53 protein-coding genes, 4 tRNA genes and 1 pseudogene (2 of these 58 only partly in view) are annotated in these 56,355 nt (G+C 60.8%); 30 read left to right on the top strand and 28 right to left on the bottom strand.

From position 1 onward, the window contains the following. The 6 genes from msrQ to AB4N42_RS07895 all read right to left on the bottom strand — a co-directional run. On the bottom strand, positions 1 to 55 hold the 5' portion of the coding sequence (gene msrQ, locus AB4N42_RS07920; RefSeq protein ID WP_030140220.1) for a protein-methionine-sulfoxide reductase heme-binding subunit MsrQ. 569 nt of this gene lie to the left of the window's left edge; 55 of the gene's 624 nt are visible here — the first part of the coding sequence; it begins with the start codon at positions 53 to 55; its stop codon lies off the left edge, out of view. Next, complete coding sequence (msrP, locus tag AB4N42_RS07915; protein WP_217860348.1) at positions 55 to 1,068, bottom strand: protein-methionine-sulfoxide reductase catalytic subunit MsrP; 1,014 nt, start codon at positions 1,066 to 1,068, stop codon at positions 55 to 57. Before msrP ends, msrQ begins: the two co-directional genes overlap by 1 nt. A gap of 75 nt (positions 1,069 to 1,143) precedes the next feature. Further along, on the bottom strand, positions 1,144 to 1,989 hold the full coding sequence (gene pssA / locus AB4N42_RS07910) for a CDP-diacylglycerol--serine O-phosphatidyltransferase (RefSeq protein ID WP_030140222.1): 846 nt from the start codon (positions 1,987 to 1,989) through the stop codon (positions 1,144 to 1,146). 143 nt (positions 1,990 to 2,132) lie between these two features. Continuing rightward, the gene (gene ilvC / locus AB4N42_RS07905; RefSeq protein ID WP_003185459.1) at positions 2,133 to 3,149 is read right to left on the bottom strand and encodes a ketol-acid reductoisomerase; all 1,017 of its coding nucleotides are present in this window, start codon (positions 3,147 to 3,149) and stop codon (positions 2,133 to 2,135) included. Between the two features lie 44 nt (positions 3,150 to 3,193). Continuing rightward, on the bottom strand, positions 3,194 to 3,685 hold the full coding sequence (ilvN, locus tag AB4N42_RS07900) for an acetolactate synthase small subunit (RefSeq protein ID WP_003205610.1): 492 nt from the start codon (positions 3,683 to 3,685) through the stop codon (positions 3,194 to 3,196). 2 nt (positions 3,686 to 3,687) lie between these two features. Beyond that, a complete protein-coding gene (locus tag AB4N42_RS07895; protein ID WP_030140223.1) occupies positions 3,688 to 5,412 on the bottom strand; it encodes an acetolactate synthase 3 large subunit in 1,725 nt (574 codons plus the stop codon). A gap of 401 nt (positions 5,413 to 5,813) precedes the next feature. Between AB4N42_RS07895 and AB4N42_RS07890 the strand changes: the two genes are divergently transcribed. Then, positions 5,814 to 6,236: a DUF4124 domain-containing protein gene (locus tag AB4N42_RS07890; protein ID WP_030140224.1), complete on the top strand. Its 423-nt coding sequence runs from the start codon at positions 5,814 to 5,816 to the stop codon at positions 6,234 to 6,236. Positions 6,237 to 6,242: 6 nt separating this feature from the next. On the opposite strand, the gene AB4N42_RS07885 is transcribed toward AB4N42_RS07890, so the two are convergent. The 3 genes from AB4N42_RS07885 to mrcB are packed head-to-tail and all read right to left on the bottom strand — an operon-like array spanning position 6,243 to position 9,626. After that, positions 6,243 to 6,572, bottom strand: a complete 330-nt coding sequence (locus AB4N42_RS07885; RefSeq protein WP_030140225.1) for a YqcC family protein — start codon at positions 6,570 to 6,572, stop codon at positions 6,243 to 6,245. After that, positions 6,572 to 7,291, bottom strand: a complete 720-nt coding sequence (locus tag AB4N42_RS07880; RefSeq protein WP_217860351.1) for a tetratricopeptide repeat protein — start codon at positions 7,289 to 7,291, stop codon at positions 6,572 to 6,574. Before AB4N42_RS07880 ends, AB4N42_RS07885 begins: the two co-directional genes overlap by 1 nt. A 16-nt stretch (positions 7,292 to 7,307) precedes the next feature. Next, entirely contained in the window at positions 7,308 to 9,626 is a 2,319-nt protein-coding gene (gene mrcB / locus AB4N42_RS07875) for a penicillin-binding protein 1B (RefSeq protein ID WP_249873331.1), read from the bottom strand. A gap of 116 nt (positions 9,627 to 9,742) precedes the next feature. Between mrcB and AB4N42_RS07870 the strand changes: the two genes are divergently transcribed. From AB4N42_RS07870 to AB4N42_RS07860, 3 genes are all read left to right on the top strand, one after another. Further along, positions 9,743 to 11,299: a bifunctional aminoglycoside phosphotransferase/ATP-binding protein gene (locus tag AB4N42_RS07870; protein ID WP_198798381.1), complete on the top strand. Its 1,557-nt coding sequence runs from the start codon at positions 9,743 to 9,745 to the stop codon at positions 11,297 to 11,299. 91 nt (positions 11,300 to 11,390) lie between these two features. After that, positions 11,391 to 11,732 (top strand): pentapeptide repeat-containing protein, encoded by a 342-nt coding sequence (locus AB4N42_RS07865; RefSeq protein WP_030140229.1) that lies wholly within the window; start codon positions 11,391 to 11,393, stop codon positions 11,730 to 11,732. A gap of 209 nt (positions 11,733 to 11,941) precedes the next feature. Beyond that, complete coding sequence (locus AB4N42_RS07860; RefSeq protein WP_024779602.1) at positions 11,942 to 12,214, top strand: TfoX/Sxy family protein; 273 nt, start codon at positions 11,942 to 11,944, stop codon at positions 12,212 to 12,214. Between the two features lie 217 nt (positions 12,215 to 12,431). Here the strand turns inward: AB4N42_RS07860 and AB4N42_RS07855 are convergent, their stop codons facing one another. The 3 genes from AB4N42_RS07855 to AB4N42_RS07845 are packed head-to-tail and all read right to left on the bottom strand — an operon-like array spanning position 12,432 to position 15,052. Further along, positions 12,432 to 13,280, bottom strand: a complete 849-nt coding sequence (locus tag AB4N42_RS07855) for a ChaN family lipoprotein (protein ID WP_460116055.1) — start codon at positions 13,278 to 13,280, stop codon at positions 12,432 to 12,434. 21 nt (positions 13,281 to 13,301) lie between these two features. After that, positions 13,302 to 14,069 carry a heme ABC transporter ATP-binding protein gene (locus AB4N42_RS07850; protein ID WP_460116054.1) on the bottom strand — a complete coding sequence of 256 codons (768 nt, stop codon included), beginning with the start codon at positions 14,067 to 14,069 and terminating at the stop codon, positions 13,302 to 13,304. Then, positions 14,069 to 15,052 carry a FecCD family ABC transporter permease gene (locus AB4N42_RS07845; protein ID WP_198798384.1) on the bottom strand — a complete coding sequence of 328 codons (984 nt, stop codon included), beginning with the start codon at positions 15,050 to 15,052 and terminating at the stop codon, positions 14,069 to 14,071. Before AB4N42_RS07845 ends, AB4N42_RS07850 begins: the two co-directional genes overlap by 1 nt. A gap of 379 nt (positions 15,053 to 15,431) precedes the next feature. On the opposite strand from AB4N42_RS07845, the gene AB4N42_RS07840 reads away from it, so the two are divergent. Continuing rightward, entirely contained in the window at positions 15,432 to 15,749 is a 318-nt protein-coding gene (locus AB4N42_RS07840; RefSeq protein ID WP_030140233.1) for a Rieske (2Fe-2S) protein, read from the top strand. Here AB4N42_RS07840 and sfsA read toward each other — a convergent pair. Both sfsA and AB4N42_RS07830 read right to left on the bottom strand, forming a co-directional pair. After that, complete coding sequence (sfsA, locus tag AB4N42_RS07835) at positions 15,705 to 16,463, bottom strand: DNA/RNA nuclease SfsA (RefSeq protein WP_460116053.1); 759 nt, start codon at positions 16,461 to 16,463, stop codon at positions 15,705 to 15,707. The two genes, AB4N42_RS07840 and sfsA, sit on opposite strands and share 45 nt — an antisense overlap. Beyond that, on the bottom strand, positions 16,463 to 17,635 hold the full coding sequence (locus AB4N42_RS07830) for a pyridoxal phosphate-dependent aminotransferase (protein WP_460116052.1): 1,173 nt from the start codon (positions 17,633 to 17,635) through the stop codon (positions 16,463 to 16,465). The genes sfsA and AB4N42_RS07830 overlap by 1 nt, the downstream gene beginning before the upstream one ends. 338 nt (positions 17,636 to 17,973) lie before the next feature. Between AB4N42_RS07830 and dksA the strand changes: the two genes are divergently transcribed. The 15 genes from dksA to AB4N42_RS07755 all read left to right on the top strand — a co-directional run bounded on the left by dksA (position 17,974) and on the right by AB4N42_RS07755 (position 37,990). After that, positions 17,974 to 18,417: an RNA polymerase-binding protein DksA gene (gene dksA, locus AB4N42_RS07825; protein ID WP_030140236.1), complete on the top strand. Its 444-nt coding sequence runs from the start codon at positions 17,974 to 17,976 to the stop codon at positions 18,415 to 18,417. Positions 18,418 to 18,648: 231 nt separating this feature from the next. Next, entirely contained in the window at positions 18,649 to 19,530 is an 882-nt protein-coding gene (gene gluQRS / locus AB4N42_RS07820) for a tRNA glutamyl-Q(34) synthetase GluQRS (RefSeq protein WP_431144490.1), read from the top strand. Between the two features lie 77 nt (positions 19,531 to 19,607). Next, positions 19,608 to 19,784 carry a hypothetical protein gene (locus AB4N42_RS07815; RefSeq protein WP_003176118.1) on the top strand — a complete coding sequence of 59 codons (177 nt, stop codon included), beginning with the start codon at positions 19,608 to 19,610 and terminating at the stop codon, positions 19,782 to 19,784. After that, positions 19,768 to 22,722: a sensor histidine kinase gene (locus AB4N42_RS07810; protein ID WP_030140238.1), complete on the top strand. Its 2,955-nt coding sequence runs from the start codon at positions 19,768 to 19,770 to the stop codon at positions 22,720 to 22,722. Before AB4N42_RS07815 ends, AB4N42_RS07810 begins: the two co-directional genes overlap by 17 nt. A 22-nt stretch (positions 22,723 to 22,744) precedes the next feature. Next, positions 22,745 to 24,178 carry a sigma-54-dependent transcriptional regulator gene (locus AB4N42_RS07805; RefSeq protein ID WP_030140239.1) on the top strand — a complete coding sequence of 478 codons (1,434 nt, stop codon included), beginning with the start codon at positions 22,745 to 22,747 and terminating at the stop codon, positions 24,176 to 24,178. A gap of 714 nt (positions 24,179 to 24,892) precedes the next feature. Further along, complete coding sequence (locus AB4N42_RS07800; RefSeq protein ID WP_030140240.1) at positions 24,893 to 26,290, top strand: polynucleotide adenylyltransferase PcnB; 1,398 nt, start codon at positions 24,893 to 24,895, stop codon at positions 26,288 to 26,290. A 3-nt stretch (positions 26,291 to 26,293) separates the two neighbouring features. Next, a complete protein-coding gene (gene folK, locus AB4N42_RS07795) occupies positions 26,294 to 26,779 on the top strand; it encodes a 2-amino-4-hydroxy-6-hydroxymethyldihydropteridine diphosphokinase (protein WP_030140241.1) in 486 nt (161 codons plus the stop codon). A 328-nt stretch (positions 26,780 to 27,107) separates the two neighbouring features. Then, complete coding sequence (panB, locus tag AB4N42_RS07790) at positions 27,108 to 27,908, top strand: 3-methyl-2-oxobutanoate hydroxymethyltransferase (protein ID WP_030140242.1); 801 nt, start codon at positions 27,108 to 27,110, stop codon at positions 27,906 to 27,908. Then, entirely contained in the window at positions 27,905 to 28,765 is an 861-nt protein-coding gene (gene panC, locus AB4N42_RS07785; RefSeq protein ID WP_030140243.1) for a pantoate--beta-alanine ligase, read from the top strand. Before panB ends, panC begins: the two co-directional genes overlap by 4 nt. A gap of 182 nt (positions 28,766 to 28,947) precedes the next feature. Then, complete coding sequence (gene panD / locus AB4N42_RS07780; protein ID WP_003228271.1) at positions 28,948 to 29,328, top strand: aspartate 1-decarboxylase; 381 nt, start codon at positions 28,948 to 28,950, stop codon at positions 29,326 to 29,328. Between the two features lie 339 nt (positions 29,329 to 29,667). Further along, positions 29,668 to 31,332: a glucose-6-phosphate isomerase gene (pgi, locus tag AB4N42_RS07775; RefSeq protein ID WP_030140245.1), complete on the top strand. Its 1,665-nt coding sequence runs from the start codon at positions 29,668 to 29,670 to the stop codon at positions 31,330 to 31,332. A gap of 192 nt (positions 31,333 to 31,524) precedes the next feature. Next, the gene (gene acs, locus AB4N42_RS07770; RefSeq protein WP_030140246.1) at positions 31,525 to 33,462 is read left to right on the top strand and encodes an acetate--CoA ligase; all 1,938 of its coding nucleotides are present in this window, start codon (positions 31,525 to 31,527) and stop codon (positions 33,460 to 33,462) included. A gap of 158 nt (positions 33,463 to 33,620) precedes the next feature. Beyond that, positions 33,621 to 34,637, top strand: coding sequence for a class I SAM-dependent rRNA methyltransferase (locus AB4N42_RS07765; RefSeq protein WP_030140247.1), 1,017 nt, complete (start codon positions 33,621 to 33,623; stop codon positions 34,635 to 34,637). 118 nt (positions 34,638 to 34,755) lie between these two features. Next, a complete protein-coding gene (locus AB4N42_RS07760) occupies positions 34,756 to 37,689 on the top strand; it encodes a DUF748 domain-containing protein (protein ID WP_217860357.1) in 2,934 nt (977 codons plus the stop codon). 1 nt (position 37,690) lies between these two features. Next, the gene (locus tag AB4N42_RS07755) at positions 37,691 to 37,990 is read left to right on the top strand and encodes a DUF2845 domain-containing protein (RefSeq protein ID WP_030140249.1); all 300 of its coding nucleotides are present in this window, start codon (positions 37,691 to 37,693) and stop codon (positions 37,988 to 37,990) included. A gap of 315 nt (positions 37,991 to 38,305) precedes the next feature. On the opposite strand, the gene AB4N42_RS07750 is transcribed toward AB4N42_RS07755, so the two are convergent. Then, positions 38,306 to 38,659, bottom strand: a complete 354-nt coding sequence (locus AB4N42_RS07750) for a BON domain-containing protein (RefSeq protein ID WP_030140250.1) — start codon at positions 38,657 to 38,659, stop codon at positions 38,306 to 38,308. 344 nt (positions 38,660 to 39,003) lie between these two features. Further along, complete coding sequence (locus AB4N42_RS07745) at positions 39,004 to 39,426, bottom strand: pilin (RefSeq protein ID WP_030140251.1); 423 nt, start codon at positions 39,424 to 39,426, stop codon at positions 39,004 to 39,006. A gap of 226 nt (positions 39,427 to 39,652) precedes the next feature. Here AB4N42_RS07745 and pilB point away from each other — a divergent pair, with 226 nt between their 5' ends. From pilB to yacG, 5 genes are read left to right on the top strand one after another with little or no spacing between them, the layout of a single operon-like run. Then, positions 39,653 to 41,353, top strand: a complete 1,701-nt coding sequence (pilB, locus tag AB4N42_RS07740; RefSeq protein ID WP_460116048.1) for a type IV-A pilus assembly ATPase PilB — start codon at positions 39,653 to 39,655, stop codon at positions 41,351 to 41,353. A 2-nt stretch (positions 41,354 to 41,355) separates the two neighbouring features. After that, complete coding sequence (locus AB4N42_RS07735) at positions 41,356 to 42,573, top strand: type II secretion system F family protein (protein WP_460116047.1); 1,218 nt, start codon at positions 41,356 to 41,358, stop codon at positions 42,571 to 42,573. 1 nt (position 42,574) lies between these two features. Further along, positions 42,575 to 43,444: a prepilin peptidase gene (locus tag AB4N42_RS07730; protein WP_030140254.1), complete on the top strand. Its 870-nt coding sequence runs from the start codon at positions 42,575 to 42,577 to the stop codon at positions 43,442 to 43,444. Then, positions 43,444 to 44,067: a dephospho-CoA kinase gene (gene coaE, locus AB4N42_RS07725; RefSeq protein ID WP_217860360.1), complete on the top strand. Its 624-nt coding sequence runs from the start codon at positions 43,444 to 43,446 to the stop codon at positions 44,065 to 44,067. Before AB4N42_RS07730 ends, coaE begins: the two co-directional genes overlap by 1 nt. Beyond that, entirely contained in the window at positions 44,064 to 44,270 is a 207-nt protein-coding gene (yacG, locus tag AB4N42_RS07720) for a DNA gyrase inhibitor YacG (protein ID WP_030140256.1), read from the top strand. The genes coaE and yacG overlap by 4 nt, the downstream gene beginning before the upstream one ends. Positions 44,271 to 44,341: 71 nt before the next feature. Here yacG and AB4N42_RS07715 read toward each other — a convergent pair whose 3' ends face one another. The 3 genes from AB4N42_RS07715 to AB4N42_RS07705 form a co-directional block, all read right to left on the bottom strand. Next, the gene (locus AB4N42_RS07715; protein WP_460116046.1) at positions 44,342 to 44,557 is read right to left on the bottom strand and encodes a hypothetical protein; all 216 of its coding nucleotides are present in this window, start codon (positions 44,555 to 44,557) and stop codon (positions 44,342 to 44,344) included. A 63-nt stretch (positions 44,558 to 44,620) separates the two neighbouring features. Then, positions 44,621 to 45,307 (bottom strand): energy-coupling factor ABC transporter permease, encoded by a 687-nt coding sequence (locus AB4N42_RS07710; RefSeq protein WP_030140258.1) that lies wholly within the window; start codon positions 45,305 to 45,307, stop codon positions 44,621 to 44,623. Between the two features lie 71 nt (positions 45,308 to 45,378). Beyond that, complete coding sequence (locus tag AB4N42_RS07705) at positions 45,379 to 45,792, bottom strand: tautomerase family protein (RefSeq protein ID WP_030140259.1); 414 nt, start codon at positions 45,790 to 45,792, stop codon at positions 45,379 to 45,381. 141 nt (positions 45,793 to 45,933) lie between these two features. Here AB4N42_RS07705 and AB4N42_RS07700 point away from each other — a divergent pair, with 141 nt between their 5' ends. The 5 genes from AB4N42_RS07700 to AB4N42_RS07680 all read left to right on the top strand — a co-directional run bounded on the left by AB4N42_RS07700 (position 45,934) and on the right by AB4N42_RS07680 (position 49,639). Next, complete coding sequence (locus tag AB4N42_RS07700) at positions 45,934 to 46,827, top strand: LysR substrate-binding domain-containing protein (protein ID WP_030140260.1); 894 nt, start codon at positions 45,934 to 45,936, stop codon at positions 46,825 to 46,827. Between the two features lie 67 nt (positions 46,828 to 46,894). Further along, positions 46,895 to 47,521, top strand: a complete 627-nt coding sequence (locus AB4N42_RS07695; RefSeq protein ID WP_030140261.1) for a DUF1780 domain-containing protein — start codon at positions 46,895 to 46,897, stop codon at positions 47,519 to 47,521. Continuing rightward, positions 47,518 to 48,045: an MOSC domain-containing protein gene (locus AB4N42_RS07690; RefSeq protein ID WP_198798128.1), complete on the top strand. Its 528-nt coding sequence runs from the start codon at positions 47,518 to 47,520 to the stop codon at positions 48,043 to 48,045. The genes AB4N42_RS07695 and AB4N42_RS07690 overlap by 4 nt, the downstream gene beginning before the upstream one ends. Before the next feature lie 52 nt (positions 48,046 to 48,097). Beyond that, a complete protein-coding gene (locus tag AB4N42_RS07685) occupies positions 48,098 to 48,271 on the top strand; it encodes a DUF3094 domain-containing protein (RefSeq protein ID WP_003185543.1) in 174 nt (57 codons plus the stop codon). A gap of 69 nt (positions 48,272 to 48,340) precedes the next feature. After that, positions 48,341 to 49,639 (top strand): NAD(P)/FAD-dependent oxidoreductase, encoded by a 1,299-nt coding sequence (locus AB4N42_RS07680; RefSeq protein ID WP_460116043.1) that lies wholly within the window; start codon positions 48,341 to 48,343, stop codon positions 49,637 to 49,639. Between the two features lie 210 nt (positions 49,640 to 49,849). On the opposite strand, the gene AB4N42_RS07675 is transcribed toward AB4N42_RS07680, so the two are convergent. The 9 genes and pseudogenes from AB4N42_RS07675 to rluD all read right to left on the bottom strand — a co-directional run. Further along, positions 49,850 to 50,713 (bottom strand): methyl-accepting chemotaxis protein, encoded by an 864-nt coding sequence (locus AB4N42_RS07675; protein ID WP_410002289.1) that lies wholly within the window; start codon positions 50,711 to 50,713, stop codon positions 49,850 to 49,852. Next, positions 50,705 to 51,475, bottom strand: a pseudogene (locus AB4N42_RS07670) (MCP four helix bundle domain-containing protein); the annotation flags it as partial. The gene AB4N42_RS07675 and the pseudogene AB4N42_RS07670, both read right to left, overlap by 9 nt. A 153-nt stretch (positions 51,476 to 51,628) precedes the next feature. Continuing rightward, a tRNA-Pro gene (locus AB4N42_RS07665) sits at positions 51,629 to 51,705 on the bottom strand. Positions 51,706 to 51,799: 94 nt separating this feature from the next. Continuing rightward, positions 51,800 to 51,875, bottom strand: a tRNA-Lys gene (locus AB4N42_RS07660). A 5-nt stretch (positions 51,876 to 51,880) separates the two neighbouring features. Then, positions 51,881 to 51,957: transfer RNA gene (locus AB4N42_RS07655), tRNA-Pro, on the bottom strand. 7 nt (positions 51,958 to 51,964) lie between these two features. Continuing rightward, a tRNA-Asn gene (locus tag AB4N42_RS07650) sits at positions 51,965 to 52,040 on the bottom strand. A gap of 299 nt (positions 52,041 to 52,339) precedes the next feature. Beyond that, on the bottom strand, positions 52,340 to 54,904 hold the full coding sequence (gene clpB, locus AB4N42_RS07645) for an ATP-dependent chaperone ClpB (protein WP_181290028.1): 2,565 nt from the start codon (positions 54,902 to 54,904) through the stop codon (positions 52,340 to 52,342). Between the two features lie 131 nt (positions 54,905 to 55,035). Then, entirely contained in the window at positions 55,036 to 55,761 is a 726-nt protein-coding gene (gene pgeF / locus AB4N42_RS07640; protein ID WP_460116042.1) for a peptidoglycan editing factor PgeF, read from the bottom strand. Beyond that, positions 55,758 to 56,355, bottom strand: partial view of a 23S rRNA pseudouridine(1911/1915/1917) synthase RluD gene (gene rluD, locus AB4N42_RS07635; RefSeq protein WP_030140267.1) — the 3' portion only. The gene runs 365 nt beyond the window's last position; only the last 598 of its 963 coding nucleotides appear in the window; its start codon lies off the right edge, out of view — the gene reads right to left on this strand; it ends in the stop codon at positions 55,758 to 55,760. The genes pgeF and rluD overlap by 4 nt, the downstream gene beginning before the upstream one ends.

Here is a 56,355-nt window from a genome sequence, read left to right as displayed (position 1 = left end):
AAGGCCAAATTGCTGCCGCGAGGAAAACCCCGATCCGCCAAGCAGGAAAACGCATCAGTAGTCTTTCCTCAAATCCATTCCTGCATATAAAGAGGCAACCTCATCCCCGTAACCGTTGAACATCAACGTGTCGCGTACATTGGGGCTGAATAGTCCACTCGGAAGACGACGCTCCCTCGCCTGCGTCCAGCGTGGGTGGTCAACGGTCGGATTGACGTTGGCATAAAAACCGTACTCATCGGACGCAATGCTCTGCCAGGTGGTCTTGGGCTGCTCACTGACCAAGCTGATGCGCACGATCGACTTTACGCTCTTGAAACCATACTTCCATGGCACCACCAATCGCAGCGGCGCCCCGTTCTGGTTAGGCAGCTCACGCCCGTACATGCCAACCGCCAGTATGGCCAACGGATTCATTGCCTCGTCCAATCGCAAACCTTCCACGTAAGGCCAATCAATCAGGGCAAAGCCAGAACGCTGGCCCGGCATGGCCTTGGGATCTTGCAATGTTTCGAAGCGAATGTGTTTGGCCTTGGAAGTCGGCTCGACCTGCTTGAGCAGCGCGGAGATGGGGAAACCGATCCACGGGATCACCATTGACCACGCCTCAACGCAACGCAACCGATAGATCCGCTCCTCCAATTGATAAGGCTTCATGAAGTCTTCCAGGGCATAGCGCCCCGGCTTACCCACCTCACCGTCCACCACCACGCTCCAGGGCTCGGTCTTCAACGAACCGGAGTTGGCCGCCGGGTCGCCTTTATCGGTGCCGAACTCATAGAAGTTGTTGTAGTGCGTGGCGTCCTTGAACGGCGTGATCGACTCATCCTTTGCCGTCACGGCGCCCCACTGGGTAGAAGGAAGCTTCTCGGCAAACCAGGAAGGCGCCTTTCCGGGCTCGGCATCAGGATAACGCGCCATATCGGCGGCACCGGCCCAGTTCGGCAGACCACCAATCGCCAAGCCGGCCACAGTGGCGCTGAGCATCTGGCGACGAGAGAGATAAAATGATTCAGGCGTGACCTCAGACTCACGACAGTCCGACGTCTTGGGGATCTTGATCAGCATGGCGACTCCGCAGTATTGGAGGGCAGATACACCCGTACACTGCGGAGTATGGAGGAGATTACATTAAGGCAACGTTTAGCGGCGACGAAGACGCAGCAAATATTGCACCGGCCCGGAAGCCGCATAGGCGAGGAATACCAGCAGCAGGATGCGCGGCGGATCACTGAACACCACGGCAAATACCAGCACCACGGCGAGGATGGCCACGAACGGCACGCGCCCCTTCAGATCCAGCTCCTTGAAGCTGTTGTACTTGATGTTACTGACCATCAGCATCCCGGCCGCGGCAACCAGCAGCGCCACCAGGAAGGACATCTTCGAACCCTGGATGCCATAGTCGCTGAATGCCCAGACTACGCCCGCCACCACACCTGCCGCCGCCGGACTGGCAAGCCCGATGAAGTAGCGCTTGTCGGCGGTACCGACCTGCGTGTTGAAACGCGCCAAGCGCAACGCGGCACCAGCGACGTAAATGAAGGCAACCATCCAGCCGACCTTGCCCATGTCTCCCAGCGCCCAACCGAACGCCAACAACGCAGGGGCAACACCGAACGCAACCATATCGGACAGCGAGTCGTACTCGGCTCCGAATGCGCTTTGGGTGTTGGTCATGCGGGCCACCCGTCCATCCAGGCCGTCCAGAACCATGGCGACAAAAATCGCAATCGCGGCGAAAGCAAAGTAGCGACTCGCCCCCACGCTATCGCCAGCACTCAATGCGGCCTGGGCACTCATGGAACTGATGATGGAATAGAAGCCGGCGAACAGGTTCGCGGTGGTGAACAGGTTCGGCAGCAGATAGATACCACGATGCCGGACCTTGCGGCCTTCAGCGTCATGGCCTTCTTCGACGTGTTCATCGATGGGCAACAGGCTTTCGGCGTCAGGAGCCTGGTTCGGCTCGTCGGGACGTTCGCTCATGGACAATACCTTGCAACGGTGTGAAAAATTCGACAGGCGCCTGGGACGACGGTTCTGCCGCAAACGATGCAGCTTTATACCAGAAGCCATCACCCAAACGAAAAAACGCGGCCAGGGCCGCGTTTTTCGATCAAGCTCGCGACTTAGTTCTTGGCTTTGTCGACGATCTTGTTGGCACCGATCCACGGCATCATCGAGCGCAGTTGCTCGCCGATGATTTCGATACCGTGGGCGGCGTTGTTACGACGCTTGGCGGTCATCGAAGGATAGCCGGTAGCGCCTTCGCTGATGAACATCTTGGCGTATTCGCCGTCCTGAATACGTTTCAGGGCGTTGCGCATGGCCTGGCGGGACTCGGCGTTGATGACTTCCGGACCGGTCACGTACTCGCCGTATTCGGCGTTGTTGGAGATCGAGTAGTTCATGTTGGCGATACCGCCTTCGTACATGAGGTCAACGATCAGTTTCAGTTCGTGCAGGCATTCGAAGTAGGCCATTTCTGGTGCGTAGCCGGCTTCAACCAGGGTTTCGAAACCAGCTTTCACCAGCTCGACGGTACCGCCGCACAGAACGGCTTGTTCGCCGAACAGGTCGGTTTCAGTCTCGTCCTTGAAGGTGGTTTCGATGATGCCGGTACGACCGCCACCGACACCAGCAGCGTAGGACAGGGCGACGTTCTTGGCGTTGCCGGAGGCGTCCTGGTAGATGGCGATCAGGTCAGGAATACCGCCGCCCTTCACGAACTCGGAACGCACGGTGTGGCCCGGTGCCTTTGGCGCGATCATGATCACGTCGAGGTCGGCGCGCGGCACGACCTGGTTGTAATGGATCGCGAAGCCGTGGGAGAAGGCCAGGGTGGCGCCCTTCTTGATGTTCGGCTCGATTTCGTTCTTGTACAGCGCCGATTGGAACTCGTCCGGGGTCAGGATCATGACCAGGTCGGCAGCGGCAACGGCGGAAGCCACGTCGGTGACTTTCAGGCCATGGGCCTCGGCCTTGGCAACGGTGGCCGAGCCTTTGCGCAGGCCGACGGTCACGTCAACGCCGGAATCTTTCAGGTTGCACGCCTGGGCGTGACCTTGGGAGCCGTAGCCGATGATGGCGACTTTCTTGCCTTGGATGATCGACAGGTCGCAATCTTTATCGTAGAAAACTTTCATGAATTTCCCCTATATCCGGCCGTTCCGGCCATTCGCAAATTTGGTTAGATGCTCAGTACTTTGTCGCCACGGGCAATCCCGGTGACACCACTGCGTACGGTTTCCAGAATCGAGGCAGTGCCGATCGATTGAATGAAGCTGTCGAGCTTGTCGCTGGTACCGGTCAACTGAACGGTATAGACGCTGGCGCTGACATCGACGATCTGCCCACGATAAATATCGGTAGTGCGTTTGATCTCGGCACGCTGGGCGCCGGTGGCCTTGACCTTGACCAGCATCAGCTCGCGCTCGATATGAGCGCTTTCCGACAGGTCCACCAGCTTGACCACCTCGATCAGCTTGTTCAGGTTCTTGGTGATCTGCTCGATGATCTCATCGTGGCCCACGGTGGTCAGCGTCAGACGCGACAGGGTCGGGTCCTCGGTTGGTGCCACGGTCAGGCTTTCGATGTTGTAGTTGCGCTGCGAGAACAGGCCTACTACGCGAGACAGAGCACCCGGTTCGTTTTCCAGAAGCAAGGAAATAATGTGTCGCATGATTAGGTACGCTCCGTCTTGCTCAGCCACATATCGCGCATGGAGCCGTCTTTGATCTGCATCGGGTAGACGTGCTCGCTGGTATCGACCTGGATATCGAGGAACACCAGGCGATCCTTCATCGCGAAGGCTTCTTCAAGCCCGGATTTCAAATCCTTCAGGTCAGTGATGCGGATGCCGACGTGGCCATAGGCCTCGACCAGCTTGACGAAGTCCGGCAACGATTCCATGTAGGAATGCGAATGGCGGCTGCCGTAGCTCATGTCCTGCCACTGGCGAACCATGCCCAGTACACCGTTGTTCAGGTTGACGATTTTCACCGGCAGACCGTACTGCAGGCAGGTCGACAGTTCCTGGATGTTCATCTGGATACTGCCTTCGCCGGTCACGCAGGCGACATCATTGTCCGGGAAGCTCAGTTTCACGCCCATGGCCGCCGGGAACCCGAAGCCCATGGTGCCCAGGCCACCGGAGTTGATCCAGCGGTTGGGTTTGTTGAACTTGTAGTACTGCGCCGCGAACATCTGGTGCTGACCTACGTCGGACGTCACGAATGCATCGCCCTTGGTCACTTCGCACAGGGTCTCGATGACGGTCTGCGGCTTGATCACGCTGCCGTCGCCCTTGTCGTAGGGAAACAGGCCGCGATCACCGCGCCATTCATCAACCTGCTTCCACCAGCTGGCCACGGACTCCTTGTTCGGAGCCTCGCCGATTTCCTTGAGAATGGCGACCATTTCAGTCAGCACGCTCTCTACAGGACCGACAATCGGCACGTCTGCCTTGATGGTCTTGGAGATGGACGCCGGGTCGATATCGATGTGGATGATCTTGGCGTTCGGGCAGAATTTCGCCGGACCGTTGATGACACGGTCGTCGAAACGCGCGCCCACCGCCAGGATGACATCGGCATGGTGCATCGCCAGGTTGGCGGTGTAGCTGCCATGCATGCCGAGCATGCCGATGAACTGGCGATCGGTGCCTGGGTAGGCGCCGAGGCCCATCAGCGTATTGGTAACCGGCAGGTTGAGCATCTTCGCCAATTCGGTCAGCGGCGCGGAGCCACCGCCGAGGATCACGCCACCACCGGAGTACAGCACGGGACGCTTGGCCGCCAGCAGCATTTCGGCGGCCTTGCGGATTTGTCCCGAGTGACCGCGCACGGCCGGGCTGTAGGAGCGCAGCTTGGCTTTTTTCGGGTAGATGTATTCGAATTTCTCGGCCGGGTTGGTCATGTCTTTCGGCACGTCCACTACGACCGGGCCCGGACGGCCGGATTCGGCCAGGTAGAAGGCCTTCTTCATGACTTCCGGGATTTCCGAAGCGTGCTTGATCATGAAGCTGTGCTTCACGATCGGCCGGGAGATACCGATCATGTCGGTCTCCTGGAACGCATCGGTACCGACCATGGTGCTGGGCACCTGGCCGGAGATGATCACCATCGGAATCGAGTCCATGTAGGCCGTGGCGATACCGGTGATGGCGTTCGTGGCGCCGGGGCCGGATGTCACCAGGACCACGCCGGCCTTGCCGGTGGCGCGGGCATAGCCGTCAGCCATGTGGGTGGCCGCTTGTTCATGACGAACCAGGATGTGGGTCACTTCCGGTTCTTTGAACAGGGCATCATAGACATGAAGAAGAGCACCGCCGGGGTACCCGTAGATATATTTGACGCCTTCGTCACGCAAGAAGCGGACGAGCATCTCACCGCCAGATAAAAGCTCCACGTTGTTCACCTCTAAAACGCCAGAATACCGACCCATGGAAAAAGGGACGGGTCTTAATAGGTTTACTTCTCGGCAGAGCATGAGCGACGGTGGTCGCCGACTACGTCAGCACTGACTGAGCAAGTATTGGGATCGTCCCAAGTGTTGCGGGCCTTTCCCACCCAGCGCGAGGTAACGCGTTGCGGGTGTAACAGGTCGGCGCGGATGTGCGCCTCATGATCTGCCGAGTGGGTCTGCTTCTGGCAGTCCCTCTACAGCGGACTTTGGATTCTTCTGTTTCGCCCTCTGCAAGTCAAGTCGTCAATGTGCTTTATTGAAGTAAGCACATGAGAACGCAAGAAAAAACCTTTAAACGGCTACTCTGTTAGCTTCGATTGCGCAACCCAGGACAAGGAAACAGCATGCGAACGATGTTATTGACGGCCATCCTGCTGGCAAGCCTGAGCCCAATGAGCATGGCCGGCCAGATCTACAAATGGGTGGACGCCCAAGGTGTGACCCATTTCGGCGCCCAACCGCCCGAGGGCGTGGATGCGACTACCGTGGGCAAGACCCCGACGCCTGCCGCCAAACCGCAAGCGCCCGCTTCAGGTGGTGTCGTTGGTGATCAGAAAATGATCGACAAGCAAGTGAAGCAGCAAGTGGCCGAACAGGAGGCCCAGCTCAAGGCGTTCTGCGAACAGGCCCGGACCAACCTGGCGCAACTGCAGAACAACCCCAGGGTGCGAGAAGAGGTGGAAGGTGAAATGCGCCGCCTTACCGAGGAAGAGCGGCGCCAGCGCATCGATGAAACCCGCAAGCAGGTTGAAGAAAACTGTCAGTGAGCAGCGTCAGCTGACGTCGGTGATCAACTGGTCGAACTGCGCGAGCAACTGCTGCAATTTGACGCCCTGCCCCGGCCGCTGGGCATAGACCATTTCGGCCATGGCCAGGATGCCCGAGGCGTTGGGCAGCGGCAGGTCGTTTTCCAGGATGGCTTTCATCCGCGGAAGAAAGATCCATTGCAACCACTGCTCGAAATCCAGGGTGTCGACCGCGAACGGCTCGACACTGGCCAGCGCCTCGGCCGAAGGCGACACGTCACTCCACCAGCCCTGGACCCGCAGTTCTCGCTCGATCAGCAGCAACTGATCGGCGATCAAGGGAAAACGACCATCCATCAGAGGGATACCTTGGCCTTCTGGCGGGCCAGTGCGGCGCCCGCCGAATCGCCCTGTTTCTCACGAGCCTGGGCGATCAATTCCCACAGGCTTGCCTGGAGTGCCGGGCGGCCACTGGAGAACGTCAGGCCGCGACGGGCCAGTTGTTCAGCCTGTGGCGCATCGCCCTGGGCCATGCGCACCTGAGCCAGTCGATAAAGCACTTGCGGTTCGCGCGGCGCGACGCGCTGGGCTCGCTCGAGGCTCGAGGAAGCACCATTGAGGTCACCACCGGCTTGCTGCTGTTGCGCCGTGGTCAACAGCGCCAACACCGGGCCGTCCAGTTGCTCATCGGCGGACAAGCCACCCGAACCCGCCGAGGGAATGCTGCTCGGCGTCGATGGCATGCTGTAGCTGCCCTGGTTGATCGGTGAAGTTTCGATAGGCCCTGGCGTGATCGGACCCGGCGTGATCGGCGTGCTGCTGATCGGCGCCGAAGTCGTTGCACCGCCACCTGGCACCATCACGACGACACCGGTGTCGCCCTGCGGGATTGCCTGGACCTGGCCCGGCATCGGCCGTTTTACCGTCGTTTGACGGAAACCACCATTGGCCGAGACCCGCTCGCTATTGGAGACGGCGGTACCGGAATCGACAACCGGAATCGAACCGCGCTGTACGGTAGAGCAGCCACTGAGCAAAGCCACGGCGGTTACCGCTGGAATCAACCACTTGTTCACTTGAAACCCTCTTTGCTTAATTCATCCAGTCCTTGACCCAATCCATCACCGATTCGGCGGGATTCTGACCGCCGCATGCCGCACCGGGTGGCGGTTCGCTGCCGCGAATATACGGCATCTGCACGGCGCCCGGGCAATTCGCGTCGGAGCCCTGTCCGGTGCGCGAATCGACCCACGCCTGGACGATGTTGTCCGGTTGCGGCATGTCCAGCGGCAGCGGATCGGCCTTGCGCATGAAACTGGTCCAGACCTGCAACGCACCGGTGGCGCCGGTGAACGGCGTCTTGCCATTGTCGTCACGCCCCAGCCAGACCACCGCCAGCAGATCCTGGCTGAAACCGGCGAACCAACTGTCGCGCGAATCGTTACTGGTGCCGGTCTTGCCCGCCAGGGTCAACGTTCGGGGGAGCACGTTATAGACCGAGCTGCCGGTCCCTTCACGCATGACTCGCTGCATGGCGCTCTGGATCAGATAAATGGAAGCCGGATCGAAACGTTGCTGGATCTGGAATGGATAACGCTTGAGCGGCTCGCCGTCGGCAGTGAGCACGCTGCGGATGCCGCGCATCGGCGTATTGAAGCCGCCATTGGCCAATGTCTGGTACATCGCCGCGACTTCGATCGGCGTAAGGCCACCAGCCCCCAGCAACATCGATGGGAACGCCGGGAATTCGCGAGTCACTCCCAGGCGTGCCAAGGTCTTGAGCACGTTAGGCACACCGACTTCCAGGCCGAGGCGAGCCGTCGACAGGTTGTAGGAATGGGCCAGCCCCTGATAAAGGAACACCGTACCGTGGGCGCGGCGATCATAGTTCTGCGGCGTCCACACCTGTCCGTCCGCACCCTTGACCGAGAATGACTCGTCGGACAGCCAACTGGTCAGGGTGTACTGGCTTGGTTTTTCCAAGGCCGTGAGATACACCGCCGGCTTGATCAGCGAGCCGATGGGGCGCACCGCATCCAATGCCCGGTTGAAGCCTGCAAAGCTGGCCTGGCGGCTGCCGATCATTGCCTGGACTTCACCGGTTTCCGGGTTGGTCACGACCATGGCCGCTTCGACTTCGTCAGAACCCTTGCGCCCCGCCAGTCGCTTGAAGGTGTCATTGACTGACGCCTCAGCCTTCATCTGCAGGATCGGGTCGAAACTGGTAAAGATCCGCAAGCCTTCTTCGGTCAAGTCTTCGTCGCGATAGTCTTCCCGCAGCTGCCGCTTGACCAGGTCCATGAAACCTGGGAACGAACTGTCCGCCAGGCTGCCACGCTTGGTCACGCCCAGCGGCATCTTCTTCGCCGCTTCGACCTGCTCGGCCGTGGCTACGCCCTGTTGTTGCAGCAAGTCGAGCACCAGGTTGCGCCGCTCAAGGGCACGTTCCGGGTTGCGACGCGGGTTATAGGAAGAAGGCCCCTTGACCATGCCCACCAGCAACGCCACTTGATGCAGCTTGAGCTCGGACAGCGGCTGGCTGAAGAAGAACTGGCTGGCCAGGCCGAAGCCGTGGACCGCCCGCTGCCCATCCTGGCCGACGAACACTTCATTGAGGTAGGCCTCAAGAATTTCCTGCTTGCTGTAGTGCATCTCCAGCAGCAACGCCATCATGGCTTCGGTCAGTTTTCGGGTCAGGCTACGCTCGTTGGTCAGGTAGAAGTTCTTCACCAACTGCTGGGTCAGGGTACTGCCGCCCTGGCGCATATGCCCCGACGACGTATTGATCCAGACGGCCCGGGCAATCGACTTGGGCGATACGCCGAAGTGATGGTAGAAATCACGGTCCTCGACGGCAATCAGCGTATCGAGCAGGAACGGTGGCACCTGGTCGATCTTGATCAGGATGCGGTCTTCCAGATTCTTGGGATACAGGCCACCGATCAGCAGCGGTTCCAGGCGCACCACCGACAGGCTCGCATTATTGGCGCCGGTCAGCGCAGCGACGTAGTCACCGGAAAAACGCACCCGCACCGGTTGTGCCTGCTCCATGCCTTCATAGAACTGGAACCCACGGGTATTGAGGTCGATGGTATTGCCGTTGACCGAGGCCGCACCCGGACCATTGGCGACGCTTTCGCGGCGATAACCCAAGGCATCGAGCTCGGTCAGGAAATCGTCCTTGCTCAGCTTTTGTCCGACGAACAGTTCCAACGGCCGGGCATAGACCTTGGCCGGGATGGTCCAGCGCTTGCCGGAGAACTTTTCCTGGACGATGGCATCGAGGTAGACGGCAAAACCGGCAAGCACGACAAGGCCTACCAGGCTCAGTTTAAGGGCCCAGCCCAGCCAGGGCCGAAGGCGGCTGGCGGGTGGTTTCTTGGGGGTGCGGGGGGATCGGGTACGAGTCATGGCGGCGGATTATACGCACTTTGTCGTGGTTCAACATGAGTCCGCCAAGGTTTGCGTTAGCGCGGCTTGCGGCCATAATGACCGCCTCGAATTTTCCAGACTCTGAAGGATCGCCCGTGAGCCAATCACTGATCGCTGCCCTGCAAAACCCGGCCCTTTACCCGCACCCCGTCGAAGGGTTCCAGGTCATCGAAACCCACATCTCCTGGGTATTGCTCACCGGCCCCTATGCCTACAAATTCAAGAAGCCGGTCAATTTCGGTTTCCTCGACTTCACCAGTCTCGACGCGCGCAAGCACTTCTGTGGTGAAGAGCTGCGCTTGAACCAACGCCTGACCCAGGATCTTTACCTGGAAGTCTTGCCGATCACCGGCAGCGCCGAAGCGCCACAACTGGGCGGCGACGGCCCGGCCATCGAATACGCCTTGAAAATGCGCCAATTTCCCCAGAGCGAACTGCTCAGCACCCTGCAGGCCAACGGCGAACTCACCACCGCACACATTGATGAAATGGCCGCGCAGATCGCCCAGTTCCACCTCTCCACGCCCAAGGTGCCGGCCGACAATTCGGCGGGTACACCGGACAGCGTCATGGCACCGGTGCGGCAAAACTTCGAGCAGATCCGTCCGTTCCTCAGCGACAAGGCCGACCTGCAGCAACTCGAAGCCCTTCAAGCCTGGGCCGAAACCAGCTTCGAACGCCTCAAGCCACTGTTCGCCCAGCGCAAGGCCGACGGTTTCATTCGCGAATGCCACGGTGACATTCACCTGGGCAACGCCACCGTAATCGACGGTAAAGTAGTGATCTTCGACTGCATCGAGTTCAACGAGCCATTCCGTTTCACCGACGTCTACGCCGACACCGGCTTCCTGGCGATGGACCTCGAAGACCGCGGCCTCAAGTCGCTCGCGCGGCGGTTCGTCAGTCAATACCTGGAACTCACCGGTGACTACAGCGGCCTGGAACTGCTGAACTTCTATAAAGCCTACCGCGCCCTGGTCCGGGCCAAGGTCGCGCTGTTCAGCATGCCCGCCGAAGCCGACCCGGTACAGCGCGCCACCACCCTGCGCCAATACCGCAACTACGCCAACCTGGCCGAAAGCTACAGCACCATTCCTTCGCGCTTCCTGGCCATTACCCATGGCGTCTCGGCCGTTGGCAAAAGCCACGTTGCGATGCGCCTGGTGGAGGCCCTCGGCGCGATTCGCCTGCGTTCGGATGTGGAGCGCAAGCGCCTGTTCGGTGAACAGCAAGTGCCGAACGACCCGAAAGCCGGCATCTATAGCAGCGATGCCAGCAGCGCCACATACGCGCGCCTGCATGAAATCGCCGACGTGATCCTGCATGCGGGATTCCCGGTGGTGATCGATGCCACTTACCTCAAGCATGACCAGCGCGACGCCGCTGCCAAAGTCGCCGAAGGCACGGGCGCGCCGTTCCTGATCCTGGATTGCGACGCGCCGCAAGCCGTCATCGAAAGCCGACTCGCCCAGCGCCAGGCCGACCAGAAAGACCCGTCCGACGCCAACCTGGCAGTGATCGCCGCCCAACAGGTGAGCCGCGAAGCGCTGAGCCCGGCTGAGATCCTCTGCAGCAAGCGAGTTCAAACCAACGAAAGCGGCACGCTGGATGTCGTGGTTGCGCAGATTCGCCAACGCCTGCCAGGCCTGTAGGAGACTATTTCGGCCGTGAACCGACGCCCGGCTTCACGGCCGCCAAATAGTGGCACTATACTGGCCCCATAAAACCAACAGGTGATATGCCATGAGCCACCCCAAGCTTCTCGATACCCCGCTGTATGCCTTGTTGCGCAAAGACGACATTGCCGGATTCAACAGCCAACGCCCCCAAGGTCCGATCGATATGCGCGGCGGCGATTTCCGCGGCCTTGACTTGCGCGAACTGAACGCCGACGACGTGGACTTCACGGACGCGTACTTCCGTTCCGCCGATCTGCGTGGCATCGATTTCCGCAAGTCATCGCTGGAAGGCGCAAGCCTTGCCCATGCGCAGATCTCCGGCACCTATTTCCCGCCCGAGCTGTCTGCCGATGAAATCCTGATGTCCATGAACTTCGGTACTCGCCTGCGCTACCGCACCCGCTGAACCTGAAGGAAACGGCCACGGCACCGAACGATCTCCAGCGCCCCCGCTTGCGCTGGACGATGTGCCTTTCTGCTTGTTCATACCCATCGTGCGTAATGCCTTAGAAGCTTTTGCATCGATTCCGACCAAAGAATCACGCTTTTCCTACTGAGCGCTACACTCCTGAGAAGCTTGCCCACTGCACCAGTCGGCCGTCGCAAGGAGGCTCGATGAATGATGAACTGCAACACCTGAAGAATCTGGGCAAGACATCAGCCCAGTGGCTGCACGCCGTGGGTATCCACAGTGCCTCGGACCTGCGCCGTCTCGGCGCGGTGGACGCCTACCGCGCCGTGCGCACTCGTGGTTTTCGCGCTTCCAAGGTTTTGCTCTACGCCATAGAGGGTGCGCTGATGGACATGCATTGGAACGATATTCCGGCCGAACGCAAAGAAGCGCTGAACAAACAGCTGGACGCCATTTCCACGCGCCACAAAGCCTGACGTTACCTTTTGCGATTTCCATGACAGGCAACAGATATTTTTTGTCGGTGGGAAAACAATGTTTGACTTGGAAATGAGAATCGCTATGATTACCACATCCGGTCGCGAGACTGGTCGATATTTGAAAAGCCCTTGGTTCGGACTCTCAGATATCTCCTCATCAGGCTAATCACGGTTATTTGACCCGGCTCTTGCCGGGTCTTTTTTTGCCCGGAAATTATTGCCTGCCGTCTCCACGCATCTGTGCGCAATAGTCTTGGGACGGTGTCGCCGGGGTGTACCACACGAAATCAGCCATGGCCGGCGTAACGTCGCCGCCCTCCTCGGCCAGCATCAGGACGACTGGTGCGTCACGAGCGCCCAGATCCAGTGCATGCAGCGGCACGCCAACGTCTTTGCGAACATGCCAGGCGCCCGCGAACAACAATGCCGGCGCGGGAGCCTCGAGCAATCGCTCGGCCATGCGCCGGTCACGCTGTTGCTGCACCGCCAACATCGCCGGCATCTGCGACTCTGGCAGTAGTCCGCAATGAGACTCGCGGATTTGTCCCAACAGTTTCTCCTTCACCGTAGCTGCATTGGAGCGAGTGCCGCTTATGGCGGGAGCTTGGCGATAGATGCGCTGGATGTCCGCGTTGTCCAGATTCGCTGACGACACCGGATAAGATTGCCTCAAGGCGAACTCGACCATGGGCCCGTACAGACGCCAATCCCAACCTGGCGACCAATCCAACGCGCCAGGTAAATCCTGCGGCAGGGCAGGCAATTGGCGAACCGCGTCGACCCTTGGCTGTTGGTGTGGCGTCAGCATCTCCAGCAGCAAGCTGCCTCGGGGACGCTGGTCGGCCAGGGCCTGGAGCAGCCAGCGCTGCAGCGTGTGGTGGTCACGGTTGTCGTGCTGTTCGCCGACCACGACTCGCGGGGCCTGCGCCAAACGGCCGACCAATGCCCGAGGCGTGATCGATTCGCCCGTATGCAAATCACGGATCCGCCCGCCCACCGGGGGCGGGGCGACACTCTGGCAAGCCGACAAGACACCCAACATCAGAATCAGGATCAAGCGCACATCGGAATCCTCCAGCCAGCCTCAGCGGACAATGATCAACGGATGTCCGCGCTCCGGATGGGTTTGCACCAGCACGTCGAGGCCAAACACCGCCTTGAGCGGCTCCGGGCGCAGCACTTGCCGAGGCGTATCCAGGGCCACCGGCCGGCCGGACGCCAACAGCAGCAGGCGATCACAGTAGCGCGCCGCCAGGTTCAGGTCATGCAGGATCACCAGCACCGCCGCGCCGCGACCAGCAAATTCACGCACCGCATGCAGGATAGTGTGCTGATGCAGCGGATCGAGCATCGAGGTCGGTTCGTCCAGCAGCAGGATTTGCCCCGCCTCACCCGGCCACAGTTGCGCCAGCACCCGCGCCAAGTGCACCCGTTGGCGCTCGCCGCCGGACAGATCCAGATAATTGCGGCCTTGCAAATGCACCGCGTCCGCCGCTTGCAGCGTCCATTCGACGATTTGCCCGTCACGCACCCGACCGCTCTGGTGAGGCAGTCGTCCCATGCCGACCACTTCTTCTACACGGAACGCGAAATCCAGTGTCGAGGACTGCGGCAACACCGCCAGGCGACGAGCGCGCTCGGCACCCGCCCACTGAATCAGAGGCCGGTCATCGAGCCAGACCTGCCCTTGCGCCGGCCGTAACTCGCCACACAAACCCGCCAGCAAAGTACTTTTACCCGCGCCATTGGGACCGAGCACACCCAGCACTTCGCCGGGATTGAGCTGCAGATCGAGATCCGCCAGTACGGTTCTACGTCCACGGTGGATGTGCAAGTCTTGCGCTCGCAACATCAGGCGCGCCCCCGCAGCAATAAATAAAGGAAGAAAGGTGCACCGATGAACGCCGTGACGATGCCGATCGGCAGCTCCGCCGGGGCCAGCGCCAGGCGCGCCACCAGATCGGCGAATAAAAGGAGACTGGCGCCTGCCAACATTGATGCAGGCAGCAGGACGCGATGGTCAGGCCCCGCCAATAGTCGCAACAGGTGGGGCACCACCAGCCCGACAAAACCGATCATGCCCGCTGCCGCGACTGCGGCGCCTACGCCCAGCGCCGTACAGAGCACCAATTCACGCTTGAGCCATTCGACATCAATGCCCAGGTGAGCGGCTTCGGACTCTCCCAGCAACAGTGCATTGAGCGCCCGCGCCCGACGCGGCAACCAGATCGCCACGCCCGCACTGACCAGCAACAACGGCCACAACCGCGCGTAGCTGGCCCCATTCAGGCTGCCCAGGTTCCAGAACGTCAGGGTCCGCAAAGTCGCATCGTCCGCCAGGTAAGTGAACAGGCCAACCGCCGCCCCGGACAACGCCGTCAAGGCAATGCCGGCGAGGAGCATCGTGGCGACGTGAGTCCGGCCGTTGCGCCGTCCAAGGCGATAGACCAGCGCCGTGACCCCGAGCCCGCCGAGAAATGCACACACTGACAATACGTAGGGCGCGAATGCTTCAGGCAACCCGCCCAGCGCCGAGCCCCCGACGATGGCAAACGCCGCCCCCAGTGCCGCCCCGCTGGACACGCCGACCAACCCCGGGTCGGCGAGCGGATTGCGAAACAGCCCCTGCATCGCCACGCCAGACAACGCCAAGATCCCGCCCACCGCCAAGCCCAGCAAGGTACGAGGCAGGCGAATCTGGCCAAGGATCAGCTCGGCCTGCTCCAGGCCATCGTCAGCCATCGGCCAACCCAGCAGGCGCAGTGCAGCGCGCAAGGTATCGAACAACGGCAAGCTCACCGGCCCCAAGGACAGGGACAGCCAGATTGCCAACAGACACAGCAGGCCCAGGCCGATGAACAACGTGCGCGGTTTGACCCGTGCCGTCATGGCGTCTTGGCCAGGTAGAACTTATCGGCCAGCTTGATCAGGCCCTGTGGCGCAGCGTGGACATTCAGGCGCATCAGGCAGCTTCCTCAAGAAGTTTTTCACGGGCAAGGCTTGGTCAAGTATCCTCGAACGCCTGCGAAGAATGCGCCATTTGATGATTGCCTTCATTTGCCCGTCAAGCATGGAACTCGGCGACATAGCCTGTGGGAGCGAGCCTGCTCGCGAATGCGGTGGGCCAGCCCACACCAAGAACACTGACACGCAGCATTCGCGAGCAGGCTCGCTCCCACAAAGAGCCCATCCTTTATGACATTTAGAGACGTACATGAAACTTCTTTGTACCGCCGCCGAATTACCCGACAACAGCAGTCGCGGCTTCGACATCGAAGGGCGCAAGCTGCTGGCCGTGCGGCGTGCAGGCCAAGCCTACGTCTATCTCAATCGTTGCCCGCATCGTGGCGTGCCGCTGGAATGGCAACCCGATCAGTTTCTCGACGCCAGCGCCAGTCTCATCCAATGCGCGACCCATGGCGCGCTGTTCCTGATCGAAAGCGGTGAGTGCGTCGCCGGCCCTTGCGCCGGACAATTCCTGACCGCCCTAGACAGCCGGGAGGACGATCAAGGTATCTGGGTCAATCTGTAACGGCTCAATCAATACCGGCAACGGGCGATCCACCCACATCTGCTCCGGCGTCAGCGAGGCGCCGTAGGCCAGCACTTCCACCCCGGCGGCCACCGCCTCGCGCAATGCCGCGGCGTAAACCGGGTCGATTTCCTGCGCCGGGCGCACCGCCTCGATGCCACTCAGGTTCACGCAATACAACTGCACCGCGCGCACGCCTTCCCGAGCCAGGCAGGCCAGCTCTCGCAAATGCTTGGCACCGCGCAGGGTCACCGCGTCGGGAAACGCCGCCACATTCGTCCCGGCGAAACCCAGCGTAACGCTCTTCACCTCGACCCAGGCCGAGCTGCAATCGGCGTAATCGAGCCGAAAGTCGATACGGCTGTTCTCCACGCCATAGGCCACTTCCCGCTTCAGCCCTATGAAACCGTTCAGCTCCTGGATGACACCGGCCCGCAGCGCCTCCTCGATCAGCGAATTGGCCCGCGCGGTATTGATGCAGGCCAAGCGCCCCTGAGGGGTTTCGCCTATTTCCCAAGTGCCCGGCAACTTGCGCTTGGGGTCGTTGGAACGACTGAACCAGACGCGCGCGCCCTCGGCCATGCAATTGAGCATCGAGCCGGTGTTGGGACAGTGAATGGTCAGCAATTCGCCATGAACGGTCTCGATATCGGCGAGAAAACGCTTGTAACGTCGAATCAGCCGTCCCTCTTCCAAAGCCGGGGAAAATAGCATCAGCCTTGCCAACTCCGCAGTCCACGTTCAATTCGCTCCACCGCTTCCTGTAGCCGCGGCAGGCTTTGGGTGTAGGCAAACCTCACGTGATGGCCGGCTTGATGACGACCGAAGTCCAGCCCCGGCGTGAACGCCACGTGCTCGGTTTCCAGAAAGTGCTGGCAGAACGCAAAGGCATCGCCGCCAAATGCGCTGATGTCGGCATAGAGGTAGAACGCGCCTTGCGGCTCCACGGCGATACCGAATCCCAACTCGCGCAAAGCCGGCAGGAGGAAGTCGCGACGCAACGCGAACTCGGCACGACGTTGCTCGAAAATCTCGATGGTCGCCGGCTCGAAACACGCCAGGGCCGCGTATTGGGCCATGCTGGGTGCACTGATGTAGAGGTTTTGCGCAAGCTTTTCCAACTCACCAACAGCCGCCGAAGGCGCCACCAGCCAGCCGAGCCGCCAGCCGGTCATGCCGAAATACTTGGAAAAGCTGTTCAGGACAAACGCATCGTCATCGACCTCCAGCACGCTGGCGGCGTCGGTGCCGTAGGTCAGGCCGTGATAGATCTCGTCGACCACCAGATGGCCGTTGTGGCTCTTGATCGCCTTGGACAGGCCCGCCAATTCATCCCGGGAAAGAATCGTCCCGGTCGGGTTGGCCGGGGAAGCCACCAGCGCACCCACGCTGTCATGGTCCCAATGGCGATTCACCAGATCTGGCGTCAATTGATAACGCACGTCCGGCCCTACGGGCACCAGTTGCGCCGCACCTTCGATCAGGCGCAGGAAATGACGGTTGCACGGATAGCCAGGGTCGGCCAGCAGCCAGTGCTTGCCTGGGTCCACCAGCAAGGCGCTGGCCAGCAGCAACGCGCCGGACCCACCCGGCGTCACCAGGACACGCCGGGGATCGATATCCACCCCGTAGCGTTGCGTGTAGAAACCGGCAATGGCCTCGCGCAGTTCAGGAATGCCACGGGCCGCTGTGTAACGGGTCTTGCCCGCCGCCAAGGCCGCCTGGCCGGCCTGGATGATCGGCTCGGCGGTGGTGAAGTCCGGCTCGCCGATCTCCAGGTGAATGACGTCGTGCCCGGCGGCCTGCAATTCGTTGGCACGGGCCAGCAACGCCATGACATGGAAAGGTTCGATGGCACGACTGCGTGCGCTGTAGGGCTGGGCCATGGGGCCGTCCTTCGCGAAAAAAGAACCGATTCTACCCAACTCGCGAACAGCTGCGGGAACGAGCGCAAATCTAAAACGGTCCTAGCGCGTAGATCGCTGGAAATGACTCCAGCGTTTAACCCAGGCTTGACTAAAATCAAGCATTGAGCAGGTTTGCGACCCCACCGGACCGGACCCGGCCATGTTTTACAGGCCCCAGCCGCGCCAGGCTCGACAACCGGGAGTAGCGCGGCCCGATTTGATCTGGTAAGTTCGCCCGCTTGCAGCCGCAGGGCCGGCAGGTGTCGGTGATGGAGCAATCCTGCGTAGTGGATTACAAGAGTAGAGGCGGTCCATTCATGCCCACCCAAGCAAAGCAGAAAGAAAACCAGTCGCTCAGCGGGTTTGAGCCATATGTCGCGAAAGAGGGCGAGGAGTACATGGGCGCCCCCATGCGCGCGCACTTCACCAGGATCCTGAACAAGTGGAAACAGGACCTGATGCAGGAAGTCGATCGCACGGTTGACCATATGAAGGACGACGCGGCCAACTTCCCTGATCCGGCCGACCGTGCCAGCCAGGAAGAAGAATTCAGCCTTGAATTGCGTGCCCGCGACCGTGAACGCAAGCTGATCAAGAAAATCGACAAGACGCTGCAACTGATTGAAGACGAAGAGTACGGCTGGTGCGAGTCCTGCGGCGTCGAGATTGGCGTCAAGCGACTGGAAGCACGTCCGACCGCCGATATGTGCGTCGACTGCAAGACCCTCGCGGAAATCAAGGAAAAACAGGTCGGCAAGTAATCGCCGGGGCTGTCATCGAAACGGAGCGTTCATACGCTCCGTTTTTTGTTTGCGCTCCAGCTGCACACCCAATCCCCTTGTGGGAGCGAGCTTGCTCGCGATGACGGCGACTTATTCAATACTTATGCAAGCTGGCCCACCGCTATCGCGAGCAAGCTCGCTCCCACAGGGAATTATGCTCCGCCATCAAGATCTGCACGCCTTGTGCCCGGACCCAGTAACATTCGCCCTATGACTGCCTACATCGGACGCTTCGCCCCCACCCCCAGCGGACACTTGCATTTCGGCTCGCTGGTCGCCGCGCTGGCGTCGTATCTCGATGCCCGGGCCGTCGGTGGACGCTGGTTGTTGCGCATGGAAGACCTCGACCCTCCACGGGAAGAGCCCGGCGCGCAAGCGGCGATTCTCAAGGCCCTGGAAAGCTACGGATTTGAATGGGACGGCGAAATGGTGCGCCAGAGTGACCGCCACGAAGCCTACCAGCAGGTCATCGACCGCTTGTTCAGCCAAGGCCTGGCCTACGCCTGCACCTGTTCGCGCAAGCAACTGGAGCCGTACCAAGGCATTTATCCGGGATTGTGCCGCAACGCCGGCCACGACGCCGAGGGCGCCGCCATCCGTCTGCGCGTTCCCGAACTCGAATATCATTTCGTCGACCGGGTCCAGGGCGAGTTCCGCCAACACCTGGGCCGCGAGGCGGGCGACTTCGTGATTCGCCGTCGCGACGGACTCTATGCCTATCAATTGGCCGTGGTCCTCGACGATGCCTGGCAAGGCGTCACCGACATTGTCCGCGGCGCCGACCTGCTGGATTCCACGCCGCGCCAACTCTACCTGCAAGAACTGCTCGGGTTACCACAACCGCGTTATCTGCACGTCCCGCTGATCACCCAGCCGGACGGACACAAGCTCGGCAAATCCTATCGCTCGCCACCGTTGACGGCCGACCAAGCAACGCATCTGCTGTTAAGGGCGTTGCGCGCGTTGGGCCAGCAACCGGCGCCGGAGCTGGTGGATGCCAGCCCACGGGAGTTGCTGGCCTGGGGCATTCGCCACTGGGATGCGGGGCAGATCCCGCGCACACTGACGCAGCCCGAAGCGCAAATACCGTGACGGCCCTTGCAGCCTGCCGCCTATCCGTTACCATCGCCGCACGTTTTCGGGCACGTGCATAAAAAAGAGAGACCGGGATGTACATCTATCGCTTGGTCCTGCTCCTGGTAGTGGGGATTTACCTGTTCTCCCCGGCCATCATGGATTGGTGGATCGATGCCACGGGTGCCTGGTATCGGCCGTATCTGCTCTGGCTGATCCTGATCGTCGTGACCTTTATCCTTCAGAGCCAAAAAGATGCCGATGAGCTTTAGCCTGACCCAGATGATCCTGATCAGCGCCGCCTACCTGGCGGTGCTGTTCGGCGTAGCCTGGATCAGCGAACGAGGCATGATCCCGCGCGCGATCATTCGCCACCCACTGACTTACACCCTGTCGCTGGGCGTGTACGCCAGCGCATGGGCGTTCTATGGCACGGTGGGCCTGGCCTATCAGTACGGCTACGGCTTCCTGTCCAGTTACCTTGGGGTTTCCGGGGCCTTCCTGCTGGCACCGGTGCTGCTCTACCCGATCCTGAAAATCACCCGCACCTACCAACTGTCGTCGTTGGCCGACCTGTTCGCCTTCCGCTTCCGCAGCACCTGGGCGGGCGCGCTGACCACGATTTTCATGCTGGTCGGCGTGCTGCCGTTGCTCGCGCTCCAAATGCAGGCGGTCGCCGATTCCATCAGCATCCTGACCCAAGAACCGGTGCAGCACCGGGTGGCGCTGAGCTTCTGCGTCCTGATCATCCTCTTCACGATTTTCTTCGGCTCACGGCACATCGCCACGCGGGAAAAACATGAAGGCCTGGTGTTCGCGATCGCCTTCGAATCGGTGATCAAGCTGATCGCCATCGGTGGTGTCGGCCTCTATGCCTTGTATGGCGTATTCGACGGCCCGCAGCAGCTCGAGATCTGGCTGCTGCAGAACCAGACCGCCCTCGCGGCGCTGCACACGCCGCTCCAGGAAGGACCGTGGCGCACGCTGCTACTGGTGTTCTTCGCCTCGGCGATCGTGATGCCGCACATGTATCACATGACGTTCACCGAAAACCTCAACCCGCGCTCGCTGGTCAGCGCAAGCTGGGGCCTGCCGCTGTTCCTGTTGTTGATGAGCCTGGCCGTGCCGCTGATCCTCTGGGCCGGGTTGAAACTGGGGGCCAGCACCAATCCGGAATACTTCACCCTCGGCATTGGCATCGCCGCCAACAACAAGGCGCTGGCGCTGCTGGCCTATGTCGGCGGCCTGTCGGCGGCCAGCGGCCTGATCATCGTGACCACCCTGGCGCTGTCGGGCATGGCCCTCAACCATTTGGTGCTGCCGCTCTACCAGCCTCCCGCAGAGGGGAACATCTATCGCTGGCTGAAATGGACCCGCCGCGCACTGATCGTCGCGATCATCATGGCCGGCTACGGTTTCTACCTGATGCTGGGAGACGGACAGGACCTGGCCAACCTGGGCATCGTCGCGTTCGTTGCGACCCTGCAATTCCTGCCCGGCGTACTGTCGGTGCTGTATTGGCCGACCGCCAACCGCCGCGGCTTCATCGCCGGCCTGCTGGCGGGCATCGTGGTCTGGCTGGTCGCCATGCTGCTGCCACTGCTGGGCAACCTGCAGGGTTTCTATATTCCACTGTTGAACATGATCTACGTGCTCGACGACACCAGCTGGCACATGGCAGCCATCGCCTCGCTGGCGGCGAACGTGCTGATGTTCACCCTGATCTCGCTGTTCACCAACGCCAGCAGCGAAGAAGCCAGCGCTGCCGAAGCCTGCGCCGTGGATAACGTCCGCCGTCCGCAGCGCCGTGAACTGCACGCTGCCTCGCCCCAGGAATTCGCCACCCAACTGGCCAAGCCCCTTGGCGCCAAGGCCGCGCAAAAGGAAGTCGAACAGGCCCTGCGCGACCTTTACCTGCCGTTTGATGAGCGCCGTCCATACGCCTTGCGCCGGTTGCGGGATCGGATCGAAGCCAACCTGTCCGGCCTGATGGGCCCCAGCGTGGCACAGGACATGGTCGAGACCTTCCTGCCCTACAAGGCCGGCGGTGAGAACTATGTCACCGAAGACATCCACTTCATCGAAAGCCGCCTCGAGGACTACCACTCGCGCCTCACCGGCCTGGCCGCCGAGCTGGACGCCCTGCGTCGTTATCACCGCCAGACCCTGCAGGAACTGCCGATGGGGGTCTGTTCCCTGGCCAAGGACCAGGAAATCCTGATGTGGAACAAGGCCATGGAGGAACTGACCGGCATCGCCGCCCAGCGCGTGGTCGGTTCACGCCTGAGCACCCTGGGCGAGCCGTGGAAAGGCTTGCTGCAAGGCTTCATCGACCTGCCGGATGAGCATCTGCACAAACAACACCTGGCGCTCGACGGCCAGACCCGCTGGCTGAACCTGCACAAGGCGGCCATCGACGAGCCGTTGGCGCCGGGTAACAGTGGCCTGGTGCTGTTGGTGGAAGACCTGACCGACACCCAGATGCTCGAAGACAAGCTGGTCCACTCCGAGCGACTGGCCAGCATCGGCCGATTGGCGGCCGGCGTGGCCCACGAAATCGGCAACCCGATCACCGGCATCGCGTGCCTGGCGCAAAACCTTCGTGAAGAGCGCGAGGAAGACGGCGAACTGACGGAAATCAGCGGCCAGATCCTCGAGCAGACCAAACGCGTCTCGCGCATCGTCCAGTCCCTGATGAGCTTCGCCCATGCCGGCGGCCATCAGCACAATGACGAACCTGTCTGCCTGGCAGAAGTGGCACAGGATGCCATCGGTCTCCTGGCGCTCAACCGGCGCAACTTCGAAGTCCAATTCTACAATTTGTGCGACCCGGATCACTGGGTCGACGGCGATCCCCAACGGCTCGCCCAAGTACTGATCAACCTGTTGTCCAACGCGCGCGACGCCTCACCGGCCGGCAGCGCGGTGCGTGTCAGGAGTGAAGCCTTCGAACACACGGTCGACCTGATCGTCGAAGACGAAGGCAGCGGTATCCCACAGAACATCATGGACCGATTGTTCGAACCCTTCTTCACCACCAAGGATCCTGGCGAAGGCACCGGTCTGGGCCTCGCACTGGTCTATTCCATCGTTGAAGAGCATTATGGACAAATCACCATCGACAGCCCGGCCGATGTTCAGAGCCAGCGCGGCACCCGTATCCGGGTCACCTTGCCGCGTCATGTCGAAGCGACGTCCGCTGTGAACTGAGACCGTCGAGAGAATCGAATCAATGCCGCACATTTTGATCGTCGAAGACGAAACAATTATCCGCTCCGCCTTGCGCCGTCTGCTGGAACGCAACCAGTACCAGGTCAGCGAAGCCGGTTCCGTGCAGGAAGCACAAGAGCGCTTCAGCATTCCCACATTTGACCTGATCGTCAGCGACCTGCGTCTGCCCGGCGCCCCCGGGACCGAGTTGATCAAGCTCGGACAGGGCACGCCGGTGCTGATCATGACCAGTTACGCGAGCCTGCGCTCGGCGGTCGACTCCATGAAAATGGGCGCGGTGGACTACATCGCCAAACCGTTCGACCACGATGAGATGCTCCAGGCTGTAGCCCGCATCCTGCGTGACCGCCAGACAGCGACCAGCCAACCGTCGGAACCGACGAATGGCAAGGTAGCCGCTGGAAAAGCAGGAGCCAGCAACAGCAATGGCGAAATCGGCATCATCGGCTCGTGCCCGCCCATGCAGGATCTGTACGTCAAGATCCGCAAAGTGGCGCCGACTGACTCCAATGTCCTGATCCAGGGCGAGTCCGGCACCGGCAAGGAGTTGGTGGCCCGGGCACTGCACAACCTGTCCCGCCGGGCCAAGGCGCCGATGATCTCGGTGAACTGCGCGGCCATTCCGGAAAGCCTGATCGAATCCGAGCTGTTCGGCCACGAAAAGGGTGCGTTCACAGGCGCCAGCGCCGGGCGTGCCGGCCTGGTGGAAGCGGCAGACGGCGGCACGCTGTTCCTCGATGAGATCGGCGAACTGCCACTGGAAGCCCAGGCGCGATTGCTGCGGGTGCTCCAGGAAGGCGAGATCCGTCGAGTTGGCTCGGTCCAGTCACAGAAGGTCGACGTACGCCTGATCGCCGCGACCCACCGGGACCTGAAGAGCCTGGCGAAGATCGGCCAGTTCCGTGAAGACCTTTATTACCGCCTGCACGTGATTGCCCTGAAACTGCCACCCCTGCGCGAGCGCGGTGCCGACGTCAACGAAATCGCCAATGCGTTCCTCGCCCGCCAGAGCGCGCGGATCAACCGTACCGACTTGAAATTCGCCCCGGATGCCGAGCAGGCCATTCGTCATTACGCTTGGCCCGGTAACGTCCGGGAGCTGGAAAACGCTGTGGAGCGAGCGGTGATCCTGAGCGAAAGCCCGGAAATCTCCGCCGACCTGCTGGGCATCGACATCGAACTGAGTGACCTCGACGACGAAGAATTCATCGGCCTGGCCCCACAACAGGGAGGCGCTGCCAACAACACCAGCCATGAACCCACCGAGGACCTGTCCCTGGAAGACTATTTCCAGCATTTCGTCCTTGAACATCAGGACCACATGACCGAGACCGAGCTGGCACGCAAGCTGGGCGTCAGCCGCAAATGCCTGTGGGAACGTCGCCAGCGCCTGGGGATTCCACGGCGCAAGACCGGGGCAACCAGCGAAAGCTGAGGTGTACAGGTAACATCGCACATTGTGAAAAAACTGTTACCTCAGCTTTTTCACGTAACAGAAGCCGGGGTTTACGGTAACGAAACCCCGGCTTTTTTTCGCCTCGAAAAAACCGGCATATCGATAGAACCCCGGTTTTGCTGGGCCTGGCAAAAGTTGGCACGCACCCTGCTATAGCTTTGGTACAAGAACAATAACAAGCAATGCACAAGACAATAAAAATAAGACGAATCGACTCACGCACAATAAAAACAAGACGGCGAGAGGCGCAGCTAACTGATTCTTTTGGAGAGGCGTTGTATTTGGGGCTTGCCCCACAACCAGGCCGAGAACAATAAAAACTGTCTCAAGACAGGTGCCTGAACTGGTTGGATCGATGGATCACTGCAACACAGCGACCAAAGCAATCCGTTTGCTCTTGGCTCCCGATTGGGAGGGTCACGAAGGGAAAACCTCGTGGCGCGGGCACTCAACAAAAACAAGAAGCCCGAAACCAATAATAAAAACAGAGCACGCAACTAATTCTGGGGGAGCTTCGGCTCCCCTTGTGGTTTCTGTCGTTCCGCTTTCCCGCTGCCTACAAAGCCTGTCGCTTAAGCTTGCAGCTCAAAACGCCTGCGTCCTACACCATCCGTTGACTAAATGCTAGAATCCCCGCCCATCATGCGGCCATTCTTCGTTTTTGGCTGAATATTCCTTCAAACAGTGCATCCCATGCTGAAGAAGCTGTTCCAGTCATTCCGTTCTCCCTTGCGTCGTACGCAACACATACGCAGCACGCCTGAAGTGCTCAATAGCGGCCAGCATTCGTTGCAAAAGGCCCAATTCAGCCGTTACGCGGTGAACATCGTCGAACGCCTGCAGAACGCCGGCTACCAGGCTTATCTGGTCGGCGGCTGCGTGCGCGACATGCTGCTGAATATCACCCCCAAGGATTTCGACGTCGCCACCAGCGCCACGCCCGAGCAGATACGCGCCGAGTTCCGCAATGCGCGGATCATCGGGCGACGTTTCAAGCTGGTGCATATCCACTTCGGTCGCGAGATCATCGAGGTGGCGACCTTCCGCGCCAACCATCCGCAAAACGACGAAGACGAAGACAGCAACCAATCGTCTCGCAACGAGAGCGGACGCATTCTGCGCGATAACGTCTACGGCACACTGGAAGAAGACGCGCAGCGCCGCGACTTCACCATCAACGCCCTGTATTACGACCCGGTGAGCGAGCGCATCCTCGATTACGCCAACGGCGTGCACGACATTCGCAATCGCTTGATCCGCCTGATCGGCGATCCCAAGCAGCGTTACCAGGAAGACCCGGTGCGGATGCTGCGGGCCGTGCGTTTCGCCGCCAAGCTGGATTTCGGCATCGAAAAACACAGCGCCCTGCCGATTCGCGAGCTCGCGCCAATGCTGCGGGAAATCCCCTCGGCCCGCCTGTTCGAGGAAGTGCTCAAGCTGTTCCTGTCAGGTAACGCGGCAGATACTTTCGAAATGCTCGTGGACCTGCAGCTCTTCGATCCGCTGTTCCCCGCCAGCGCCGAAGCCCTGGAGCACAACCCGACCTACACCCACACCCTGATCAGCGAAGCGCTCATCAACACCGACCTGCGGATCAAGCAGAACAAGCCGGTAACGCCAGCGTTCCTGTTCGCCGCCTTGCTCTGGCCAGCCCTGCCCGCTCGCGTGCTGCGCTTGCAAGACCGTGGCATGCCGCCGATTCCGGCGATGCAGGAAGCCGCCCACGAGCTGATCGCCGAACAGTGCCAGCGTATTGCCATTCCAAAACGCTTCACGATGCCGATCCGCGAGATCTGGGACATGCAGGAGCGCCTGCCACGGCGCAGCGGCAAACGTGCCGACCTGCTGCTGGAAAACCCGCGTTTTCGCGCCGGCTACGACTTCCTGCTGTTGCGTGAAAGCGCAGGCGAGCAGACCGATGGTCTGGGCGAATGGTGGACCGATTACCAGGACGCCAACGACAGCGAGCGCCGCGAGATGATCCGCGAGCTCAGCGGCAAGGACGACGGCACCAGCGGCCCGCGCAAGCGTCGGCGCAGCAGCGGTGCCAAGCGTAAGCGTGCCGGCGTACCGAGCGCATCAGACGAGTAATCGATGGAACGCATCTATATCGGCATGGGCAGCAACCTGGCCGAACCCGCCGAGCAACTGCGCTGCGCCATCGAGGCGCTGGCGCGCCTGCCCGAGACCCGACTGGCAGGCGTCTCGGCGTTTTATCAAAGCGATTCCCTGCTGCCCGGCCAGCCGCGCTACACCAATGCGGTGGCGGCCCTGGACAGCGACCTGGCACCGCTTGAGCTGCTCGACGCGCTGCAAGCCATCGAAACCGGCCAGGGTCGCGAGCGCCTTGAGCGCTGGGGCCCGCGCACCCTGGACCTGGACATCCTGCTGTTCGGTGACCGTCTGATCGACGAGCCCCGCCTCAAGGTCCCCCACTACCATATGCAAGCCAGGGCTTTTGTGCTCTACCCCCTGGCCGAACTGGCCCCCGCCGACCTGCGCCTGGCCGATGGACGCCTGCTCAAGGATCTCCTTGCGGCGTGCCCCTTCGCCGGTTTGGAACGCTTGCCACCTCTCTGACGAACACCCTCCATCCCTGTGCGAGCTTGCTCGCGATAGCTGTGTATCAGTCAACCATGCTGTGACTGACAGGACGCCATCGCGAGCAAGCTCGCTCCCACAGAATCCAGGACCGGGCAGTCAGATCTTAAACACACCCCCTCGCTGAAACGCATCAGTAACCGCGGTAACACCCGGCGGTAACACATCCAATTGACTTCCCCGATACTCCTCACGACTATAGGCGTCCCGTCGCCGCCAACGCGGCGCTAATGGGCGCAATCCAGGCCTTACAAGCACCACGCAAAGAAGGTGCGCCTGTATTCGAGCGCCTCATGAGGACTTTTTCATGCCAGCTATTACCCTGACCACGCTGCAAGGTCTCAAGCAAAAAGGTGAAAAAATCACCATGCTGACCTGCTATGACGCCACCTTCGCCCATGCCTGCAATGAGGCTGGAGTCGAGGTGCTGCTGGTGGGCGACTCCCTCGGCATGGTGTTGCAAGGTCACGACAGCACCTTGCCGGTGACCACTGCCGAGATGGCCTACCACGTAGCGGCGGTCAAGCGTGGTAACACCGACGCGCTGATCCTCGCCGACCTGCCGTTCATGGCCTACGCCACCCTTGAACAAACCATGGCCAACAGCGCCCTGCTGATGCAGGCCGGCGCCCACATGGTCAAGGTCGAAGGTGCGTTGTGGCTGGCCGATTCGATACGGCTGCTGGCCGAACGTGGCATTCCGGTGTGCGCGCACTTGGGCCTCACCCCTCAAGCCGTGAATATCCTCGGTGGCTACAAGGTCCAGGGCCGCAATGAAAACCAGGCGCGGCAGATGCGCGCCGATGCGATCGCGCTGGAGCAGGCCGGAGCCGCCATGTTGCTGCTCGAATGCGTGCCCAGCGAACTGGCCCAGGAAATCACCCAGGCGGTGAAGATTCCAGTGATCGGCATCGGCGCTGGCAACGCCACCGACGGTCAGGTGCTGGTGCTCCACGACATGCTCGGGCTGTCGATCACCGGTCGCGTGCCGAAGTTCGTGAAAAACTTCATGGCTGGGCAACCCTCTATCCAGGCAGCCCTGCAAGCCTACGTCGCCGAAGTGAAGGCGGCGTCCTTCCCGGGCGCCGAACACGGATTCTCCGCATGAACACCGTCAAGACCGTACGCGAACTCCGGGCCGCCGTGGCTCGCGCCCGTGGCGAGGGCAAGCGCATCGCCTTCGTCCCGACCATGGGCAACTTGCACAGCGGCCACATGGCCCTGGTGACCAAAGCCTCGCAACGAGCCGATTTCGTCGTGGCGAGCATCTTCGTCAACCCATTGCAGTTCGGCGCTGGCGAAGATTTGGACAAGTACCCGCGCACCCTGGCGGCGGACCAGGAGAAATTGCTCCAGGCCGGTTGCCACTTGTTGTTCGCCCCCAGCGTCGAGGAGATGTACCCCGACGGCATGGCCGGGCAGACCCGGGTCAGTGTCCCGCAGTTATCCGAAGGGCTCTGCGGCGCCAGCCGTCCGGGGCATTTCGAAGGCGTGGCGACGGTGGTCAGCAAGCTGTTCAACATGGTCCAGCCGGACCTGGCGGTGTTCGGCCAGAAGGATTTCCAGCAACTGGCGGTGATCCGCGCCTTGGTCCATGACCTGAACATGCCGATCCAGATCATCGGCGAGCCGACCGTTCGCGCCGAGGACGGCCTGGCGCTGTCTTCACGCAACGGCTTTCTCAGCCCTGATCAACGCGCCGTCGCGCCCGTGGTCTATCGCGTCCTGAGCCAGATCGCCGAGGCCATCAAGCAAGGGCAGCGGGATTACCCGGCGCTCATCGCTGAGCAGCTCCAGCAATTGGAAGCCGCCGGCCTGCGCCCCGACTACCTGGAAATCCGCCACGCCAAGACCTTGCGTCCGGCCGTGAACGAGGATCGCGACCTGGTGATCCTGGTGGCGGCATTCCTCGGTACCACGCGCCTGATCGACAACCTGCACCTGGATCTCGACGCGCACGCCTAATATCCCAAACCTTGTGGGAGCGAGCTTGCTCGCGATAGCGATCCGCCAGGCGACATCCATGTCATCTGACCCGCCGCCATCGCGAGCAAGCTCGCTCCCACAGGAGTTATGCGGTGTTATTGCCGCCTCGGCTGCCTTCGGGCAAACTGCCCGCCGTTCGGACCCGACCAGAGGAAACACCCATGCACGCCATCATGCTCAAGGCCAAGTTGCACCGCGCCGAAGTCACTCACGCCGTGCTCGACTACGAAGGCTCCTGCGCCATTGATGGAGAGTGGCTGGACCTGTCGGGCATCCGCGAGTATGAACAGATCCAGATCTATAACGTCGACAATGGCGAACGCTTCACCACCTACGCCATCCGTGGCGAGGAAGGTTCGCGAATGATCTCGGTGAACGGTGCCGCAGCGCACAAGGCCAAGGTCGGTGACCGCGTGATCATCTGCGCCTATGCCCACTACAGCGAGGCCGAGTTGCTCAACTTCAAGCCACGCATGCTCTACATGGCGCCGGGCAACGAACTGAGCCACACCAGCAACGCCATTCCGGTTCAGGTCGCCTGATTCAATTCACCTGTTTCACCTCCCCCAGTGGGAGCGAGCCTGCTCGCGAAAGCGGTGTGTCAGTCACCGTCCAATGTATCTGCCAGGCCGCTTTCGCGAGCAGGCTCGCTCCCACCTTGGAATCTGCAACTCCCGCCTGTCGGACCTTCCCGCTCACGTTGTATAAAAAAGTACCGGGAAACGGTCAGACAAAGTCAAGACAGATCGCAACGCGAGGTTTACTGTAGTCGCCCTGTGCCCGGCGATCGTGTCGACGCAGTTATCCGGACGCCCGCCTCCAGCCGCGCCGGAATTTTTAGTGTACAAAAGGTCGTTCAAGTAAAAAGGAAACCCGCAGCGATGGCGTATTACCGAACTCCTCAAGACGTGACCGCTCTGCCCGCCTGGCAAGCGCTGAATGACCACCGCAAAGCCATGCAGGATTTCAGCATGCGCGAAGCGTTCAATGCCGATCCGCAGCGTTTCAACCAATTCACCCTTTCGAGCTGCGGCCTGTTTCTCGATTATTCGAAGAACCTGATCAACGCCCAGACCCGCGACCTGCTGGTGGGCCTGGCGAACGAAGTCGACCTCAAGGGCGCGATCAAGGCGCTGTTCGAAGGCGAAATCGTCAACGCATCGGAAAACCGCCCGGCCCTGCACACCGCCCTGCGCCGTCCAGTCGGCGACAAGTTGCTGGTCAACGGCGTCAACGTGATGCCGGACGTGCACAAGGTGCTGAACCAGATCACCGACCTGGTCGGCCGCATTCACGACGGCCTGTGGCGCGGTTACACCGAGAAGCCGATCACCGACGTGGTGAACATCGGTATTGGTGGTTCGTTCCTCGGTCCGCAACTGGTGTCCGAAGCACTGTTGTCCTACACGCACAAAGGCGTTCGCTGCCACTACCTGGCGAACATCGATGGCAGCGAGTTCCACGAACTGACCATGAAGCTGCGCGCCGAGACCACGCTGTTCATCGTCTCGTCGAAATCCTTCAACACCCTCGAAACCCTGAAGAACGCCCAGGCCGCCCGTGCCTGGTACCTGGCCCAGGGCGGTTCGGAAGCGGAGTTGTATCGCCACTTCATCGCCGTATCGAGCAACAACGCGGCCGCCGTGGCCTTCGGCATCCGCGAAGAGAACATCTTCCCGATGTGGGACTGGGTCGGCGGTCGCTACTCGCTGTGGTCGGCCATCGGCCTGCCGATTGCCCTGGCCATCGGCATGTCGAACTTCAAGGAACTGCTGTCCGGCGCCTATTCCATGGACCAGCATTTCCAGAGCGCCCCGTTCGAACAGAACATGCCGGTGCTCCTGGCATTGCTGGGCGTGTGGTACGGCAACTTCTGGGGTGCGCAGAGCCACGCGATCCTGCCGTACGACCATTACCTGCGCAACATCACCAAGCACTTGCAACAGCTGGACATGGAATCCAACGGCAAGAGCGTGCGCCAGGACGGTACGCCAGTCTCTACCGACACCGGTCCGGTGATCTGGGGCGGCGTCGGCGCCAACGGCCAGCACGCTTACCATCAGTTGCTGCACCAAGGCACCCAGTTCATCCCGGCCGACTTCATCGTGCCGATCGTCAGCTTCAACCCGGTTTCCGACCATCACCAGTGGCTGTACGCCAACTGCCTGTCCCAAAGCCAGGCGCTGATGCTCGGCAAGACCCGCGCCGAGGCCGAGGCCGAGTTGCGTGACAAGGGCATGAGCGAGGACGAAGTGCAGAAGCTGGCGGCACACAAGGTGATTCCGGGCAACCGTCCGAGCAACACCCTGGTGGTCGAACGCATCAGCCCGCGCCGCCTCGGTGCGCTGGTTGCCCTGTATGAACACAAAGTGTTCGTGCAAAGCGTGGTCTGGGGCATCAACGCCTTCGACCAGTGGGGCGTGGAACTGGGCAAGGAACTGGGCAAGGGCGTCTACAACCGCCTGGTGGGAAGCGAAGAGAACCCAGCCGAAGATGCCTCGACTCAAGGCCTGATCAACTACTTCCGCGGGCGTCATCGCGGCTGATCCCTGAGTCTGTTTTATCCCTGTGGGAGCGGGCTTGCTCGCGAAAGCGGTGGATCAGTCAACTAAGATGTTGACTGACACACCGTCTTCGCGAGCAAGCCCGCTCCCACAGTTGCTTTGTGCATGACTTGAACCCACGGGCCACCGAGCGCATCTTTATACCTTGTCGCAAAACAAGAATAAGGAACCGTCATGTTCGATATCAGCCAGTACCCCCACGCCGATGCCGTCCGCCGGGCTGCGCAACTGAGTCAGGACGAGTACAAGCGGCTCTACAAAGAATCCATCGAACACCCCAGCACCTTCTGGGCCGAGCAGGCCACGCGCTTTCTCGACTGGATGTCCCCGTGGCAGACCGTCCAGCGCTACAACCTCAAGAACGGCGACGCGAGCTGGTTCGCCGGCGGCACGCTGAACGTCAGCGCCAATTGCATCGACCGACACCTGGCGACGCGCGGCGACCAGACCGCGATCATCTGGGAAGGCGACAACCCCGCCGAATCGGCAGAAATCAGCTACAGAAAACTTCATCATCACGTGTGTCGCCTGGCCAACGTGCTGAAAAGCCGTGGCGTGAAGAAAGGCGACCGGGTCTGCATCTACATGCCAATGATTCCGGAAGCGGCCTACGCGATGCTCGCCTGCACACGTATCGGTGCGGTGCATTCGGTGGTGTTCGGCGGCTTTTCGCCGGATTCACTGCGCGACCGGATTCTCGATGCCGATTGCCGCACCGTCATCACCGCCGATGAAGGCGTGCGCGGCGGGCGTTTCATACCGCTCAAGCGCAATGTCGACAAGGCGCTGGAAAGCTGCCCGAACGTCAGCACCGTGCTGGTGGTCGAGCGCACCCAGGGCGAGGTGAACTGGGTCGAAGGACGGGACCTCTGGTATCACCAGGCCACACATGAGGTGAGCGACGATTGCCCGCCTGAACCAATGGACGCCGAAGACCCGTTGTTCATCCTCTATACCTCCGGCAGCACCGGCAAGCCCAAGGGTGTGCTGCACACCACTGGCGGTTATCTGCTGCAAGCGGCGATGACCTTCAAGTACGTACTCGATTACCGTGATAACGAAGTCTTCTGGTGCACCGCCGACGTCGGCTGGGTCACTGGCCATAGCTACATCGTCTACGGTCCGCTGGCCAACGGTGCCACCACGCTGATATTCGAGGGCGTGCCGAGTTATCCGAGCAGTTCGCGGTTCTGGCAGGTGATCGACAAGCATCAAGTCAACATTTTCTATACCGCGCCAACCGCCCTGCGTGCACTGATGCGCGAAGGCGCAGCGCCCCTGCAGGAAACTTCTCGCAAGAGCCTGCGATTGCTCGGCAGTGTCGGTGAGCCGATCAACCCCGAGGCGTGGGAATGGTATTTCAACGTTGTAGGCGAACAGCGTTGCCCGATTGTCGATACCTGGTGGCAGACCGAGACCGGCGGCATCATGCTCAGCCCCCTGGTGAGCGCGCCACGGCTCAAGCCAGGCTGCGCCACGCGACCGATGTTCGGCGTGCAACCGGTGCTGCTGGATGAGGTTGGCAAGGAAATCATCGGCGCGGGCAGCGGCGTGCTGGCGATCAAGTCGAGCTGGCCGGCACAGATTCGCAGCGTCTATGGCGATCACCAGCGCATGGTCGATACGTACTTCAAGCCCTACCCTGGCTATTACTTCACAGGTGATGGCGCCCGGCGCGACGAAGACGGCGACTTTTGGATCACCGGACGCATCGACGACGTCATCAACGTCTCGGGCCACCGTATCGGCACCGCCGAGGTGGAAAGCGCCCTGGTGCTGCACGACAGCATTGCCGAAGCGGCGGTCGTCGGTTATCCCCACGACCTCAAGGGCCAGGGCATCTATGCCTTCGTCACCCCGATGGACGGTGTCGAGGCCAACGATGAGCTGAAGAAGGAGTTGCTGGCCCATGTCAGCAAGGAAATCGGAAGTTTTGCCAAACCGGAGCTGATCCAGTGGGCGCCGGCCCTGCCCAAGACTCGTTCGGGCAAGATCATGCGACGGATCCTGCGCAAGATCGCCTGCAACGAACTCGACAGCCTCGGCGACACCTCGACCCTGGCCGACCCGAGCGTGGTGGAGGGCCTGATCGACAAGCGCCTGAACCGCTGATGATTCCTTGTGGGAGCGAGCTTGCTCGCGATGGCGGTGTATCAGTTGATACCGATGTCTCTGACCCACTGTTATCGCGAGCAAGCTCGCTCCCACAACGACCACGCCAGCCATAACTGTTAAACTCCCGCGCCTCATTTCTCTAAGGCGCGCCCGGCATGTCTTCCTTGAATCTGGCGCTGCGCGCCGCCCTCGAACAGCGCCAGGCCCTGCTCGACCAACTGCACCGGCAAGGCACCGACTGCTATCGCCTGTTCCACGGCAGCCAGGAAGGCGCGCCCGGCCTGACCGTCGACCGCTACGGCCCGCAACTGCTGGTGCAGAGTTTTCATCAGTCGCTGGAGCGAGATGAGCTGCTGCAACTGCACGGCATCGTCAACGAACGCCTGGGCCTGGACAGCCTGCTGGTCTACAACGATCGCTCCCGGGGCAACTCTCGCATCGACCGCCAGGACAGCGTCTACCAGGCTGACGAGGCCGCCCTGCAAGACCTCATCGGGCATGAATGGGGCTTGAACTACCGCGTTCGCGGGCGTCATGCCGGCCAGGATCCGTTGCTGTTCCTCGACCTGCGCAACGCACGCGGCTGGGTCAAGGACCACAGCCGGGGCAAAAGCGTCCTGAACCTCTTTGCCTACACCTGCGGCGTAGGCCTCAGCGCAGCGGCTGGCGGAGCGCGGGAGGTCTGCAACCTGGATTTCGCCGAAGGCAACCTGGCGGTGGGACGCGAGAACGGCTTGCTCAACCCGGAGCTGCCGACGATGGAGTTCATACAGTCGGATTATTTCCCGGCGATTCGTCAACTGGCCGGCCTGCCCATCAGCCAGCGGCGCGGGCAGAAACTGCCCAGCTATGTTCGCCTGGAACCGCGCCAATATGACCTGGTGCTACTTGATCCGCCCGCCTGGGCCAAAAGCGCCTTTGGCACCGTCGATCTGTTGCGCGATTACCAGAGTTTGCTCAAGCCAGCGCTGCTCACCACCGCCGACGATGGCGTGCTGATCTGCTGCAACAACCTGGCGAAGGTATCCATGGACGACTGGCGCGAACAGGTGTTGCGGTGTGCGCAGAAGATCGGTCGGCCGGTACGCGAATGGAGCGTGCTGGCGCCCGGCGACGATTTTCCGTCACAGGATCGGCAGCCACCGCTCAAAACATTGATTCTCCAGTTCTGAGCAGGCCCCAGCAATCCCACAAAAAAAACGGACAAATCTCATAAAACACAGTGGCTTCGGAACCGTAAACGCATGCCATACTCCAAGGCACTCCGATTCACACCAGACGAAGCCACACATGCCCAAAGGATTGATTCGCGCTCTCGGCGCCCTGTTGACCGCATTGGCCCTCTACAGCCTGTTGGGCTTCCTGATATTGCCGGGCATTGCCCTGCGTATCGCCAACCAGCAACTGGCCGCCCACGCGACGGTGCCGGCCCAGATCCAGCGCATCGAACTCAATCCTTTCAGCCTTGAAGTGACTGTGTGGGGCTTGATGGTCGGCGAGCCGGGCAAGGAGCAGGTTGGCTTTGAACGCCTCTACGCGAACCTGCAGCTCGACAGCATTTGGTCCGGCGCCCTGCACCTGGCCGACATCGAGCTCGACAAGCCAAAGACCGAAGTGATATTCGCCAAGGACGGTCAGTTGAACCTGCTGGGCCTGTTCAAACTGCCGCCCAGCGAGCCAACGCCAGCCGATCCCGAGGCCAAGCCATTTCCCTTGCGAGTGGACCGGATCAAACTCGCCAGCGGCTACGTTCACTTCCAGGACCTGCGGCCCAGCGAACCCATCGAGTTTCTCTACGACACCCTCGATTTCGAACTGAAGAACCTCAGCACCCTGCCCGACGACAGCGCAGACATGACCCTCGTTGCCGCGGGTCCCGCGGGCGGGCAGATCGACTGGAAGGGCAACTTCAGCCTGGCGCCGATTGCCTCCGAAGGGACGCTGAAAGTCACCGATGGCCAGATGAAAGCCTGGTGGCCCTATGTGCGTGACGCGGTGCCCCTGGTGTTGGAAAACGGCGTGCTGAACCTCAGCACCGACTACAAACTCAACCTCGCCAAGGGCACGGAACTGCTGCTCAACAACACGGCTATCAGTGTCGCCCCTTTCGCCATCAAGGCACCGGATGGCCGTCCCCTGGCCAGGCTTGAGCGTCTCGACGTCAGCGAAACCTCCCTGGACCTGGCGAAGCAGCAGGTCATCGTCGGCAAGGTTCGTAGCCAGAAACTCGAAACCTGGGCCGCGCGGGAAGCGGACGGACAATTGGACTGGCAGAAGCTCTTCGCCAGCCAGCCAGCCAAGCCAAAGGCCAAGGTCGAACCGGCGTCCGCACCGGCAGCCGCCGACTCGCCCAAGCCTGAGCCGACAGCACCGAGCAAGCCGTGGCAGGTGCTGTTGAAAGATGTGCAACTGCGTAATTACCAAGTGCACCTGGCCGACCGCCAGGCACAGCCGGCCGTCGCGTTGGAGGTCGGCCCACTTAACCTGGACCTGCAGAACTACGACACCCTCAATGGCTCGCCTTTCAATCTCAAGCTGGATACCGGGCTGGGCAAGCAGGGCAAGATCCTCGCCGATGGCGTGGTCAACCTGAACCCCGTCACTGCGAAGCTCAACGTCAAGACGCAAGACATTGACCTGCGAGTCGCCCAAGCCTACATCAATCCGTTCATTCGCCTGGAGCTGCGCTCCGGGATGCTCGGCAGTGATCTGGTGGTGGACCTCAAGAACACCGCCCCCCTGGCATTCGCGGTCACCGGCCGTGCCCAGGTCGATCAGTTGCACACCCTCGACACCCTCAAGACCCGTGATTTTCTCAAATGGCAGCGCCTGGAAGTCCAGGGCCTCAATTACCAGCATGGCGACAGCCTGTCGATCGACAAGGTCAACCTGTTCCAGCCCTATGCGCGCTTCATGATCAACGAAGATCGCACCACCAGCGTCGACGATCTGTTGATTCCACAACCGGCCGATGGACCCGCGAAGAATACGGCGGCCAAACCGGCCTCGAAGGACAAGCCGCTGGGTATTCATATTGGTGGCATCGCCATCAACGATGGCTCGGCCAACTTCGCCGACTTCAGCCTGACGCCAAACTTCGCCACGGCCATCCAGCAACTCAACGGTGAAATCGGCACCATCGACAGCCGCCAGGCCAAGCCGGCCAGCGTGGATGTGAAGGGCAAGGTCGATCGCTATGCACCCGTCACTATCAAGGGCGCGGTCAATCCCTTCGACCCGATGGCGAGCCTCGACATCGCCACCAGTTTCAAACGGGTCGAGCTGACCACCCTGACGCCCTACTCCGGCAAGTTCGCCGGCTACCGCATCCGCAAGGGCCGGCTCAATCTCGACCTGCATTACCGGATCACCAAGGGCCAGCTCCAGGCCGACAACAAAGTCGTGGTCGAGCAGTTGCAACTGGGTGAAAAGGTCGACAGTCCAGACGCCGTCAGCCTGCCGCTCAAGCTGGCCGTCGCCTTGCTCAAGGACTCCGAGGGCAGGATTACCATCGAACTGCCGGTCTCCGGCAACCTCAACGACCCGCAGTTCAGCGTGATGCCGATTGTCTGGCAGACCCTGCGCAACCTGGTGGTCCGCGCAGCCCAGGCGCCATTCAAGCTCATCGGCGGGCTGGTGGCCGGCGGTGGCTCGGAAGACCTGGGGAGCGTGGCATTCGCACCGGGGTCCAGCGAATTGAGCAAGGAAAACGAAAGCGTGCTGCTCAAGCTGTCCGAAGCCTTGGGCAAGCGTCCCGAACTGCGCCTGGAAATCGAAGGCACCGCCGCCGAAAGCAGCGACGGTCCGCTGCTCGCCGGCCAGCGCCTGGAACGCGAATACCAATACACCTATTACAAGATGCTGCAGCGCCGGGGAGACAAAGTCCCGGCCAAGGCTTCGTTGCTGCAAGTACCGGAAGATGAAAAACCTCCCCTGCTGGAAGGAATCTACCGCACTCGCCTGAAAACCCAGCCACCGGCTGAATGGACGCAGTTGGACAAGAAGGCCCGCATCGAGAAACTCCGGGAAGGGGTCATCACGTTCTGGAGCGGCAGCGACCTGCTGTTGCGTGAACTGGGCCAGGAGCGCGCCAGCAGCATCAAGGATTTCCTGGTGGACAAAGGCAAGCTAGCCGATGACCGGGTGTACTTCATCGACGCGAGCCTGGGCCAGGCCGAAAAAGACGGTACCGTCATCACCCCAATGCATTTGGATGCGGAATGAAATGAAGTCTCTGTACGGACTCAGCCTGAGCCTGCTGCTACTCGCAGCCGGCCAGGCCTCGGCCGCCGATACATTGCGTTGCGGCAGCCAGTTGATCAGCGTCGGGGATCGTTCGAGCGAGGTGCTGCAAAAATGTGGTCAGCCTGCGGCGCGTGATGACCTGGGCTACAAACGCAGCGTCAACCGCCGGGAAGAATATCCGGTGGAGGAATGGACCTACGGGCCCAACAGCGGGATGTACCAGTATTTGCGCTTCGAGGGGAACCGGCTGGTGCAGATCACCAGCAAGCGTGGGCGGTGATGGGCTGGGCTATTCCAGGATATCTGCAGCGACAGTGCCGACGCCTTCGCGAGCAGGCTCGCTCCCACAGGGGCCGGGTTGTTTCTGGAAGAAAGCGATCAAATGTGGGAGCGAGCCTGCTCGCGAAAGGGACTACCCGGTTTCCCTGACTGGCTCACATGCTCTCTCCCAGAATAGAACAGGCCCCCGGCACGAATGCCGGGGGCCTGTAATGGCCACGTCCGTGTGGCCTTTCGCATGAACTCCAAAGCGACGGCAGACGTATAACCCAGCCCGTTTGCCGCGCCTTCTCCCGTCCAGGCGAGAAGTCTTTCCTTATTCGGATTTCAGGCCATCAGCCGATACGGCTTTGACGCCTTTGATTTTCTTGGTGATCGCGACGGCGGTGTCTTTCTGCGCATCGCTCAAGACAGTGGTCGAAGACAGCGACACAACACCCTTGTTGGTTTCAACCTTGATGTCGGAGCCTGGAATGCCTTTCTCGGTGACCAGGTCGGCTTTGACCTTGGTGGTGATCCAGGTATCGGAAACGTCTTCCTTAGCCTCTGTCACTTCGCCCGCAGCCAGCATCATCGGGGCCTGAGTTGCTTGAGTGGTCTCGGCGAAAGCGCTAGCCATGGTCAGGGTCAGTGCAGTGGCAGCAGCGGCAGTGATAGCGAACTTCTTCATACGAGTAACTCCTGTTTTTCTCAGAAACTGCCGAAAGTGCATCGCGGCAGGTTGTCAGGAGTAGTGCGAAGGCTGTGCCAGTTTTGAAACAAAAGAAATTTCCTGATAAATCAAATAGTTAAGCGAAGCGGTTGTTTTCACAATCATGCAAATTGCATGACCGGGGATTTTGGTACATGCAACTTGCGGGTTTAAGCCGTTCGCTAACGTTATGAATTAACAAGATTTTCCGTGGCGAGGGAGCTTGCTCCCGCTGGGCTGCGTAGCAGCCCTTAATGTAAGCCAGACGGCGCAAGCAATCTTGCGCCATGGTGACGGACTTGAGCCTCAGGTGGATGAGGTATTTACGGTGCAGCCGCTACGGTGCAGCCGCCCGCTGGCAAGAACTCTTCAGCAACATTAGAAGCACAGGTCCAGGCGCCCGTTCCGGCACGACTGAGAGTGATCGTTTTACCAACAATGGAAGAAGGCGCTTCCTTGATGGTGCAAGTGACGGTGGCGGTCCCGGCAGCAGCATCACCTGAGACAGCCATTGTGCAATTATTGCTTGATGCCGGTACGCCCGTGTTGGCAGCGGTTGGCGTCGTACCTTTATTCAGAAGGTCTTCAACCGGCACCTTCAACGAAGAAGCCTCCGCCAACCCGACCGTCACCTTCGCCCGCGCCTGATACTTCGAATACTGCGGCAACGCAAACGTCGCCAGGATCCCAATGATCGCCACCACGATCAGCAGCTCGATCAGCGTAAAACCCTTTTGCTTGTTCATAGACATCTCCCATGCATGAGTCGAAATCTCATGACCTGAAGCGGCCGTTGCAGGGCACGTGCCAACCCTGGAAAGCCCATCCAGCCAAGGCCTTCCCCGCCGCAAAGGCCCGCCGTCCTACCCCAACAACCGCACTATCTGACGCTTTTTGTCACCTCTGCTCGCTGGTCAGCCGCCTATGCTTGACTAGGCTATAAATCATGAACAGCCCGCGTCCGGTATCCCCATGAATGACATCGCCCTCAGCGGCCTGGCCAAGCAATTGGTGCTGGCCGAACTGATCACCGAACAAAGCGCGCAGCAGGCTTTTCAACAGGCCCAGCGCAATCGAGTGCCCCTGGTCAGTTACCTGGTGCAGAACAAACTGATCCAGAGCCGGCAGGTGACGGAAATCGCCTCGGAGCATTTCGGTATAGCCCTGCTGGACCTCAACAGCCTCGACAAGGACAACCAGCCCGCAGGCCTGGTCAGCGAAAAACTGGTGCGCCAGCATCACGCCCTGCCGCTGTGGCGGCGCGGCAACAAGCTGTACGTGGGCATTTCCGACCCCACTAACCATCAAGCCATCAACGACATCCAGTTCAGCACCGGCCTGACCACCGAAGCCATCCTGGTGGAAGACGACAAGCTCAGCGATGCCATCGAGAAATTCTTCGAGTCCAGCAGCACCGGCCTGGAGGGCATGGCCGACGTCGACCTCGACGGCCTGGACATCGAGTCGACCGATGATCGCAAGCAGGACAGCATCGTCGGACAGGACGGCGACGATGCGCCGGTGGTGCGCTTCGTCAACAAGATGCTGCTGGATGCCATCAAGGGTGGCTCTTCCGACCTGCACTTCGAACCCTATGAAAAAACCTACCGGGTCCGGGTGCGCACCGACGGCATGCTGCGAGAAGTCGCCAAGCCCCCCATCCAACTGGCCAACCGTATTGCCGCGCGACTCAAGGTCATGGCCAGCCTGGACATCTCCGAGCGGCGCAAACCCCAGGACGGTCGCCTGAAGATGCGCCTGTCAAAAACCAAGTCCATCGACTTCCGGGTCAACACCCTGCCCACGCTCTGGGGCGAAAAAGTGGTGATCCGGATCCTCGACCCCTCCAGTGCGCAAATGGGCATCGATGCCCTGGGCTACGAGCCGGAACAGAAAGACTTGTACATGGCCGCCCTCAAGCAGCCGCAGGGACTGATCCTGGTGACCGGGCCGACCGGTTCGGGCAAGACCGTGTCGCTCTACACCGGCTTGAACATCCTCAACACCGTGGACATCAATATTTCCACCGCCGAAGACCCGGTGGAAATCAACATGGAAGGCATCAACCAGGTCAACGTGAACCCACGCCAAGGCCTGGATTTCGCCCATGCCCTGCGCTCGTTCCTGCGCCAGGACCCGGATGTGATCATGGTCGGCGAGATCCGCGACCTGGAAACCGCCGAAATCGCCATCAAGGCCGCCCAGACCGGGCACCTGGTGCTGTCCACCCTGCACACCAACAGCGCCGCCGAAACCCTGGTCCGCCTGCATAACATGGGCATCCCAGGGTTCAACATCGCCACGGCGGTGCACCTGATCATCGCCCAGCGCTTGGCGCGAAAATTGTGCACGCATTGCAAGAAAGCCATCGAGATTCCCGAGGAAACCCTGCTCAAGGAAGGTTTCCCCCGGGAACGCATCGGCTCATTCACGATCTATGAGCCGGTCGGTTGCGAACAGTGCAACAACGGCTACAAAGGTCGCGTGGGGGTATACGAAGTGGTCAAGAACACGCCGGAGCTGCAACGGTTGATCATGGCCGAGGGCAACTCCCTGGAAATCGACCTGCAAATGCGCAAGGACGGCTTCAACGACCTGCGTACGTCGGGGCTGGCCAAAGTGATGCAAGGCGTCACCAGCCTCGAAGAAATCAACCGGGTCACCAAGGATTGAACATGGCGGTCAAGGCAGTAAAAACCGACGTCTACGTGTGGGAAGGCAAGGACCGCAAAGGCACGAAAATGTCCGGCGAACTGACCGGCCAGAGCCCGGCGCTGATCAAGGCGCAACTGCGCAAACAGGGTATCAATCCAGGCAAGGTGCGCAAGAAATCCACTTCGATATTCAGCAAGGGCAAGCGCATCAAGCCGTTGGACATCGCCCTCTTCACACGCCAGATGGCGACGATGCTCAAGGCTGGCGTGCCGTTGCTGCAAGCGTTCGACATCATTGGCGAAGGCTTCGACAACGCCAACATGCGCAAGCTGGTGGACGAGGTGAAACAGGAGGTCGCCGTCGGCAACAGCTTTGCTGCGGCGTTGCGCAAATGCCCGCAGTATTTCGATGAGTTGTATTGCAACCTGGTGGACGTCGGCGAGCAGGCCGGTGCCCTCGATACGCTGCTGGACCGGGTCGCGACCTACAAGGAAAAAAGCGAGGCCCTCAAGGCCAAGATCAAGAAAGCCATGACGTATCCCGCGGCCGTGGTAGCTGTCGCGGCCGTGGTCACGAGCATCCTGCTGATCAAGGTCGTGCCGCAGTTCGAGTCGGTATTCGCAGGCTTTGGCGCAAAATTGCCGGCCTTCACGCTGATGGTCATCGGCCTGTCGGAATTCTTGCAGGAATGGTGGTGGATACTGCTGGGTGGGTTGGTGGGTGGATTTTTCGGCGTGAAATATGCGCTGAAGCGCTCCCAGGCATTCCGTGACTGGCGGGACAAGTGGCTGCTCAAGCTGCCCCTGGTGGGCACCCTGATGTACAAGTCCGCCGTGGCTCGCTATGCCCGTACGCTGTCCACGACATTCGCCGCCGGCGTGCCGCTGGTCGAAGCCCTCGACTCGGTGTCGGGCGCCACCGGCAACGTGGTATTCAAGCGTGCGGTGCTTCGCATTCGACAAGACGTCTCGACCGGCATGCAGCTGAATTTTTCCATGCGTGCCTCCGGCATCTTCCCCAACCTGGCGATCCAGATGACGGCCATTGGCGAGGAATCCGGCGCGCTGGATGACATGCTCGACAAGGTGGCGAGTTTTTACGAAGCCGAAGTGGATAATCTGGTGGACAACCTCACCAGCCTGATGGAACCCTTCATCATGGTGATCCTGGGGGTGGTCGTCGGTGGCCTGGTGGTTGCCATGTACATGCCCATCTTCCAACTCGGCTCTGCGATCTGACATGCCCTTGAGCGAATTCTTCCTGCTTTACCCCTTGGCTTTCGTGCTGACGGCACTGCTGCTCGGGCTGATCATTGGCAGTTTTCTCAACGTGCTGGTTTGGCGCCTGCCGAAGATGCTTGACCGTGAATGGCGGCTACAAGCCCAGGACTTGCTCGGCCTGCCGGCCGAAGCTCCCGGCCCGGTCTACAACCTGATGCTGCCCCATTCCCAGTGCCCGCACTGCGGCCACCGCATCCGCGCCTGGGAAAATATTCCACTGCTCAGCTACCTGGCGTTGCGCGGGCGCTGCTCCAGTTGCGCCGCCCCCATCGGCAAGCGCTACCCATTGACCGAGCTGGCTTGCGGCGCCCTGTCTGCGTTCGTCGCCTGGCATTTCGGCTTCGGCTGGCATGCGGCAATGGCGATGGTGCTGAGCTGGGGCTTGTTGTCCATGAGCCTGATCGACGCCGAGCATCAATTGCTGCCCGACTCTCTCGTACTGCCCTTGTTGTGGCTGGGCTTGATCGTCAACAGCTTCGGGCTGTTCGTGTCCCTCAACCAGGCATTATGGGGCGCTGTCGGCGGTTATCTGGTGCTGTGGGTGGTGTTCTGGGTGTTCAAGTTGCTGACCGGCAAGGAAGGCATGGGCTATGGCGACTTCAAGCTGCTGGCGATGCTGGGCGCCTGGGGCGGCTGGCAAATCCTGCCAGTGACGCTGCTGCTGTCTTCGCTGGTGGGCGCCGTCGTCGGCGTCGTCATGCTGCGCATGCGCAACGCACCGACATCGACACAGATCCCCTTCGGACCCTATCTGGCGATTGCCGGCTGGATTGCCTTGCTCTGGGGTGGTCAAATAACCGACTTCTATTGGCACTCAGTCGGTTTCTAATGAACAGCTCCGCGGAAAAACCCTGGATTCTCGGCCTGACCGGAGGCATCGGCAGCGGCAAGAGCGCGGCGGCCCAGCACTTCATCGACCTGGGCGTGCACGTCATCGACGCTGACCATGCAGCGCGCTGGGTCGTCGAACCCGGACGCCCAGCGCTGGGTAAAATCGCCGAGCACTTTGGCCCGGGTGTGCTGCAAGCGGACGGCGCGCTGGATCGAGCCGCGCTGCGCACGCTCATCTTCGAGAATGCCGAGGAGCGCCGCTGGCTGGAAGCCCTGCTGCACCCGCTGATTGCCGAAGAGATCGCCCATCATCTGGCCCAGGCAAGATCGTCCTATGCGATCCTGGTGTCACCGCTATTGATCGAGTCGGGGCAGTACGCCATGACCCAGCGGATCCTGGTGATCGACGCACCTGAACAATTGCAGGTCGAACGCACCTTGCAGCGCGACCAGACCAGCGAGCAGCAGGTCCAGGCGATCCTCAAGGCTCAATCAAGTCGCCAGGATCGCCTGAGCCATGCCGACGACGTGGTGGTCAACGACCGCGACCTCGCCTGGCTGCACAGCGAGGTCGAGCGCCTGCATCACTTTTACCTTACCTTGCGTGGAGGCCAATCATGAGCCAACCCCCAATCGTTGATTGCCCAACCTGTGGCGCCCCGGTCGAATGGACCCCTGAAAGCAAATTCCGGCCGTTCTGCTCGGATCGCTGCAAGCTGATCGACCTCGGCGCCTGGGCGTCGGAAGAACACAAGATTCCGGTGGCACCGGACGCCGAGGATGAGTTGTTCAGCGAAGACTTTAATCCCCGCTCGCATCACTAAGGCCTGGCCTGAATCATTGTGGCGAGGGGATAAATCCCCTCGCCACAGAGTCATCGGGCAGCATTCACCCCCTAAGGCCGCATGAACCCGTAATCCTGGCTGTCGTCGAGATTTTCCGCGAGGAAGCTCAACTCATCGGCCAAATCGTCGACACTGCGTACGGTCTTGCTCTGCTGCACGATTGCGCTGAGCAATGCTCGCAGGCTCAAGCCCGGATCGAAGCCGATCTCCATGGCCGCGTCGTGACTGCGCCGGACTTCTTGCCTCGCCCACTCATAAACACTCATGGTTGCACTCCTGGAAATTTTCCAAAGCATGCAGCGCGGCAGGCGGTGCAGCCTTGACGTGAATCAAGGCTTGTCCTCATCGTTCCAGGGCGCCGACAGGTAGCGCGTGCGGTTGAAGGTCTCCAGCCATTCGGGACTGAACACCACCAGCGCGCTGACCACCATGCCGTTGATGAAGGCCTCGGGGAAGATGATCAGCCAGAGGTAACCGATGAAGTCTTCCAGCCAGTACGGCATGACGAAGATGCCGTCGTACCAGAGCAGGCCAAGCCCCAGCAGCAGGCACCCCAGCGCCGAAAGCGCGGCGGCGAGAAACCCGGAGCAGAAGATATACACAAACAGATTGCGCGGCTGGGCACGCTCCACCAGGACGGCGCAACCTTCAGTGATCAGCACCGGCAGGAGAATCAACAGCGCGCCATTGATGCCGACCGCCATCATGTCCTGGCGGCCCAGCAGCACCAGCGCGAGCTGCGCACAGAGCCCACCGAGGATCGCCAAGGGCCAGTCCAGCAGCAAGGTAACGGCCGTCATGCCGAGGAAGTGATACGAGACGCCCGTGTCGAAGTCTCGCCGTACCAGCCACAACAGGAACAACGCCAACACCGTGCCGAACAGCAAATGCTGGCGACGGCTGTCAGTAAACAACTCGACCCACCGCGCCCGCGCCACTGCCCAAGCCAGCACCGGCACGTAAACCAGCCAGCCGACCGTCAGGGTCTGCGGTGAGAGCAGTTCGGCACCGATCATGGCAACTCCTGCGAAGGCGTGAACGTGGTACAGCGCGGGTTCGAGCACCGGTTCAACAGGCAGCTCGTTCGCTATTCAGTAACGATGCTCCCAGGCTGTTGCACCAATGCCATTGCAAACTTGCCGAAGCCCACCGACCAATCCGAATAGTCATTTTCGTGCATGAAAATGAACACGTCTTGCGGGCGAACCTGGGCTTGGCCGGCGAGATTGTCAGCGATGCCTTTATAGAGGTCACGCTTCATCGCATCGCTGCGGCCTCTGCGCATCGTAATCTCAATCACGATCAAATTGTCTGAACGAGCCACACCATTGAAAGTTCGGCTGTAGAAGAACTGTTGCGGATCATAGTCCGTCACCAGGTTGAACAATTCATCCTGGGGCATACCAATGCCGTCGACCAACGCTTGGTGTATGCCATCGACGATGCGTTGGCGCTGTTGCTGGCTGGTGCTTTTGGTGACAGCTGTACGTACAAACGGCATGTGAGTTGCTCTCAATTGGATTCTCGAATAGTCCACCACCTGAACAGTGTGCGGATAAGCGCAAGCCCAGCGATTTTGCGCAAACCTCACGTTCGCCGATAACGATTTATGCGGCCGGAGTATTTGAGTTAAAGTCACTTCATGAGACGTCGCCTGCCCCCATTGAATGCGTTGCGTACCTTCGAGGCTGCGGCTCGACTCGGGAAAATGACGTCCGCTGCCGAAGAGCTTTCCGTCACGCCCGGCGCTGTGAGTCGCCAGGTACGCCAGTTGGAACTGAGCCTTGGCGTCGATCTGTTCGAAGGGCCCAAGAACAAGCCGCAGCTCACCACGGCCGGCAAAGAACTCTTGCCTCAATTGACGGCCGCGCTGGACCAGATCGAGGCGGCAGTGGGCCGGGTCCGGGATACCGCGACAGGCACCCTGGACGTCTCCTGCTTCAGCACGTTTACCGTCAAGTGGTTGATACCTCGCCTGTTCGACTTCAACTCGACTTACCCGGATATCAAGATTCGCTTGAGCTCACCGGTCGCTGGGGCCGATCCGGGCCGGGATCGCTATGACGTAATGATCACCGCGGAGCAGGACGTCATTGGCGAACCAGAAAATACGGTCCTGCTGTTTCCTGAACGACTGGGCATCGTTTTGTCGCCGGCATTAGCCGCACGCCTGCAACTCACCGATCTGAGCTCGATCTTCAGTCATCCGCTGCTGCATACCCGAACGCGTCCAGACGCCTGGGCAAACTGGGCCAACGCGGTTGGCTACCGGGACACGCCCCCGACCGGACTGGAATACGAGCACTATTACTTTACTTTGGAAGCGGCAATTGCCGGCTTGGGGATTTGCGTCGCCCCTTGGCATCTGGTGGCCGACGATATTCGCCTTGGCCGCCTGGTGGCACCGTTTGGCTTTTATCCGAGCCGTTATGTCTACCTGGCGAAGCGAAGCGGGCAACACAGCAAGAAACTGGAGCTGTTCTGCGCCTGGCTGGCGCATCAGGCTGAACAGGACGGCCCGCCAGGCCCTGCCTGAGCGATAATTTGCCCTCAGCGACACGCTTTATTTTTTATCAACACATTTGAACGCTAAGCTTGGGCTCATGGATGATTCCGATTATTTACGCCTGCTGACGATCGCTGCCGAGCAGGCCAACGCCTTTCTCTCCAATGCCCGCAAATGGGAGCGTGAGCGTTGGGTCTGCCAGCGCCTGCTGCAAGGGCTGAACGTGCCCTATCGCGCCGACGAGTTTGCGCCGGCCGGGGAGCCGCCAGACGTCTTGTTCCGCGATGCCAACTTCGAAGTGTTCTTTGTGCTCGACGAAGGCCGTCGCCTCAATGACGAATGGCGCGATGAACTACAGCGTCGCCGCAGCGCCTTCTCCCTGAGCCAACTGGTGCGCCGCGAGGCCAAGCCCCGGCGGATCCCCGCCAACGAATTCCTGATGCGGCTGGCGCCGACCCTGCGCAAGAAAGCCCACAACTACACCGAGCGCGGCATGGACCTGGGAGAGTTGGACATCATCGCGTTCGCCAGCCTCAAGCGCGAAGTGCTGGACCTCAACAGCCACTTTCCGCCGCCGACCGAATACCTGCGCCAGGGTTGGCGCTCCTTGTCGCTGGTGGGGCCGACCTTCGCCCGCGTACTGTTCGCCCATCCCGATGCGCCGGATTTCCTGCGGGGCAACCTGGGTCGCAGCATCGTCTTCGATGTCGGGATCAGCCTGTGAGCCCCTTGCAGGAACTGATCGCCGCCGTGCCGCAACAGGGCCGCGTGCGCTGGATCGGTGTGCGGCCCCAGGGTCACGCGCCGATGATCGAGCTGGACGCCGTGGAGGCGCGCCTGGAGGCCGGTCTCACCGGCGATCATGCGCGCCCCGGCGTGCGCAATGCGCGGCAGGTGACGTTGATCCAGTGGGAGCACCTGGGCGTGATCAGCTCGCTGATGGGCCGTCCCGACGATCAGCCCATACTGCCGCGAGAGCTGCGGCGCAATATCGTAGTCAGCGGGATCAACCTGTTCAGCCTCAAGGGCCGGCGCTTTCGCATCGGCCAGGCCATTTTCGAAACCACCGGCTGGTGCCAGCCCTGCGCACGGCTGGAGCGAAACCTTGGCGAAGGTACATTCCAGGCGGTACGCGGCCATGGCGGAATCACCGCCCGAGTGTTAAAAAGTGGAATCATTCGCCTGGACGACAGCCTGATCGTCGAACCCGTTCCGGCGAGCGGCTACGCGGCTTTCAATGCCGGCTAGCCGGACGCTGTAACGTCTTCACATCCCGCAACGTCTACCTGACGAGGCCTTTATGACCAGTCGCCTGAACCCAGATGACCAGAAGCATGTCGAAGAGTACCTGCAACTGTCCCAGCACCGAGTCGAGCGCCGGCCTTTTCGGCCGTGGATGCTCCTCGTGGTGGTACTGGCCGTGACCATCGGCCTGGGCCTGTTGAGCCGACTGATCAGCTACCTGACGCTATGAGCCGCTTTTTGTCGCTGATGCTCGCGCAGGTAACGGCACCGAATTCCTTTAGCCTTGCGAGATATCCCCATGACTCATCGTATTGTCATCGTTGGCGGCGGCGCCGGCGGCCTGGAGTTGGCTACCCGTCTGGGTAAGACTCTGGGCAAGCGCGGCACGGCCAGTGTGATGCTGGTCGACGCGAACCTGACCCACATCTGGAAACCCCTGCTGCACGAAGTGGCTGCCGGTTCCTTGAACTCCTCCGAAGACGAACTCAACTACGTCGCCCAGGCGAAATGGAACCACTTCGAGTTCCAGCTCGGGCGCATGAGCGGCCTGGATCGCGAGAACAAGAAAATCCAACTGGCCGCCACCTATGACGAGGCGGGTGTGGAGCTGTTACCGGCCCGGGAGCTGGGCTACGACACACTGGTAATCGCAGTGGGCAGCACCACCAACGACTTCGGCACCGAGGGCGCGGCGCAACACTGCCTGTTCCTTGATACTCGCAAACAGGCCGAGCGCTTCCACCAGCAATTGCTCCACCACTACCTGCGCGCCCATGCCGGGCAGACCGATATCGTCGAGCGCATCAGCGTCGCCATCGTCGGCGCGGGCGCGACGGGCGTCGAACTGGCGGCCGAACTGCACAACGCCGCCCACGAATTGCATGCCTACGGCCTGGACCGGATCAAACCGGAAAACATGCACATCACCTTGATCGAGGCGGGTCCACGGGTCTTGCCAGCGTTGCCTGAGCGTATCGGCGGACCGGTGCACAAGACCCTGGAAAAACTCGGGGTCAACGTCATGACCAACGCTGCCGTCAGCCAGGTGACCGCTGACAGCCTGGTTACGGCGGATGGCAAAGTGATCGACGCGAGCCTGAAGGTTTGGGCGGCCGGGATTCGTGCGCCGGAATTTCTCAAGGACATCGATGAGCTGGAGACCAACCGGATCAATCAGCTGCAGGTGCTGCCGACGCTACAGACCACGCGCGACGAGAACATCTTTGCCTTCGGCGACTGCGCCGCCTGCCCGCAACCGGGCAGCGACCGCAACGTTCCACCCCGCGCCCAGGCCGCGCACCAACAAGCCTCGCTGCTAGCGAAATCGCTGAAATTGCGGATCGAAGGCAAGGCCCTGCCGGAATACAAATACACCGACTACGGTTCGCTGATCTCGCTGTCGCGCTTCTCGGCGGTGGGTAACCTGATGGGCAACCTGACCGGCAGCGTGATGCTCGAAGGTTGGCTGGCGCGGATGTTCTATGTGTCGCTGTATCGCATGCACCAGATGGCGCTGTACGGGATGTTCCGCACGGCGATGCTGATGCTGGGCAGCAAGATCGGGCGCGGGACTGAACCGCGGTTGAAACTGCACTGAGGATAAAAAGCGAAGCGCCAGCCGCGTGTGGTGGCGCTGAGCTATAGAGATGCATCGCCTGTTCCATGGTCTTCGCGAGCAAGCCCGCTCCCACAGGAGATCGAGTAGTTCACGAGTACGCGATCAACTGTGGGAGCGGGCTTGCTCGCGAAGGCGGCCGTGCAGTCAACAGTATCCAAACGATAAAACTCAATCTGCGCGGCCAATCATTCAAACCTGAAACCGCTGCACCATCGTGCGCAGTGAATTCGCCAGTTGCGACAGCTCGTGGCTGGACGCGCTGGTCTGGTCCGCGCCGGTGGCCGAGCGCACGGACAAATCACGGATATTGACCAGGTTACGATCCACTTCGCGGGCCACTTGCGCCTGCTCCTCGGCGGCGCTGGCGATCACCAGGTTGCGCTCGTGGATTTGATGCACCGACGCGGTGATGGTCTGCAATGCCTCGCCTGCCCGCTCCGCCATCGCCAACGTGGTCGCCGCGCGACTGGAACTGGCCTGCATGGAATCCAGCGCCTGGGTGGCGCCGTTGCGCATGCCCTGGACCATCTGCTCGATCTCCTGGGTCGATTGCTGCGTGCGATAAGCCAGCGCTCGCACTTCGTCGGCGACCACGGCAAAACCACGACCGCTCTCCCCCGCCCTGGCCGCTTCGATGGCCGCGTTGAGCGCCAACAGATTGGTCTGCTCGGCAATGGCCCGGATCACATCCAGCACCTTGCCGATGTCCTGGGACTGGCTCGCCAACGACTGCACCAGGCCACCGGTCACTTGTACATCACTGGCAAGCGCGCTGATGGCCTCGACGGTGTCGCTGACCCGCTCCTGGCCCAACGTCGCCGATTCGCTGGATTGGCGAGTGGCATCGGAGGTGGACACGGCGTTGCGCGCGACTTCTTCCACGGCAGTGGTCATTTCCGTGACGGCGGTGGCGGCCTGTTCGATTTCGTTGTTTTGCTGTTGCAGGCTCTGGGTGCTGTCGAGGGTGACGGCGTTCAGCTCATCGGCAGCGGTCGCCAGTTGTGTTGCCGAGCCGCTGATGCTCTGCAAGGTTTGCCGAAGGTTCTGTTGCATGGTCGCCAGAGCCTTGAGCAAGCGGCTCACTTCATCGTTGCCGTGGGTCTCGATAGGCCGGGTCAGGTCGCCCCGGGCCACGTTCTCGGCCGCATTCAACGCCTCGCCCAGAGGCTTGACGATGCTGCGCGTCAACAACATCGCCAGCACAACGGTGGCCAGGGCAGCCAGCACGACGAACAGGCTGACGATCATTCGCGAATTGACGTAATGCTCCTGGGATTTCTGGCTCTCGATGGACACTTGCTTGGAGAACAACTCCGCAAGGTCGTTGAGCTGCTTGCCCGAGCCATCCACCACGGTTTTCATGTCCACCAACAACAGCTTGATCAGTTCATCCCGACGGCCCTGCTCCGCCAGGATGAACGATTGCGCGATACCGGCACGGTAAGCGGCAAAGGTTTGCTTGAACTGATCATAGAGGGCCTTGCCTTCAGGCGTCACAACGAGCTTTTCGTACGCCGCGATTTTTTCGCTCAGTTCCTTGTCGCGCGTGTCCATTTGTCCGCGGTACACAGCAACGTTCTTCGGGTCCTGATCCAGGGCCATGCGCAGGGAAATGGTACGGATCCGCAGCATCCACTCGCGGATTTCGTCACCCCCGCGAATGCTCGGCAGCCATTGAGTCTCCACCGCGACCTCACTGTCGCGAATGCTCGACATCTGCCCCAACGCAAACACCCCGAGCAACGCCACCAACAGGGCGATCAAGGCAAAACCCAGCGCGGCACGGGGTGCGATATTCAATTGACGAAGAAACATAACGGGCGCCTTTCTTGTTGTTAGCCAAAAGTAAGGGCGTCGGTCCATGCCCTCTCGGCGGGTTATCGGCAGGTTGTACGACGACTTGATGCCATCGGCATTTTTCGCAGGCAAAAAAAATCCCCGTATCTTTCGATACGAGGATTTTCAATATGGTCGGGGTAAGGGGATTCGAACTCCTGACATCCTGCTCCCAAAGCAGGCGCGCTACCGGACTGCGCTATACCCCGGTAAAAAAAAGGCGACCCTTGCAAGTCGCCTTCCTCGATCAGCGCTTTTGGCCTCTGATCTTAAGATTCGATTCCAGCGAACTGGTTTCAAAAATGGTGGGTCGTGTGGGATTCGAACCTACGACCAATTGGTTAAAAGCCAACTGCTCTACCAACTGAGCTAACGACCCAAATATGGTCGGGGTAAGGGGATTCGAACTCCTGACATCCTGCTCCCAAAGCAGGCGCGCTACCGGACTGCGCTATACCCCGATTGAAATGGCTCCGTGACCAGGACTCGAACCTGGGACCCAATGATTAACAGTCATTTGCTCTACCGACTGAGCTATCACGGAACTGATATTTCAAGTTACTGCATTGAAGCTAGCTTCAACCTCTTCTACCCGTCTGCATCGCTGCGTTCGTGTGTCTGAGGCGCGCTATTCTACAATTTTCAAAACCTCTGTCAACCCCTTAAATTGCTTTCAAGACAATGATTTGCAACTTATTTTGGGTTCCCTCTCGCTGAGAAGTGACCCTGGGGGTGACGTACTGCGGGGCGCACTTTACAAGCCTTTTCCTTTGAGTTCAACGGCCTGATGAAAAAAATGGCCTTGCAAGGCAAGGCCATTTCCATCGTCGGCAGGGCCGGCCTTCAGTTGAAGACGATTTCGTCGTTCTCCACCGTACCGGTCACGGTTTCGCCCGGCATGAAGCGACCGGACAGAATCAACTGCGCCAGCGGGTTTTCGATCCAGCGCTGGATCGCTCGTTTGAGCGGCCGCGCGCCGTAGACCGGGTCGTAACCCACCGCGATCAGCTTGTCCAACGCCTCGTCGCTCAGTTGCAGCTTCAGCTCGCGCTCGGTGAGGCGGCTGCGCAGGCGCCCCAGCTGGATCTCGGTGATACCGGCGATCTGATCCCGGGCCAACGGCTCGAAGATCACCACTTCGTCCACACGGTTGATGAACTCCGGCCGGAAGTGCGTGGAGATCGCATCCATCACGGCGGCACGTTGCGCCTCGCGGTCACCCACCAATTCCTGGATCTGCGTCGAGCCCAGGTTGGAGGTCATCACGATCACCGTGTTGCGGAAATCCACCGTACGGCCATGGCTGTCGGTCAGGCGACCATCCTCCAGCACTTGCAGCAAGATGTTGAACACATCCGGGTGCGCCTTCTCGACTTCATCGAGCAGGATCACCGAGTACGGCTTGCGACGCACGGCCTCGGTCAGGTAGCCGCCCTCTTCATAACCGACATAGCCCGGTGGAGCGCCGATCAGCCGCGCCACGGAGTGCTTCTCCATGAACTCGGACATGTCGATGCGCACCATGGCTTCCTCGGTATCGAAGAGGAATTCGGCCAGCGCCTTGCACAATTCGGTCTTACCCACGCCGGTCGGGCCGAGGAACATGAACGAGCCACTCGGACGATTAGGGTCCGACAACCCGGCGCGGGACCGGCGCACGGCGTTGGACACCGCCACCACCGCTTCTTCCTGGCCGATCACACGCTGGTGCAACAGACTTTCCATCTTCAATAGCTTGTCGCGCTCGCCTTCGAGCATCTTCGAGACCGGAATGCCGGTCCACTTGGACACCACTTCGGCGATTTCTTCCTCGGTGACCTTGCTGCGCAGCAACTGGTTTTCGCTCTTGCCGTGCTGGTCGACCATCTGCAGGCTGCGCTCCAGGTCCGGGATCACCCCATACTGCAGCTCGGCCATGCGGTTGAGGTCGCCTTTGCGGCGGGCCGCTTCCAGTTCCTGGCGGGACTGTTCGATCTTCTGCTGGATCTGCGCCGAACCCTGGACTTCGGCTTTTTCCGAATTCCAGATCTCCTCGAGGTCGGAGTATTCACGCTCATGACGAACGATTTCTTCCTGCAACCTTTCCAGGCGTTTCTTCGCCGCTTCGTCGCTTTCCTTCTTCAAGGCCTGGGACTCGACCTTGAGCTGAATCAGGCGCCGCTCCAACCGATCCAGCACTTCCGGCTTGGAGTCGATTTCCATGCGGATACGGCTGGCGGCCTCGTCGATCAAGTCGATGGCCTTGTCCGGCAACTGGCGGTCGGTGATATAGCGATGGCTGAGCTTGGCCGCCGCGATGATCGCGCCATCGGTGATCGCCACTTTGTGGTGGACTTCGTAGCGCTCCTTGAGGCCGCGCAAGATCGCGATGGTGTCTTCCTCGCTGGGCTCCTCCACCAGCACTTTCTGGAAGCGCCGCTCCAGGGCCGCGTCTTTCTCGATGTACTGGCGATATTCGTTCAGCGTGGTCGCACCGACGCAATGCAGCTCGCCGCGAGCCAGCGCAGGCTTGAGCATGTTACCGGCGTCCATCGAGCCTTCACCCTTGCCCGCGCCGACCATGGTGTGCAGCTCGTCGATGAACAGGATGATCTGGCCTTCCTGCTTCGACAGTTCATTGAGCAGAGCCTTGAGCCGTTCTTCGAATTCGCCGCGGTACTTGGCGCCGGCAATCAGTGCCCCCATGTCCAGGGACAAGAGTCGCTTGCCCCGCAGCCCATCGGGCACTTCGCCGTTGATGATGCGCTGGGCCAGGCCTTCGGCAATGGCGGTCTTGCCCACGCCAGGCTCACCGATCAGCACCGGGTTGTTCTTGGTACGACGTTGCAGCACCTGGATGGTGCGGCGAATTTCATCGTCGCGACCAATCACCGGGTCGAGCTTGCCTTCCTCGGCGCGCTTGGTCAGGTCGACGGTGTATTTATCCAGGGCCTGGCGGGCTTCCTCGTGGTTCGGATCGTTGACCGCATCGCCGCCACGCAGGTTATTGATGGCATTTTCCAGGGCTTTCTTACTCACACCCTGGCCGAGTAACAATTTGCCGAGCTTGCTGTTCTCGTCCATCGCGGCGAGCAGGACCAACTCGCTGGAGATGAACTGGTCGCCCTTCTGCTGGGCCAGGCGATCGGCCTGGTTGAGCAGCCGCGCCAGATCCTGGGACATGTTCACGTCGCCGGTGGGGTTCTGGATCTTGGGCAGTTGGTCGAGTTCCTTGGCCAACTCTTTGCGCAGGCTGTTGACGTCAAAGCCCACCTGCATCAGCAGTGGCTTGATCGAGCCGCCCTGCTGTTCGAGCATGGCTTGCATCAAGTGCGCCGGTTCGATACCGGGATGGTCCAGGCCGACGGCCAGGGACTGGGCATCGGACAGCGCCAATTGCAATTTGCTGGTTAAACGATCAATACGCATGGGTCACCTTCCTAATGAGCAGGCCGGACCTAGAGAAACATCCTGAATGAAGAAACCTGCCAGATACCGTTATAGATGTGGTCGATTCTGGAAGATTCAAGCAGCGCGCTGTTGATACAGATCAGGGGAGTCTAGCGTTCAAGCCAGATCAGGGAGGCGAAACGACCGGTGCGGGGATTGCGCCGGTAGGAATAGAAGCGAGGATCGGTCACGGTGCACAAACCGCCACCATAGACGGCTGTTACGCCGCGTGCCGCCAGGCGTAGCCGTGCCAACGCGTAGATATCGGCGAGAAATTTGCCGGCATTGGGGCTTGGCGCAAAGGCCTGGTCCGCCGAAGGCAGATGGGCTATGAAGGCTTCGCGCACTTCCGGGCCGACCTCAAAGGCTTGCGGGCCAATGGCCGGGCCGAGCCAGGCGAGTATCTCTTCGCTGGGTTGCTGCAGGCTGTCGAGCGTAGCTTCCAGCACACCGTTGGCCAGCCCCCGCCAACCGGCATGGGCTGCCGCGACATGGGTGCCGGCACGATTGCAGAACAATACCGGCAGGCAATCCGCCGTCATCGCCGTGCAAGCGATGCCCGGCGTGGCGCTCCAACTGGCATCGGCAGTGACGACCCGAGTCGGATCAGCCTCGACCACGTCAATTCCATGGACTTGCTGCAACCAGGCCGGACGCATGACGAACCGATCAGTGAGGCGACGACGGTTTTCGGCAACAGCCGTAGGGTCGTCGCCCACATGATCGCCCAGGTTGAGGCTGTCGAACGGCGCCTGGCTGACGCCGCCCTCGCGGGTGGTGACGCAGGCCTTGACCCGGGCCGGCGCGGGCCAGTCGGGTATCAGCCAGTCGTTCATCCGATGAACGCCTCGCGGTCCTGCTTCAGCAAGGTCAGCAGCCAGACGAAATCATCCGGCAACGGCGACTCCCAGCTCATGCGCTTGCCGGTCGTCGGGTGATCCAGTTCGAGGAAACGTGCGTGCAGCGCCTGGCGCGGGAAATTCTTCAGCGATTCGACCATGGTCTGGCTGGCAGCCGGCGGAATGCGGAAGCGACCACCGTAGGCCGGGTCGCCCACCAACGGGAAGTTGATGTGGGCCATGTGCACGCGAATCTGGTGGGTCCGACCGGTTTCCAGCTTGACCCGCACGTGGGTATGGGAACGGAAACGCTCCAGCACGCGGTAATGACTGACCGCCTGCTTGCCGCCTTCCATCACCGCCATGCGCTGGCGCTGCTGGCCGTGGCGACCGATCGGCGCGTTGATCTTGCCACCCGCGGTGACCACGCCGATCACGATGCATTCATAGATGCGGCTGACACTGCGGCTTTGCAACTGCGTGACCAGTTGTGTCTGCGCCTGGATGGTCTTGGCGACCACCATCAGGCCGGTGGTGTCCTTGTCCAAACGATGCACGATACCGGCGCGGGGGACATTGACGATGTCCGGC

It is taken from the genome of Pseudomonas sp. H2_D02 (genome assembly GCF_054677635.1).
Note: the sequence above shows the minus strand (reverse complement) of the source record. Positions and strands in the feature narration are given on the sequence as shown.

What these genes read in the sequence shown, in the direction of transcription:
- msrP (WP_217860348.1), bottom strand. Translation starts at nt 1,068, where the DNA reads ATGCTGATCAAGATCCCCAAGACGTCGGACTGTCGTGAGTCTGAGGTC.
- pssA (WP_030140222.1), bottom strand. Translation starts at nt 1,989, where the DNA reads ATGAGCGAACGTCCCGACGAGCCGAACCAGGCTCCTGACGCCGAAAGC.
- ilvC (WP_003185459.1), bottom strand. Translation starts at nt 3,149, where the DNA reads ATGAAAGTTTTCTACGATAAAGATTGCGACCTGTCGATCATCCAAGGC.
- ilvN (WP_003205610.1), bottom strand. Translation starts at nt 3,685, where the DNA reads ATGCGACACATTATTTCCTTGCTTCTGGAAAACGAACCGGGTGCTCTG.
- AB4N42_RS07890 (WP_030140224.1), top strand. Translation starts at nt 5,814, where the DNA reads ATGCGAACGATGTTATTGACGGCCATCCTGCTGGCAAGCCTGAGCCCA.
- AB4N42_RS07885 (WP_030140225.1), bottom strand. Translation starts at nt 6,572, where the DNA reads ATGGATGGTCGTTTTCCCTTGATCGCCGATCAGTTGCTGCTGATCGAG.
- mrcB (WP_249873331.1), bottom strand. Translation starts at nt 9,626, where the DNA reads ATGACTCGTACCCGATCCCCCCGCACCCCCAAGAAACCACCCGCCAGC.
- AB4N42_RS07865 (WP_030140229.1), top strand. Translation starts at nt 11,391, where the DNA reads ATGAGCCACCCCAAGCTTCTCGATACCCCGCTGTATGCCTTGTTGCGC.
- AB4N42_RS07860 (WP_024779602.1), top strand. Translation starts at nt 11,942, where the DNA reads ATGAATGATGAACTGCAACACCTGAAGAATCTGGGCAAGACATCAGCC.
- AB4N42_RS07850 (WP_460116054.1), bottom strand. Translation starts at nt 14,069, where the DNA reads ATGTTGCGAGCGCAAGACTTGCACATCCACCGTGGACGTAGAACCGTA.
- AB4N42_RS07840 (WP_030140233.1), top strand. Translation starts at nt 15,432, where the DNA reads ATGAAACTTCTTTGTACCGCCGCCGAATTACCCGACAACAGCAGTCGC.
- sfsA (WP_460116053.1), bottom strand. Translation starts at nt 16,463, where the DNA reads ATGCTATTTTCCCCGGCTTTGGAAGAGGGACGGCTGATTCGACGTTAC.
- AB4N42_RS07830 (WP_460116052.1), bottom strand. Translation starts at nt 17,635, where the DNA reads ATGGCCCAGCCCTACAGCGCACGCAGTCGTGCCATCGAACCTTTCCAT.
- dksA (WP_030140236.1), top strand. Translation starts at nt 17,974, where the DNA reads ATGCCCACCCAAGCAAAGCAGAAAGAAAACCAGTCGCTCAGCGGGTTT.
- gluQRS (WP_431144490.1), top strand. Translation starts at nt 18,649, where the DNA reads ATGACTGCCTACATCGGACGCTTCGCCCCCACCCCCAGCGGACACTTG.
- AB4N42_RS07815 (WP_003176118.1), top strand. Translation starts at nt 19,608, where the DNA reads ATGTACATCTATCGCTTGGTCCTGCTCCTGGTAGTGGGGATTTACCTG.
- AB4N42_RS07810 (WP_030140238.1), top strand. Translation starts at nt 19,768, where the DNA reads ATGCCGATGAGCTTTAGCCTGACCCAGATGATCCTGATCAGCGCCGCC.
- AB4N42_RS07805 (WP_030140239.1), top strand. Translation starts at nt 22,745, where the DNA reads ATGCCGCACATTTTGATCGTCGAAGACGAAACAATTATCCGCTCCGCC.
- AB4N42_RS07800 (WP_030140240.1), top strand. Translation starts at nt 24,893, where the DNA reads ATGCTGAAGAAGCTGTTCCAGTCATTCCGTTCTCCCTTGCGTCGTACG.
- folK (WP_030140241.1), top strand. Translation starts at nt 26,294, where the DNA reads ATGGAACGCATCTATATCGGCATGGGCAGCAACCTGGCCGAACCCGCC.
- panB (WP_030140242.1), top strand. Translation starts at nt 27,108, where the DNA reads ATGCCAGCTATTACCCTGACCACGCTGCAAGGTCTCAAGCAAAAAGGT.
- panC (WP_030140243.1), top strand. Translation starts at nt 27,905, where the DNA reads ATGAACACCGTCAAGACCGTACGCGAACTCCGGGCCGCCGTGGCTCGC.
- panD (WP_003228271.1), top strand. Translation starts at nt 28,948, where the DNA reads ATGCACGCCATCATGCTCAAGGCCAAGTTGCACCGCGCCGAAGTCACT.
- pgi (WP_030140245.1), top strand. Translation starts at nt 29,668, where the DNA reads ATGGCGTATTACCGAACTCCTCAAGACGTGACCGCTCTGCCCGCCTGG.
- acs (WP_030140246.1), top strand. Translation starts at nt 31,525, where the DNA reads ATGTTCGATATCAGCCAGTACCCCCACGCCGATGCCGTCCGCCGGGCT.
- AB4N42_RS07765 (WP_030140247.1), top strand. Translation starts at nt 33,621, where the DNA reads ATGTCTTCCTTGAATCTGGCGCTGCGCGCCGCCCTCGAACAGCGCCAG.
- AB4N42_RS07760 (WP_217860357.1), top strand. Translation starts at nt 34,756, where the DNA reads ATGCCCAAAGGATTGATTCGCGCTCTCGGCGCCCTGTTGACCGCATTG.
- AB4N42_RS07755 (WP_030140249.1), top strand. Translation starts at nt 37,691, where the DNA reads ATGAAGTCTCTGTACGGACTCAGCCTGAGCCTGCTGCTACTCGCAGCC.
- AB4N42_RS07750 (WP_030140250.1), bottom strand. Translation starts at nt 38,659, where the DNA reads ATGAAGAAGTTCGCTATCACTGCCGCTGCTGCCACTGCACTGACCCTG.
- AB4N42_RS07745 (WP_030140251.1), bottom strand. Translation starts at nt 39,426, where the DNA reads ATGAACAAGCAAAAGGGTTTTACGCTGATCGAGCTGCTGATCGTGGTG.
- pilB (WP_460116048.1), top strand. Translation starts at nt 39,653, where the DNA reads ATGAATGACATCGCCCTCAGCGGCCTGGCCAAGCAATTGGTGCTGGCC.
- AB4N42_RS07735 (WP_460116047.1), top strand. Translation starts at nt 41,356, where the DNA reads ATGGCGGTCAAGGCAGTAAAAACCGACGTCTACGTGTGGGAAGGCAAG.
- AB4N42_RS07730 (WP_030140254.1), top strand. Translation starts at nt 42,575, where the DNA reads ATGCCCTTGAGCGAATTCTTCCTGCTTTACCCCTTGGCTTTCGTGCTG.
- coaE (WP_217860360.1), top strand. Translation starts at nt 43,444, where the DNA reads ATGAACAGCTCCGCGGAAAAACCCTGGATTCTCGGCCTGACCGGAGGC.
- yacG (WP_030140256.1), top strand. Translation starts at nt 44,064, where the DNA reads ATGAGCCAACCCCCAATCGTTGATTGCCCAACCTGTGGCGCCCCGGTC.
- AB4N42_RS07715 (WP_460116046.1), bottom strand. Translation starts at nt 44,557, where the DNA reads ATGAGTGTTTATGAGTGGGCGAGGCAAGAAGTCCGGCGCAGTCACGAC.
- AB4N42_RS07710 (WP_030140258.1), bottom strand. Translation starts at nt 45,307, where the DNA reads ATGATCGGTGCCGAACTGCTCTCACCGCAGACCCTGACGGTCGGCTGG.
- AB4N42_RS07705 (WP_030140259.1), bottom strand. Translation starts at nt 45,792, where the DNA reads ATGCCGTTTGTACGTACAGCTGTCACCAAAAGCACCAGCCAGCAACAG.
- AB4N42_RS07700 (WP_030140260.1), top strand. Translation starts at nt 45,934, where the DNA reads ATGAGACGTCGCCTGCCCCCATTGAATGCGTTGCGTACCTTCGAGGCT.
- AB4N42_RS07695 (WP_030140261.1), top strand. Translation starts at nt 46,895, where the DNA reads ATGGATGATTCCGATTATTTACGCCTGCTGACGATCGCTGCCGAGCAG.
- AB4N42_RS07685 (WP_003185543.1), top strand. Translation starts at nt 48,098, where the DNA reads ATGACCAGTCGCCTGAACCCAGATGACCAGAAGCATGTCGAAGAGTAC.
- AB4N42_RS07680 (WP_460116043.1), top strand. Translation starts at nt 48,341, where the DNA reads ATGACTCATCGTATTGTCATCGTTGGCGGCGGCGCCGGCGGCCTGGAG.
- AB4N42_RS07675 (WP_410002289.1), bottom strand. Translation starts at nt 50,713, where the DNA reads ATGCAACAGAACCTTCGGCAAACCTTGCAGAGCATCAGCGGCTCGGCA.
- clpB (WP_181290028.1), bottom strand. Translation starts at nt 54,904, where the DNA reads ATGCGTATTGATCGTTTAACCAGCAAATTGCAATTGGCGCTGTCCGAT.
- pgeF (WP_460116042.1), bottom strand. Translation starts at nt 55,761, where the DNA reads ATGAACGACTGGCTGATACCCGACTGGCCCGCGCCGGCCCGGGTCAAG.